The organism is Hydrogenophaga sp., from assembly GCF_018780385.1.
Taxonomy (GTDB): domain Bacteria; phylum Pseudomonadota; class Gammaproteobacteria; order Burkholderiales; family Burkholderiaceae_C; genus Hydrogenophaga.
This window is the reverse complement of the sequence record NZ_JADMJO010000063.1, coordinates 1-55,948: the sequence shown is the minus strand read 5'-3', so window position 1 is coordinate 55,948 and position 55,948 is coordinate 1. Positions and strand designations below refer to the sequence as shown.

Genomic DNA, 55,948 nt, shown 5'->3' with positions numbered 1-55,948 from the left:
TCACCCATGGGCTTGTCGCTGCGGCCGAAGCTGGAGAAACCGCCGGGCTTGGGGCCGAAGCCGGGACGCGCGGGTGCGCGGTCGGCGAAGTTGCGGCCGGCAGCGGGGCGCGTGTCGGGGCGGTAACCACCGGCTTCGCCACGGTTCTCGCCACGGTCGCCGAAACGGTTCTCACCGCGGTTGTCGAAGCGGCCTTCAGGACGCTGCGGCTCGGCACGGCCTTCGAAACGCGGGTCAAAGCGCGTGCCGGGACGGCTGTGGTCGACGCGAGGTGCCTCGGCGCGGGCTTCGAAGCGCGGTGCAGGGCCACCACGGCGGTCGTTGCCACCGAAGCGATCGTTGCCGCCAAAGCGGTCGTTCGGGCGGCCTGCCGGGCGGCCACGGCCGAAGGTTTCGGCCTGCGGTGCGCGCTGGCGTGGCTCCAGGCCGGTCACGGTTTCAACGTTGATGCGCTGGCGCGTGTAAGCCTCGATGTCGAAGATCTTGCGACGGTCGCGCACTTCGGCAAAGGTGATGGCCAAGCCATCGCGGCCGGCACGGCCGGTGCGGCCGATGCGGTGCGTGTAGTCCTCGGCCTTCATCGGCAGGCCGAAGTTGAAGACGTGGGTGATGGTGGGCACGTCGATGCCGCGGGCGGCGACGTCGGTGGCCACCAGGATCTGCACCTGGCCGGCGCGCAGCGCCATCAGGCGGCGGTTGCGGATGCCCTGGCTCAGCGCGCCGTGCAGCGCGACGGCCGAGAAGCCCTCTTGCTGCAGGTCGTTGGCGAGGCCGTCGCACTCGATCTGGGTGCTGGCGAACACGATGGCCTGGTTGATGCTGGTGTCGCGCAGCCAGTGGTCGAGCAGCTTGCGCTTGTGGTCGGCGTTGTCGGCCCAGAACAGCACCTGCTTGATGTTGGCGTGCTGCTCTTGCGGGCTGTCGATCTGCACCTTCTGCACGTGCTTGCCACTGTCGTGCATCACGCGCATGGCGAGCTGCTGGATGCGCGGCGCAAACGTGGCGCTGAACATCATGGTTTGGCGGCGCTGGCTGGTGAGGTCGTTGACTTCGGCCAGGTCGTCGGAGAAGCCCAGGTCGAGCATGCGGTCGGCTTCGTCAACCACCAGGAACTGCACTTGGTCGAGCTTGAGCTGCTGCGAGCGCTGCAGGTCCAGCAGGCGGCCGGGCGTGGCCACCACGAGGTCGGCGTTCTGCAGCTTGGCGATCTGCAACTGGTAAGGCATGCCGCCCACCACGTTGGCCACGCGCAGGCCACGGCAATGGCGCACCAGGTCGATGGCATCGTTGGCCACCTGTTGGGCGAGTTCGCGCGTGGGGCACAGGATCAGGGCGCCGGGGGTGGCGGCCTTGAAATTGCGCGAGCTGGTCGGGTCCTTGCGCTTGGGCGCCTTGGGCGGTGCTTCGCCGCGGGCCAGGGCTTCGGCGGTCAGGCGTTCGCGCTCGGCACGTTCCTTGGCGTCGGCATCGGCACGCTGTTGCAGCAGGGTGTGCAACACGGGCAGAAGGAAGGCGGCGGTCTTGCCGCTGCCGGTCTGGCTGGAGACCATCAGGTCGGCAAAACGCTGCTCGCCTTCGGCCAGCATGGCCTTGGGAATCACGTTGTTCTGCACCTGGGTGGGCTGCACATAGCCGAGGTCGGCACAGGCCTGCACCAGCTCGGGTGCCAGACCCAGCAGCTGGAAGCCGTTGGGTGCTGCAGGCACTTCAGGCTGGGTGGCCTCATGGGTGTCGGTGGAAGAAATCTCTGCGTCGATGTCGGCAGAGAGGATTTCAGGCGTGAAGTCGCCCATCGTTTCAAAAGAGTCGCTCATGTTCGTCCATGCGCCAAAAAAATGCGCAATTGATCGAATGAAGACGCTGGGAAGGACAGCCGACCCGCAAGGGGTGGCCGCTCCATGGCGCTAGATCCGTTCGTGGTTACAAAACATCAACCATCAAACGGTCTACGCGCCTGGGGTCACTTGGGAAGAATCCTGTGACGCTGGGAGCGAATGGTCCCCATCCGTTGGCCAGGCTCGGAAGAGTCTGGCGGGTGTTGCGGTCCTTGGAGGACTGCGCCACCGATTGCAATCGGGGGGCCTGTGTGTGAGGCAGATGCACAAATCATCGCAGTTGCCTGCGAAGCCGCTGATTATAGCCTGAAGTTGAGGGAAAACCCTGAACTGATTTTCGGGCTCAGTTCAGAACAGCTCTGACGATGTAGAAAAGGATGGCAGCCAGCACCGCCGTGGCGGGCACGGTGATGATCCACGCGGCCACGATGCGCATGACGGCCGAGCGTTTGACGATCTCCTTTTTGATCGCCTTCTTCATGGCCCGCTGTTCCTTCTTCGCAAGGAAGGCGCCCTCGGCGGTTTCGGTCGCCTCGCGCTGCTTGGTGCGGCGCTTCATCTCGGCCAGCATGCGCGTCTTCTCCTGCACCTCGGCCGCTTCAAAGCGGTGCAGGTAAGCCTCGACCTCGGCGCGGTCGGCGCCCTGGTGGCCAGAAAACACCACCACTTTCATCTTGGCGTAGTTCACCTTGAGCAATTCGCGCAGGAAACCCACGCCGAACACTCCCCCGATGGCGATGTGGGTGGTGGACACGGGAATGCCGAGCTGCGAGGCGGTGATGACCGTGATCGCCACGGCCATGGCGATCGCGTAGGCGCGCATGTTGTCGAGCTCGGTAATTTCGCGGCCCACGGTGCGAATCAACTTGGAGCCGTAGAGCACCAGGCCCACCGACAGCCCCAGCGCGCCGATCACCAGGATCCACAACGGCGAGACAGCCGCGCCGGCGACCGCGCCGCCTTGCAAGGCTTCGTAGATGCCGGCCAGTGGCCCGACGGCATTGGCCACATCGTTGGCGCCATGGGCGAAGCTCAACAGTGCGGCCGAGCAGATCAGCGGCCAGGTGAACAGGCGGTTGACGCCGTCCTTGCCGCTGCGCTGGCGAGAGGCCAGCCGTGCAAAGGGTTTGCGGGACAACCACCAGACCACCAACGCCAGAACCGCACCGGCCAGAAGCGCCTCGAGGAACCCGATGGTGAGCAGTCGGCCCATACCCTTGAGAAGCATGAAGGTGGTGTATGCCCAGACCATGAGCGCGATCAGCAAGGGCACCACGCGTCGCGCGGCATCTGTCCTGTCGCTGCGGTAGGTCACGCTGCGCTTGATGACATAGAGGAAGCCCGCGGCCAGCGCGCCGCCCATGAGTGGTGACACCACCCAGCTCACGGCGATGGAGCCGACGTTGTACCAGTTGATCAAGCCCCAGCCGCCGGCGGCAATGCCCGCGCCCATGATGGCCCCGATGATGGAGTGGGTGGTGGAAACGGGCGCTCCCAGCGCGGTCGCCAGATTGAGCCAGAGGGCCGCGGCCAGCAGCGCGGCCAGCATGACCTGGACGTAGGTGTCTGCGTCGGTGAACTGGCTGGCGTCGACGATGCCGCTCTTGATCGTGTTCACCACCTCGCCGCCAGCGACGATGGCACCCAACGCCTCGAACAGCGCCGCCACCGCGAGGGCCGCGCCCATGGTCATGGCGCCCGAACCCACCGCCGGCCCCATGTTGTTCGCCACGTCATTGGCCCCGATGTTCATGGCCATGTAAACCCCGACCGCTGTGGCCACGACGAGCAACCATGTGGCCGCCGGAGTCAAGCCCGCCGAAGTACTCCCCATGACGTGCGCGCTGACCCCGACCAACCCCAGGAACAGCAGCGCGGCACCCAGTTGCAGAGCGTCCTGGTGCTTGGCGATGAAGCGGAAAGCGGCGTTTTTCCCCATGGAAATCAGCGCAGGAAATGCGTGCGGTAATGCTCCAGCTCGTCGATGGACTCGTGCACATCGGCCAGCGCGGTGTGCTTCTGGTGCTTCTTGAAGGCGTCGTACACCTCGGGCCGCCACCGCTTGGCCAGCTCCTTGAGCGTGCTGACATCAAGACACCGGTAATGCAAGTACGCCTCGAGCTTGGGCATGTACTTCACCAGGAAACGGCGGTCCTGGCTGATGGTGTTGCCACACATCGGCGAGCCGCTGCGGGGCACGTACTTGCCGATGAAGGCCAGCAGCTCGGCCTGCGCCTGCTCTTCGGTCACGGTGCTGGCCTTGACCTTGTCGATCAAGCCGCTCTTGCCGTGCGTGCCCTTGTTCCAGTTGTCCATGGCGCCCAGCACCGCGTCGCTCTGATGGATCACGAGCACCGGGCCTTCGATGCGTGGCGTGAGCTGCGGGCCGGTGATGATCACCGCGATCTCCAGCAAACGTTCCTTTTCGGGGTCCAGGCCACTCATCTCGCAGTCGATCCAGACCAGGTTCTGGTCACTTTTGGCGAGGGTGGGGGTGTCGGTGGCGGCGGGGGCCAGGGCCGTGTCGGCCGGAGTGGGGGCAGAAGTCATGCCCGGATTTTCACCGATCGGCCGGACACCCCTGAAACATGGCGGTTCGACCAAGCCCCCGACGGCATGCGGCAGCGGCCGTCTTCGATAGACTCCACCCCATGGACACCGCATCTCTCGCCTTCACCGCCCTCTTCTGCGCCTTGCTGGTGTTGGGGTTGGTCATCCGCACCGTGCTCGCGAGTCGGCAGATCCGCCACGTGGCCCGCAACCGTGGCACCGTGCCGGCCGCGTTCAGCGACACCATTTCAGTGGCCGCCCACCAGAAAGCCGCCGACTACACCATCACCAAGACGCGCTTCGGCCTGCTGGAGATCGCCATCGACGCCGCGTTGCTGATTGGCTGGACGTTGCTGGGCGGCCTCGACTGGCTCAACCAGGCCCTGCTGGCGGCGCTGGGCGGTGGCATGGTGCAACAGCTGGCGCTGCTGGGATCGTTCGCCGTCATTGGCGGCCTGATCACACTGCCCTTGGGCTGGTACGCCACGTTCCGCATTGAAGAACGCTTCGGCTTCAACAAGATGACGCTCTCGCTCTGGCTGGGCGACTTGCTCAAGGGCACATTGGTCGGCGCGCTGATCGGCCTGCCGATCGCAGCGCTCTTGCTGTGGCTCATGGGCGCGGCAGGCCCGGCGTGGTGGCTTTGGGCCTGGGGCGCCTGGATGGTCTTCAACCTTCTTGCGCTGGTGCTCTACCCGACGGTGATCGCGCCCCTCTTCAACAAGTTCGAACCTTTGTCCGATGAAACCCTGAAGGCCCGCGTGAATGCACTCATGCAACGCTGCGGCTTCGCCGCCAAGGGCCTGTTCGTGATGGACGGCAGCAAGCGCAGCGCCCACGCCAACGCCTACTTCACCGGTTTTGGCGCGGCCAAGCGCGTGGTGTTCTTCGACACCCTGCTCAAGCAGCTCAGCCCCGAAGAAATCGACGCCGTGCTGGCGCACGAGCTGGGCCACTACAAGCGCCGCCACATCATCAAGCGCATCGGGCTGATGTTCACACTGAGCCTCGCCGGTTTCGCGCTGCTGGGTTGGGTGTCCAGCCAGGCTTGGTTCTTCACCGGTCTGGGCGTCATGCCTTCTCTGGACGCGCCCAACAACGCATTGGCGCTCATCCTGTTCATGATGGTCGTGCCCTTGCTCACCTTCTTCCTCTCGCCCCTGATGGCGCAGCTCTCGCGCAAACACGAGTTCGAGGCCGATGCCTACGCCGTGGCTCAGACCAACGGCGCCGATCTCGCCAGCGCGTTGCTCAAGCTCTACAAGGACAACGCCAGCACGCTCACACCCGACCCGGTGTACGCGCGCTTCTACTACTCCCACCCGCCGGCCAGCGAGCGCCTGACGCGCCTGCAAGCCGCTGCTTGAAGAACCCATGAACCCCATCCACCAGAACCGCCGCGCCCTCTCGGCCACCGAAATCGTGAGCCAGCTCACCCAACTCAACGGCGAATCCGTTCAGGGCTGGAAACTGCTCGAGGGCTCGTTGGAGAAAACCTTCACGTTCGCCAACTTCCACGAGACCATGGCCTTCGTGAACGCGGTGGCCTGGATCGCCCACCGCGAGGACCACCACCCCGACCTGACCCTGGGCTACAGCCGCTGCACGGTGCGCTTCAACACGCACGACGTGGGCGGCATTTCGGTGAGCGACTTCCATTGCGCGGGCGCGGTGGACGCGCTGCAGAAGGACTGATGGCCGATCTCCAGACCGGTCTGGTGGTGGCGGCCCACGGCCGCCACTGCATGGTGGAAAGCACCGACGGCGAACGCCGCATCTGCCATCCCCGGGGCAAGAAGAGTCAGGTGGTGGTCGGTGATCAGGTGCAATGGCAGATCACCGGCGACGAAGGCAGCATCGAGCGCGTGGACGAGCGGCGCAACCTGTTTTACCGGCAGGACGAGATGCGCACCAAGTCGTTCGCCGCCAACCTCGACCAGGTGCTGGTGCTGGTGGCCGCCGACCCCGAATTTTCCGAAAGCCAGCTCGCGCGCGCCTTGATCGCCGCGCAGGCCGAGCGCATCGAGGTGCTGATCGTTCTCAACAAGAGCGATCTGCAGCCCGCCTTCGACCGCGCCTGGGCACGGCTGGACCCCTACCGCCGCATGGGTTGCACGGTGATGCCGCTTCGACTCAAGGCAGAAGGCCAGGACGCTGGTGGGGACGATGGCCTCGATGCCCTGCAACAGAGCCTGGCCGGCAAACGCACCCTCGTGCTGGGTCCGTCAGGTGTGGGCAAGAGCACCCTGGTGAACCGGCTGGTTCCCATGGCCAAGGCGCTCACCGGCGAAATCTCGCGCGCGCTGAACTCGGGCAAACACACGACCACCAGCACCACCTGGTATTGGGTGGACGAAGCTCGCAGCACGGCACTGATCGACTCACCCGGGTTCCAGGAATTTGGACTGAACCACATCGAACCCATGCAGCTAGCGCACCTCATGCCCGACCTGAACGCGACGCTGGGCAGCTGCCGCTTCTACAACTGCACCCACCTGCACGAGCCGGGCTGTGCGGTGGTCGCGCATGTGCAGACGGGTGGTGCCGAAGTGACCGGGGGCGATCCGCTGGCGATCAGCGAGAACCGGTACCGGCTCTACCGAGAGCTGTTCGCCGAGCTGTCGGACAAGCGCAAGTACTGAGGCAAGTACTGAGCAGGCTCAGAAGCGCGCGAGCGTGACCAGCGCGAGCAGCAGCATCCACAGCACCACGGCGCGCCAGACCAGCCCCACGACGCTGCCCAGGTGCGCCAGTTGCGGCTCGGGTCGGCTGCCCGGATCACTTTCGTCGATCAGCAGTGTGGGGTCCGGTTGCGGTGTGAGGCGCACGTTGAGTGCGCCTGATGTGGCCGCCAGGACCACGCCGTCGCTGCCTGGCGCAAACCGCTCGGCATCGCCGCGCCAGCTGGCCACGGCTTCCTCGAAATTGCCCACCACAGCAAAGCCCAGCGCCGTCACGCGGGCGGGCACATGGTCGACGAAGGCCCAGGCGCGTGCAGCCGCTTGTTGCAAGGCCAGGCTCGGTGTGCCATCGGGGCGTGCGCGCCAGTTGCGCGACAGGTATTCGGCCGAACGGTAGAACACCGCGCCAGCGGGCCCCAACCCCAACGCCCAGAACACCACAAAACACACCAGCACACCGAATACATGGCGGTGTGCAGAGAGCACCGAGTGTTCGATCACCTGGCGCAGCAACTCGCTGCGCGGCAGGCTGGAGGCATCAACCCGAAGCCAGGCCGCGAGCTTCTCGCGCGCCAGCGCATCGTTGCCTTCTTCAAGCGCGTTGCGGATTTCGCTGAAATGGTGACTGAACTGGCGAAAGCCCAGCGTCACATACAGCACCGCCACCATCCACACAAAGGCCAGCACCGAGCTGAACCACCACAAGCCCCAGTGCACCAGCGCAACCAGAATTGCGGGCACCCCCACGGCCAGCCCCCAGGCCACCCAGCCGTGCGAGGACTCACCCGCATCGAGGTTGCGGCGAACCGTGCGGGACCAACCGCGCAGCGCGGCGTGCACCACGTTGTCGTAGGCCAGTGGACGCGCCTGCTCCAGCAGCAAGGCAATGAGGATGGCGAAAAAACCCATGGGCCGATCATAGTGGCCTGCGCGGCGCAGACCAGCGAAGCGGATCAGGCGCTGAGCAGGCGGTAGAAGTTGCGCAGCATGCCTGCGGTGGCGCCCCAGATGAATCGCTCCTGGTCCCCGTCCTGGTAAGGCATGGAGTACCACTCGCGCACCACGCCTTCGAAGTCGAACGCATGGCGGCGGTGGTGCAGCGGATTCATGAGGAACGACAGCGGCACTTCGAACACGTCGTCCACCTCGTCGGGGTTGGGCAACAGCTCGAATCCCGGCTGCACCAGTCCCACCACCGGCGTGACGATGAACGAGGTGCCCGTGACGTACACGGGCAACGTGCCCAACACCTCGATGCGTTCCGGTGGCAAACCGATCTCTTCAAACGTTTCGCGCAACGCGGCCGCCGTGGCATCCGCGTCGGTGGCATCGAGCTTGCCACCGGGCAAGGCGATCTGACCTGAATGTGTGGAGAGGTGGGCCGTGCGCTGGGTCAGCAACAAGGTGAGCTCGTCGCGCATCACCAACGGCAGCAGTACAGCCGCATGGGCGGGCGCGCGGTCGGCAAATTTGATCTCACGCACCAGCTCGGGCGTCCAGACCGGAGGGTTGGCGAACAGCTCGCGCAGCCCGTTGGCGGTGAGGCGCTCGGGATGGGCAGGGTGCGTGATTTCGTCGGCGTTGACGATGGGCACGAGACGCGGATCGAACGCGGGCAGGAGTTGGGTCATGTGAGTCACAGCATAGCGACATGCCCCACGCTCCGCCTTGGGGCGGCCCGGCGTTGAAACCAGACGAAAAAAAGCCGCTCCGAAGAGCGGCTTTCGTATCGCGGTGCACGCGAAGGCTTATGCGGCCTTGCTGCCCAGCTTTTCCTTGATACGTGCCGACTTGCCGCTGCGATCGCGCAGGTAGTACAGCTTGGCACGGCGCACGTCACCACGGCGCTTGACTTCGATTTTGGCGATCAGCGGGCTGTACAGCGGAAAGGTGCGCTCGACGCCTTCACCGTTGGAGATCTTGCGCACGATGAAGCTGGAGTTCAGGCCACGGTTGCGGCGGGCAACCACCACACCTTCGTAGGCCTGCAAACGCTTGCGGGTGCCTTCGATCACGTTCACGCTGACGATGACCGTGTCACCGGGGGAAAACGGCGGAATGACTTTGCCGAGGCGAGCAATTTCTTCTTGCTCAAGGGTCTGGATGAGGTTCATGGTTTCCTGTTCGTCGATCATTCCCGCGCTGCACTAAAGGCCACGAATCCGGCAGGGGCCCTGTCCAACCTGTTGCAGACATTCTGCTCGAGGATTGCGGGCTGACCCGGTCGCGGCGGCCGGTAGAGGATCGAAAAGCCTTGGATTATAGCAATCCCTGGGCGCGCAGGAAAGTCAGGTCCGCGGCATCGAGCAAACCCTGCTCCCGGGCGCGTGCCAGGAGGTCCGGCCGCTGGTGGGCGGTGATCCTCAGGCTCTGCTCGCGGCGATGCCGTGCGATGCGCTCGTGGTGACCACCCAGCAACACCTCCGGCACAGGCATCGGGCCCTTCGGCCCCTGCCAGATTTCCGGGCGTGTGTGGTGCGGGCTGTCGAGCAGGCCGTCCAGCGCGGGATTGAAACTGTCTTGCTGGTGGCTGCCCTCATCGCTCAACACGCCAGGCTGCAGGCGCGCCACCGCATCGAGCAGCGCCATGGCGGCGATCTCGCCCCCCGAGAGCACAAAATCGCCCAGACTGATCTGCAGGTCGACACAGGCGTCGATGAAACGCTGATCGATGCCTTCGTAACGTCCGCAAAGCAGTACCGCGCCCTGGCTGCCCGACCAGCCTTCAACACCAGCGTGGTTGAGCGCCTCGCCGATGGGAGAGAACAACACGACAGGGGCTCGGTCGCCTTCAGGTTTCGCCCGCTCAGCGCGCACCGCCTGCAAGCACTGCCACAGCGGCTCGGCCATCATGACCATGCCGGGGCCGCCTCCAAACGGACGGTCGTCCACGCGTCGGTAGTTTCCCTCGGCGAAATCGCGCGGATTCCACAGGTGCACATCCACCAGACCTGACTCGAAGGCGCGGCGGTTGATGCCGTGCTGCAGGAAGGGAGCGAACAGCTCAGGAAACAGGGTGATGACGTCGAAGCGCATCAGGGGGGACCTAATAGTCCAGTTGCCAGTCGGCTGTGATGCGGCGTTTCACCTTGTCCACATCGTCGATGTAGGCGGCCACAAACGGAATCATGCGTTCGGCCACTTGTTCAACACCGTCGATGGTGTCGGTGTATTCCAGGACCAACACGGAATTGGGCCCGGTGGCCATGAGGTCACGCACCACGCCCAGAGGCACGCCTTCGCGGTTGACCACTTCCAGGCCGATCAGGTCGACCCAGTAGTACTCACCCTCGGGCGTGGCGGGAAAGGCGCTGCGCGGCAAATAGAGGCGAACACCCTTGAGCGCTTCGGCCGAGTTGCGATCGTTCACACCTTCGATCTGGGCAACCAGACCATCGGTGTGAGGCTTGACCTCAACAAGTCCAACGCTCACGCAGCCGGAAAACGCCGAAAAGCCGCGCGCGAAGCGGGCTTCGGGCGGCTCGAGGAACCATTGTTGGGAAGCGATCAGTGCCGAAGTGTCGGCACTGTAGGGAAGGATTCGAACCCAACCCTTGATGCCCCACGCGTCTTGTATGCGCCCCAACTCGACCGCATCGGTCGGTAGGGACGACGCCGCGAAGGCGCCAGACGCGGGGCTGCTCACCGGGCGGTCAGCAGGATCAGGCCGCGACCTTGGCGGCGTTCTGCTTGACCAGACGCTCCACCGTGTCGGACGGGGTGGCGCCCACGCCGGTCCAGTAGGTCAGGCGGTCCAGCGCGATACGCAGGGGCTCTTCGCCGCCGCGTGCCAGGGGGTTGTAAAAACCGATGCGCTCGATGAAGCGGCCATCGCGGCGGTTGCGCTTGTCTGCAACGACGATGTTGTAGAAAGGACGGGCTTTGGAGCCGCCGCGGGAAAGTCGAATGACGACCATGATTTATCCTTCGGGTGGAGAGGTGCCGAAATTGGCACATCACTGGATCTTGCGATCCGCTTATCTGCAGCGCTTGAGACACACGACTGACCACCCGGTCAGCGAAACGCCACGAAACCCGCGATTATAGCCCGTCTGGTGGCCACCACGGTCACCGACTCCACCCTGTTCGTCCTGAAACGCCCCATGCCCACGATTCGCCCCAGCCGAGACGACGATCTCGACGCCATCACCCGCATCTATGGTCACCATGTGCTGCACGGCACCGGCACCTTTGAAACCACGCCGCCCAGCCTGGCCGACATGACCACGCGCCGCGCCGACGTGTTGTCCAAGGGCCTGCCCTGGCTGGTGGCCGAAGACGGCGGCCAGGTGGTGGGCTTTGCGTACGGCAACTGGTTCAAACCCCGGCCGGCCTACCGCTTCTCGGTGGAAGACTCGATCTACATGGACCCGGCTGCACATCGCAAGGGCCTGGGCCGCGCACTGCTGGCCGAGCTGATGGCCGCGCTGGAACGCGGTGGTGTGCGCAAGGTCATGGCGGTGATCGGCGACTCCGCCAACGCGGGTTCCATCGGTGTGCACAAAGCGCTGGGGTTCGAGACCGTGGGCGTGATTCAGTCGTGTGGCTGGAAGTTCGACCGCTGGCTGGACATCGTGCTGATGCAGAAAACACTGGGTGCGGGCGACACCACGCCCCCCGAAAGCGCCGCGTGATCGGCCGAGGCAAGAACAAGACGCTGGCCGCGGTGCTGGCGGTGCTCGGAGGCACGCTCGGGCTGCACCGCTTCTACCTGCGAGGCCCGGGCGACTGGATTGGCTGGTTGCACCCGATTCCCGCAGCCCTGGGCTGGTGGGGCGTGGACCGCGTGCTCACCTACGGGCAGGACGACAAGCTCTCGTGGGTGCTGATCCCGCTGCTGGGCATGACCATTGCCGCGGGTTGCCTCACCGGCATCGTCTATGCGCTGACCGATCGCGAAAAGTGGAACCGCTGGTTCAACCCGACGCTGCCGGCGGACGCCAGTGCCGGCGCCACCCATTGGCTCACCATCGGGACACTGGTGCTCGCGCTGCTCATGGGCACCGTGGCCTTCATGGGCAGTCTGGCGTTCGGCTTCCAGCGCTACTTCGAATACCAGATCGAAGAGGCCCGCAAGATCAGCCAATGACTTTGGCTCACCCCCGCGCCGCGCTGTCGCGCGTCACCCCCTCAGGGGGCAACACCTGCGGCCCGGCAAAGCCGGTTCCGCGGTGTTCTGGCTTGAAACTGCTGCCGCCGACAAGGCTGTCGTGCATCAGGTCAGCCAGGACATGGCAAGCATGAAAAAGCTCAGGGTGAATAGCGACACCAGCGTGGTCATGCCCATGCTGGCGGTGGTGAGCTCCTGAGCCACGTCGTAGCGCTGCGCAAACAAGAACACGTTGGCGCCGATGGGCAGGGCGCCGGCCACCACGATCACGGTCAGCGGCAGACCGGTGATGCCCAGCGCCCAGGCGCTCAGGCCCACCATCACGGGCAGCAGGAGGTTCTTGGACAGGGTGATCCACAACGCGTCCCGCAGGTGTCCCCGCAGCGGGGTGCTGGCCAGCGTCACACCCATCAACACCAGCGAGAGCGGGCCGAAGGCGTTGCCCAGCAACAGCAGGGGTTTGTCGATCACCGAGGGCAAGGCCCAGCCGGTCTGGGAGAACAGCAGGCCGCTGATGATGGGCAGGGGAATGGGGTGGATGAGCGCTCCTTTGATGGCCGAGGTCGCTGTTTGCAGAAGATGCGGCGCACGTTCACCGCCCGCGCGCGCCTCGCGCGCCACGGCCAACTCCAGCACCACTGAGCCGGTGGTGAGCAGGATCAGCGCATGCACAGACACCAGCGTCAAGAGCGTGACCAAACCGGCCTTGCCATAGGCCAGTTCGACCAGCGTGATACCGATCATCACCATGTTGGAGAACACCCCGGCCATGGCCATGACCACGCTGGCGCGGTTGAAGCCGCGCCAGGCGATGGATACCGCCAGCAGCAACAACGCGGCGGGGAAATACGCCAACACCGGTCGCAGGTCGAGTTCTTCGAATCGCACCGCGCTCATGGTGCGAAACAGCAGCGCCGGGATCAGCACGAGGAACACGAGGTTGGAGAGGTCCTTCACCGCGGCGTCCCGGATCCATTGCAGCCGCCCGGCGAGGAAGCCGATGGCCATCAGGAGAAAGACGGGAGTGAGGGAAGCGACGGCGGGGTGGGCAGCAAGGTTCACCCGCCGATGGTATCCGCGCTAGGGAACGCCCACCGCGTTGGTGATGCGGTAGTACAGACCGTAGGGATCGTTCTGCAGCACATGAAAGGTGCCCTCGACCACCACCGCTTCAAGCTTGTATTTCACCGGCGTCTTCGTGCGCACCTCGACCATGCTCTCCGGCCCGCCGGGCGTGCAGAAGCCGCAGGTGAGAGGCACCGAGGCGAGCAGGAAATGGCGCTGGTTCTCGCCCGGCTCCAGCGGCATCATGAAACCCTGCAGGCGCAGCGTCTTCTGGTTGAGCGCGGCCACCGGCGCGGGATACACCGGCACGATCCGCTTTTTCTCCACCCGGGTGGTGATGTCGGTGAGGGTGGACCAGGCCACCACGTCGGTTCGCTTGGGCAGCGGCGCAAACGGACTCAGCGGGCTGTGCACGCCAGCGCCCCGCCCGTGTGGCAACGCCGAGCCCTCAGACGCATTGGCGGGCGGCGGGGTGTCCGGTGGCAGCGGTGAACTCAGCGTCTGCGCGGACACGCCCACCCCCATGGCGCTGCTCAGACACAGGCCACTGAAGAGGTTTCGCATCGGCATCGGTTTCATGGTGCTTGCTCGGGGTGTCAATGGGCGTGACGCATGCCACAGTATTTACCCAGTGCGAGACCCTTGCAGGCGGCCTGGAGTTCCTCCATGCAGACCTTTTCGCCTTTGCCGGCTTCCAGGCACTTGGCAGCGCCTTCGTGCGCAGCGGCCATGCCGCGGTGGCGCTGGATGTCCTCCTTCGTTTCCTTGTCGGAATGTTGGGCCATGGCGGCACCGGACAGGAGCACGGCGGTCAGGAACAGAACGGTTTTTTTCATCGAGATCACCTTGAATTGAGAAGTTGAGAAACGTCGACACGGTAGGCACTGACGACCGGCACCAGCGCCGCCACCACCGCCACCCCCAGGGCCAGCACGGGAACCCAGCCCTCGGCCGGAACCCATTGCCAGCCATTGATGGCCAGCGACTGGCTGTCCATCAACATGGCACCCAGCAGCACCACCAGGCCATGCGCCACCAGCACGCCGAGCACACAGGCCAGTGCAGCCAGCCACAGGGCTTCGCACAACAGCAACGCGGCCACACGGGCCGCCGGAGCGCCCAGCATGCGCAGCATGGCGAGGTCGCCCCGGCGCTCGCGCACCGCGCTCCACAGGGCAATGAAGACCGAGAGGGCGGCCACGCCCAGCAGCACGGCAGCAAGGCCCTGGAGCATTTGTGTACCCACGCCCACCATGCTGAGCAGCCGCGTGATCTCCAGCGCCGGTGCGGCAGCCTGCATGGACGTGGTGCTGTTGATGAAACGCGGGAAACTCACCGCGGCCATCGGAGTGTTGTAGGTGATCAGCGCCAGGGTCACCTCGCGCTCATCGGCCAGCGCTTGGGCAAGTTCAAGGCGTTCGGCCTCGTCCATGCCGTCGCCCGCGTGCATGTCGTCGTGCACCTGCCAGACCGATTCGGTGGCGGTGAGCACCAGCCGATCGAGCACGCACCCGCAAGGCGCGAGCACACCGCTCACGGTGTAGGGCGTTTCGCCGTGCATGGCGCCACCCGCACCCAGGCCGTGGACGCCCTCGAAGGCCTGACCCGTTTGCAAACCGGTGCTGCTGGCCACCTGGGCGCCCAGCACCGCCTGCATCGGCCTGGACCACAGGGCTCCCTCGGCCACTTTCACGCCATAGTGCTCGGCGTAGGCTGGCGTGGTGCCCACGATGCGGAAGCCCTGCAGGTTGTCGCCCAGGCTCAGCGGGATGACTTTGGCCACCTGCGGGTGCTGCGCAAGCCGCTGCACCTCGGCCAGCGGGATGTTGCCCGGCGGCACGTCGATGTGGAACACGCCCGAGAGGATCAACTGCATCGGGCTGCCCTTGGCACCGACCACCACATCGATGCCGGCGAGGTCGCGCTCGAAGGCGCGGTCGATCTGGTCGCGTGCAATCAGCACAAAGGCCATCGAGGCCAGGCCGAGGGCGAGCAAAAGCAGGTTGAGCACGGTGGCGAGCGGGCGCGACCACAGATAACGCCACGACAGGCCGAACACGTTCATGCGGCGACCTGCACAGCGGCATTGAACTCAAGCAGGCGTGCCTGCGGCAACGCCTGCAACACCCGCGCATCGTGGGTGGCGATCACCAGCGTGGCGTTCAATCTGCTCGCGCAAGTGCTCAACAGGTTCAACGAAGCGGCGCAGGCCTCGTCGTCCAGGCTGGCGGTGGGCTCATCGGCCAGGATCACACCGGGGTGCAGCAGCAGCGCGCGGGCCAGCGCAACGCGTTGCGCCTGTCCGCCCGAGAGTTGCGAAGGCCGGCGCGTTGCAAGTGCCTCAATGCCCAAGGCCTGCAAGGTTTGGGCGACGGTGGCCCGGTCCACCGGCAGGCCTGCAGCAAAGAACACCAGCCCCAGGTTGTCCACCACCGACAGGGCTTCGCTCAAGTGCAGTTTCTGCGGCAGGAAGCCGATGTGCCGCGCACGCCAGCGGTCGCGCGCGTTGGCAGGCAATGCACCCACCGACTGCCCGCTCACCACCACCTCACCCGCTGTGGCCGTGAGCAGGCCACTGGCCAGCGCCAGCCAGGTCGACTTGCCGCTGCCCGAGGGCCCGCGCAAGAGCAGCGTGCCACCCTGCGCCACCGACACATCACCAAACCGCAGCGGCTCGCCACGCGGGTAGGTGTATTGCAGGCCGTGGCTGTGAATCACGGGGCGGACTCCGAACAGTCTGCGCAGGTGCCATGGATCGAGACGTCCATCCGCTCGCCGTGGTGCCCGAGCCTGGCCAGCGCCGCGAACAGATCGTGAGTCACGGCCCGCGTGGGTTCGCTGGCTTCCGTGAGCCGGAACTGCCGGTGGCAGGCGTCGCATTCGAAGCGCGGCAGTGCGCCCTCTTCCACCGCCGGCGACGCAGGCAGGACCAGGCTGAAACGCCAGGTGCGCGCCTGCTCGTCGGTGTGGCGCTGCAACACGCCGCAGGCAGCCAGGCGCTCAAGCAGGCGGTAGAGGGTGACGCGGTTGATCTCCAGGCCGCGCGCGGTGAGCGAGGCGAGCGTCTGCGCGTGGGTCAGCCCGCCAGCGGGCCGGGCCAGAAACAGGCCGAGCACGGCGCGGGTGGCCAAGGTTCGGCGCAGGCCCGCGGCTTCCATCCGAGACTGAACCTCAGGTGGCACACCATTGAGCGCGAGGCGGGTGCGAAGGGACACGGCAAGCTTTTCCAAATTAATGCAACCCAGTTGCGTTCGTGCGGATATTAACGCAATTCAGTTGCAATACGAGGCGCATAGCTACACTCCCCGGCCACACCCCATCACTTGCGCCGGAGTTCGTCTTGCCCACCACCCACCTCCTGCTCGCCCTGTCGGTGGTTTTTGTCTGGGGCACCAATTTCGTGGTGATCCGCTGGGGGCTGGACGGCCTGCCGCCGTTCCTGTTCGCCACGTTGCGCTTCGCGCTCTCGGCTCTGCCCTGGCTGCTGTTCATTCCCCGCCCCACGGCGCCCTGGCGCAAGCTCGCAGCTTTCGGCGTGTTGCTGGGGGTGGGTCAATTCGGCCTGCTGTTCCTGGCGATGCGCAGCAGCATCTCGCCGGGGCTGGCATCGCTGGTGGTGCAGCTGCAGGTGTTCTTCACCATCGGCCTCTCTTTGTGGCTCATGGGCGAGCGCGTGCGGGGTTTCCAGATCGTCGGGCTGCTCCTCGCGCTCTGCGGCCTGGGCGTGATCGCAGCCAACCTCGACGCCACCGTGACGATGGCGGGCATCGGCATGGTGTTGGGCGCGGCGTTCTTCTGGTCGCTGGCCAATCTGGTGGTGAAGTCGCTGGGGCCGGTGAACATGCTGCACTTCATGGTCTGGAGCAGTCTGTTCGCGGTGCCGCCGTTGTTCGCCTTGTCGTGGTTCATTGAAGGGCCTGAACTCATGCGCTCAGCCGTGGAACAGGCCGGTGGTCTGGTGTGGGCCAGCGTGCTGTGGCAGGCGGTGGGCAACACCTTGTTTGGCTACGGCGTGTGGAACTGGTTGCTCGCGCGTCACCCGGCTGCCACGGTGACGCCTCTCGCGTTGCTGATCCCGGTGTTCGGTATGGGTGCGTCGGCCTTGTCGCTGGGTGAGTCACTTCCCGGCTGGAAGCTCGGTGCTGCGGCGCTGGTGCTTCTCGGTCTGGCGGTGATTGTTTTGTGGCCTCGGTGGCGGCCTGGGCGGTGATGGTTTCCCCCGGCTGAAGCGGTCATCGGAGTGGGGGCGCACGGCTCCGCGAATGTCCCCCGGGTCGGCTACGCCGTGCGTCCGCGAGCCCGCGAGGTGCAGGCAAAAAATGCCCGAAAGAAGCCGGGAAGAAACTACTTCGCCAACCGAGCAAAGGTCTTGCGAAACTTGGCCACCTTGGGTGCTGCGACGGCCATGCAGTAGCCCTGGTCCGGGTTGCGCTCGAAGAAGTCCTGGTGGTAGTCCTCGGCGGGCCAGTAGTTCTCCAGGGCCAGCACCTCGGTCACGATGGGCCGCCCGAATGCATCGTCCTTCGTCAGTTCGGCGATGATGGCCCGGGCCTCGGCCTCCTGCTCAGGCGTGGTGAAGTAGATGCCGCTGCGGTACTGCGTGCCCACGTCATTGCCCTGCCGGTTGGGCGTGGTGGGGTCGTGAATCACGAAGAAGATTTCCAGGATTTCGCGCGTGCTGATGACGGCCGGGTCGTACACCAGCTTCACCACCTCGTTGCAGCCGGTGCGGCCGGTGCAGACGTCTTCGTAGTTCGGCCGTTCGGCCTGGCCGTTGCTGTAGCCGGACTCCACGTCGGTGATGCCGCGCACTTCTTTGTAAACGGACTCGGTGCACCAGAAGCAGCCGCCGCCGAGCACGAGGGTGGATGGGGTTTCGATGATGACTCCTGCTGTGGGCTCACTGGGCGTGGAGCCACTCGCGCAATTCTCCCAGATGAGCCGTCAAGGCAGCGAGCAGGGTCTTTTCGTGGCACTGCCCGCGGTCAAGCTCGTGCAAACGCCAGCGCCGCGTCCACCATGCGCCGCAGATGCGGCTGGATGCCGGCCGCGACCTCGGGCAGGTAGTCGAACGGCATGGCCTCCTGCATGTAGCTGCACTGCGTCATTTCCAGCTGGATGGCGTGGATGTTCTGCGCAGGCTGGCCGTACTGGCGGGTGATGTAGCCGCCCTTGAAGCGGCCATTCAGCACGGCTGTGTGGCCCGTGGCGGACTCGGCGATGGCCAGCAGCGCGGCCGACAAGGTGGGGTCGCAACTCGTGCCATTGCCGCTGCCCAGGTTCAGATCCGGCAGCTTGCCGGCGAAGAAGCGGGGCAGCACCGAGCGGATCGAATGCGCATCCCACAGCACGGCCTTGCCATGCACGGCTTTCAGTCGGGTCAGTTCGGCCTGCAGCTGCTGGTGGTAGGGCTGCCAGATGCTGTCGCGGCGCTCGGCGATTTCGACATCGGTGGGTACGTCCTGCGGGTCGCGGTACAGCGGCTGGTTGTCGAAGTCGTCCACCGGGCACAGGCCGGTGACGCTCTGGCCCGGGTACAGGCTGGCGCCCGATGGGTCGCGGTTCAGGTCGATCACGTAGCGCGAATGCGTGGCGATCAGCAGCGAGGCGCCGAGTTCTTTGGCGAAGCCGTACAGACGCTCCAGGTGCCAGTCGGTGTCGTGCACCTGCCGGGCCGTATCGGTCAGGCGCAGGGCGAGTGCCGGCGGCACGTGGGTGCCGACGTGGGGCATGGAGATCAGCAGGGGTTGAGTGCCTTGGTGAAAGTGGAAGGCTTGCATTTCAGATTTTTGTCAATTGGCGGCGGGCGGCTGTGAATGCGGCGGCGGCTTCCTCATGCAGCGGGTGGCTGCCGCCGTGGGTGCGCTGCCGGCCGCCGACCCAGACCGCGTCGAGTGCCGATGTGCGGTGGCTGGCGAAGACGTGGGCCGACAGCATGTCGGGGGCGCCGAGTCCGGCCAGCGCCAGGTGCTGCGCGTCCAGCACGCAGAAGTCGGCTTGTTGGCCAACCACCAGGCCGTGGGCCGCCCGGCCCGAGGCTTGCGCGCCGCCGGCCACGGCTTGCAGCAGGGTGGCGCTGGCAACCTGCGCATGCTGGGCATCGGCGAGCACATTGCGCTGGCGGAACTGCAGGCGCTGGCCGTATTCGAGCAGCATCAGTTCCTCTGCCGCGTTGACGCAGGCGTGGCTGTCCGAGCCCAGGCCCCAGGCGCCGCCCGCAGCCTGCCAGCGCGGCATGTCGAACAGGCCGTCGCCCAGGTTCGCCTCGGTGCTCGGGCAAATGCCGGCGACCGCACCACTGGCGGCGGCACGCTGGTATTCGGTGTCGCTCATGTGGGTGGCGTGGATGAGACACCAACGCGCATCGACGGGAGCGTGGTCCAGCAGCCATTCGACCGGGCGCTGGCCGCTCCAGGCCAGGCAGGCATCAACTTCGGCGGTCTGCTCGGCGATGTGGATGTGCACCGGGGCGCTGGCGTCGAGGGAGTGCAGCCCGGCAACGGCCTCGCGCAGGCTCTCAGGCGGCACGGCGCGCAGCGAGTGCGGCGCCATGCCGAGCCGAGCACCTTGGGTATCGCACAGCGGCTTCAGCGTTTCCAGCAGGCGCAGCATGGCAGCGGTGGATTGGATGAAGCGGCGCTGCCCTTCGTTCGGCGGCGTGCCGCCAAAGCCGCTGGTTTGGTACAGCACGGGCAGCAGGGTGATGGCGATACCGGCCGTGTGCGCGGCGCGCAGCAGGGCCTTGGACAGTTCGGCAGCGTCGGCATACGGCGTGCCGTCGGCGCTGTGGTGCAGGTAGTGGAATTCGCAGACGGAGGTGTAGCCGGCTTCGAGCATTTCGATGTACAGCCAGGTGGCGATGGCCTCGACCTGCTCGGGCGAAAGCCGGGCGGCGAACCGGTACATCAGCGTGCGCCAGCTCCAGAAACTGTCTTGCGCAGCGCCGCGGAATTCGGTGAGCCCGGCCATGGCGCGCTGGAAGGCGTGGCTGTGCAGGTTGGGCAGGCCGGGGATGAGCGGGCCGGCGACCTGGGGGGCGTTGCCTGGTGGGCTGTGGGGTGTGACGGCTGTGAGTTGACCTTGCGCGTTCCATTGCAGCAGAACATGGCGGGCCCAGCCGGTGGGGAGCAAGGCATCTTGTGCAAAGAGAGTGTTCATTAGGTACCTTCGCTCTTCGAGCTGCGGTGCGAGCTAGCTTGGGAACGGCCCAGCGCGGCGCTCATTGGGGTACCACGCCCAGGGTATCCAACGCCACCCTCCCCTGCCGGACAACCGTGCGCCCCGGCTGCTGCCCCAGCCAATACACCAGCTCTGCGGGCTCCGCCACATCCCACAGCACAAAGTTGGCCGGCCGCCCCATGGCCAGCGCCCCATGGGTGTCCTGCAAGCCCAGCGCTCTGGCCGCGTGGGTGGTGATGCCGGCCAGCGCCTCCTGCACCGTCAGGCGGAACAGCGTGCACGCCATGTTGGCCATCAGCAGCAAACTCAAGGCCGGCGAGGTGCCGGGATTGTGGTCGGTGGACACCGCCATGGGCACGCCCGCGGTGCGCAAGGCCGCGATGGGCGGCACGTGCGTGTCGCGCAGCGTGTAGTAGGCGCCCGGCAGCAGCACCGCCACGGTGCCCGCCGCTCGCATGGCGGCTATGCCCTCTTCAGAAAGATGCTCGATGTGGTCGCACGACAGCGCGCCGTAGCGCGCCGCCAGCGCCGAGCCGCCCATGTCCGACAACTGCTCGGCATGCAGCTTGACCGGCAAGCCCAAGGCCTGCGCGGCTTTGAACACCTGCTCGGTCTCGGCCAGCGAAAACGCAATGCGTTCGCAGAACACGTCGACCGCATCCACCAGCCCCTCGGCCGCCAGCGCAGGCAGCATCTCGTGGCACACGAGGTCGATGTAGTCCTGGCTGCGTCCCGCGTACTCGGGCGGCAGGGCATGCGCGCCGAGGAAGGTGGTGCGCACCGTCACACCGTGGTCCAGTCCCAGGCGACGCGCTACCCGCAGCTGTTTGCGCTCGTGCGCCAGGCTCAGGCCGTAGCCGGATTTGATCTCGATGGCACAGACGCCGTCATTCAACAACTGCTTCAGGCGTGGCGCGGCCTGCGCGTACAGGTCGTCTTCGCTGGCTGCGCGCGTGGCCTTCACGGACGAGACGATGCCGCCGCCGGCCTTGGCCACTTCCTCGTAGCTGGCCCCCGCCAGGCGCATCGCAAACTCATTCGCGCGCTGGCCGCCGTAGACCAGGTGCGTGTGGCAATCGACCAGGCCCGGCGTGGTCAGCGCGCCGCGTCCGTCGAAGCGGGGCAAGCCAGCGAACGCCGCAGGGAGTGCCTGCGCACCGCCCATCCACGTGATCTGGCCGTGCTGTACCGCGAGGGCGGTGGGGGCCTCAGCTGTGTCGCCGGCCCATGCACCGGGCGCCAGATGCAGGTTGTGCCAGACGCCATCGGCGCCAGGGAGAGAGATTGGGAGCATGGGCATCAGGAGATGGTTACTCAACTCTTCAGGTCGTGCAGGCGTACCGCCACCAGCATGGCATCAGGCGTCAGCGGTGTGGCTTTCCACTTCGCCGCCGCATCCCACCACATGCCGGTGCCCGGGGCACAGCGGAAGTCGTGGGCGCCAGACTGCAAGTGCCACCTGCCCCGCACGGCCAGCGCCAAGCCGCTGGGGGCGGTGGCGATCTGGCGAGTGCCCGTCAGCACGGTCACCTCGGCACGCCATTGGCTGCGCCGGGTCATCACATTGAAGTCAGTCGAGGGGCCGCCGAGCAGCGCGCAGTCCAGCGCCACGTCGCCCGAAAAAGCAAAGGGCACACCGGGCGTGTCCAGTCTCTGGTCGATGCCCGTCCCCTGCAAACGCACCCCGGCGCCATCGAGCAACATGATCACGCGGTCGACACCGGGAAAGACCGAGAACGGACCGTTCGCGGCAATGGTGGCCACGCTGACGCGCCATTCAAAACTGTCCATGTTTGCGCCGGGCGGCCGGCAGACGATTTCACGCGTGCTGCCGCCACCGTTCTTCCACGGCGTGGGGGGCAGGTCGGCGATGTCGAAGGTGTGGATCACGACAGCAGTCCGCACGGGGTGCGCAGCAGCGTCGCGGCTTGTGCGATGTCGGGGGCCAGAAAGCGGTCGGCTTCAAACGATGGCACTTGTTCGCGCAGCCGTCGCCAAGCCTGGCCAGTACCGGCACCAAAACGCTGCTCTTTCAGGAATTCAAACGCCTGCGCGGCCAGCAGGTACTCGATGGCCAGGATCTGCGTCAGGTTCTCCAGCGACCGGTGCAGGTCCAGCGCGGCGCTGGTGCCCAGGCTCAGGTGATCTTCCTGCCCGCCCGAGGTGATGAAGTTGTCCACCACCACCGGCTGGGCCAGGCGGCGGTTTTCACCGGCCAGGGAAGCGGCGGTGTACTGCGTGATCATCAGGCCCGAGTTGACACCCGGCTCGGCCACCAGAAACGCGGGCAGGCCACTGACGTGTGGATTCACGAGCCGGTCCAGCCGCCGCTCGGCCACGCCGCCGAGTTCGGCCACGGCGATGCGCAGCAGGTCGGCGGCCATGGCCACCGACTCACCGTGCGGATTGGCCTGCGACATGACGCGGTAGGCCTCGGGCGTGCCCAGCAACAGCGGGTTGTCGGTGGCGGAGTTCAGCTCGGTCTCGATCTGCCGCGCGGCGTGCGCGATCTGGTCGCGGCAGGCACCATGGATTTGCGGGATCGAGCGGATGCTGAGCGCATCCTGCGTGCGCAGGCTGCGGCTGCTGGCAATGACTTCGCTGCCCGCCAGCAGGCCACGCAAGTGGCGGCCCACCTGCTGCATGCCGGGGTGCGGCTTGAGGGCCAGCACGTCGGCGTCGAACGCATCGGCCTGGCCGCGCAAGGCCTCGAAGCTCATGGCGCCGATCACGTCGGCCCAGTCGGCCAGGCGTTCCAGGTCGGCCAGGGCCAGCGCGGCCAGGCCGGTCATGCAGGGCGTGCCATTGACCAGGCTCAGGCCATCTTTCGCGCCCAGCACCAGTGGCGGCAAGCCGATGGCCTGCAGCGCCTGGGCAGCGGGCAGCGTGCGGCCTTGCCAGCGCACTTCGCCCAGGCCCAGCAGCGCCACGCCGACGTGCGCCATGTGGGTCAGGTAACCGACCGAGCCCTGGGACGGCACGCAGGGCGTCACGCCCTGGTTCAGCAGCGCCAGCAGGCCCTGCACCACGCTGCGCTGCAGGCCTGAATAGCCTTGCGCGTAGTTGGCCAGCGCGGCAAACATGATGGCGCGGGTTTGCGCTTCGGTCAGCAGCGGGCCGACGCCGCAGGCGTGGCTCAGCAAGGTGTTGCGCGAGAGCTTGGCCAGTTGCTCGCCGTGCAGCACCACTTGGCTCAACGCACCCAGGCCGGTGCTGATGCCGTAGGCGCGCTCGCCGTTGGCCACGATGCAGTCCACGATGGCTCGGGCATTGTCGATGCGCGCCCAGGCAGCGGAAGACAACGCCAATGGCGCGCCGTCGCGGGCCACGGCGACCAGATCGCGCCAGCCCAGCGGGCTGTCGCCGATGGTGATGGGGAAAAGGGGAGAAGACATGTGGGCAGTGCTCGTGGGGGTCATGCGGTGGCGCGCTCCTGGTGGCCGGAGATGAACTGGCGAAAGCGTTCGGAACTGTGCGCGCCAAACACATCGGCCGGTGCGCCTTCCACGTCCACCAGACCCTGGTGCATGAAGACCACGCGGTTCGACACATTGCGCGCAAAGCCCATCTCGTGCGTCACCACCAGCATGGTGCGGCCCTCTTCGGCCAGGGAGCGCATCACCTTCAGCACCTCGCCGACGAGCTCGGGGTCGAGCGCGGAGGTCGGTTCGTCGAACAGCATCACTTGCGGACGCATGGCCAGCGCGCGGGCAATCGCCACGCGCTGCTGCTGGCCGCCGGACAGGTGCGCGGGGTAGTAGTCGCGCCGTTCAAACAGTCCAACGCGCTGCAGCAAGGCCTCGGCCTCTTCCACGCATTCGGCATGTGCGCGCTTTTGCACCCGCATCGGGCCTTCGATCAGGTTTTGCAGCACCGTCATGTGCGACCAGAGGTTGAAGCTCTGGAACACCATGGCCAGTTGCGAACGCATGCGCTCGACCTGTTTGCGGTGCACCGGCTCCAGGCGGCCGTCCTTGCGCTGGCGCATCTCCAGGGTTTCGCCGTCCAGGCAGACGCTGCCCTGGTCGGGTGTTTCAAGCATGTTGATGCAGCGCAGAAAGGTGCTTTTGCCCGAGCCGCTGGCGCCCAGGATGGAGATCACATCGCCCTTGCGGGCCGTCATGGAAATACCCTTGAGCACATGGTGGCCGCCAAAGGATTTATGGATGTTGGAGACAGCCAGGGTGGCCACGGTGGAGGTGATGGTCGTGGTGCTCATGGTCGGCTCAAACGGTTTGGGTGGGGGAGTTCACGGCGATGCCGGGGCGCTTGCGCAGGTGCGGCGACAGACGGTGCTCCAGCATCGCCACGGCGCGCACCAGCAGGAAGTTCAGCACCAGGTAGATGGCGGCGGCGCAGATGAACACCTCCATGGTGCGGTAGCTGCGCTGGATGATTTGCTGGGCCACGCCGGTCACGTCCCACACCGTCACCAGGCTGGCCAGCGCGGTGGACTTGACCAGCAGCACCAGCTCGGTGGAATAGGCGGGCAGGCACTGGCGCAGCGCGATGGGCGCGATCACACGCTGCAGCAGGGTCCAGCGCGACATGCCGGTGGCCAGGCCGGCTTCGATCTGACCGTGCGGCACCGCCAGCAGGCCGCCGCGCAGGATCTCCGCCGTATAGCCGGCCGTGCACAGAGCCAACGCCAGCACAGCGCAGGCATAGGGTTCGCGCAACACCAGCCAGGCCGGGCTGGCGCGCACGGCCTCGAACTGGCCCAGGCCGTAATAGACCAGGAACAACTGGATCAGCAGCGGCGTGCCGCGAAACACCAGCACATAGCCGCGCGCAAACCAGCTGAGCGCCGGGTACGGGCCGACACGCATGGCGACGATGAGCAGCGAGAGCAGACCACCGAACAGCAGGGACAGCGAGAACAGACCCAGCGTCGTCGGCACGGCGGCCAGCAGCTTGCCCAAGGTGTCGAGGAGGAAGTCGAAGTCGATCATGGACTGGCTCCTAGGTGTTGGCAAAGTTGCGTCGCTGCGACTTGCCCATGTGCTTTTCTGCCCGGCTGAACACCTGGTTCGACATGCCGGTGAGCACCAGGTACAGGATGCCGCCGACGATGTAGAAGGTGAAGTACTGGCGGGTCGAGCCGGCTGCGATCTGGGCGGTGCGCATGAGCTCGGCCAGGCCGGTGACCGAGATCAGGGCCGAGTCCTTCAGGCTCATCTGCCAGACGTTGCCCAGGCCGGGCAGCGACAGGCGGAAAATCTGGGGCATCAAAATGCGCCGTGCCAGCATCAGCGTCGGCATGCCGATGGAGCGCGCGGCCTCCAGCTCGCCTTGCGACACGGCCAGGTAGGCGCCGCGGTAGACCTCGGCCTGGTACGAGCCCGAGATCATGCCCACCGCCAGCACCCCAACCAGAAACGGCGGCGTGGCGATGAAACCCTCGGCGCCGAACCACTGGCCGATGGCCGTGATCAGCGTCGAGCCGCCGAAGTAGAACAGGTAGATCACCAGCAGCTCGGGGATGCCCCGGAACACCGTGGAATACAGCTCGCCCACACTGCGCAGGCTGCGCCGCGGCGACAGCTTGGCGGCCGCCACCAGCGCGCCGAACACCGAGCCGACCAGCAGCCCACACAGCGTCAGTGCCACAGTCAAAAGAGTCGCCAGCAGCAGGGCCGAACCCCAGCCCTGCTCGCTGAAGCCCAACAGTTCGAACAGTTCCATGGCGGTCTCTCCGATGTCTATGTGACTGTGGCCTGGCGCAGACTCAAGGGGTGGCGGGGGTCAAGTCGGTTTTGAACCACTTCAGCGACAGCTTCTTCATCGTGCCGTCGGCCAGCGCGGCCTTGATGGCCACGTCGAACATGGCCTTCAGGTCGGCGTCGGCCTTGCGAAAGCCGAGGGCCTCGCCTTCACCGAAGACCAGCCCGCCCAGCTTGGGCCCGGTGTAGGCCAGAGCCTTGTTCTCGGGTTTGGCCAGAACGGCGTTGATCAGGGTCACGTCGTCGAAAACGGCATCGATGCGGCCGACCTTCAGGTCGAGGATGGCGTCCGGCGACGAGCTGTATTCGCGCACCGTGGCGATGTCCTTGAAATGCTCGTCGATGAACTTGGTGTAGACCGTACCGGAGGCGATGCCGATGGTCTTGCCCTTGAGCGCGGCGCGCAGCGGCTCGACAGCGGTGCGCACGGTCTTGGCGTCGGTGCCCAGCTTCAGGGTGTCGCCCTTGCCTTCGGGCAACAGCTTGCCACTGGCGGCGACAAAGCTGGCCGAGGTGGAGGCGTAGGGGGCGGAGAAGGCGACTTCCTTCTTGCGTTCTTCGGTGATGACGATGGAGTCCATCATCACGTCGTACTTGCCGGCTTTCAGGCCGGCGATCATGCCGTCCCAGTTCTGCACCACCAGCTTGCAGGTGATCTTCATGCGCGGGCACAGGTCTTCGATCATGTCGATCTCGAAGCCGGCGAGCTTGCCGCCAGGCAGGGTCATGTTCCAGGGTTCGTACGCACCCTCGGTGGCGATGGTGACGGTCTTCCAGTCTTTGGCCTGGACGGGGGTGGCGCTGACCAGAACGCCCAGGGCAAGCAGACTGGCGGCGAGGAGTTGCGAGGTTTTCATGGTTTCACTTTCAGAGGGTTGAGGGACAGGCGAGAAATCTGAATAAAAAGTGCCGCTGTCGCAATGTCTGTCAGCGTCGGCAGCTATGAATGCGGTAGCAATGCCTTACTTCACCATGGGAAGATTGAGGTTCTGCTTCTTGGCGGTGGCGATGGCGATCTCGTAGCCAGCATCGGCGTGGCGCATCACGCCCGAGCCGCTGTCGTTGACCAGCACACGAGCCAGGCGCTCGGCCGCGGCATCCGTGCCGTCGGCCACGATCACCATGCCGGAATGCTGCGAATAGCCCATGCCGACGCCGCCGCCGTGGTGCAGGCTGACCCAGGTGGCGCCGCCAGCGGTGTTCAGCAAGGCATTGAGCAGTGGCCAATCGCTCACCGCGTCGGTGCCGTCTTTCATGGATTCGGTTTCGCGGTTCGGGCTGGCGACCGAGCCGGTGTCCAGGTGGTCGCGGCCGATCACGATCGGCGCTTTCAGCTCGCCGTTCTTCACCATTTGATTGAAGGCCAGTCCGGCTATGTGGCGCTCGCCCAGGCCCAGCCAGCAGATGCGCGCGGGCAGGCCCTGGAAAGCGATGCGCTCGCGCGCCATGTCGAGCCAGCGGTGCGTGTGTTTGTTGTCCGGGAACAGTTCCTTGATCTTGGCGTCGGTCTTGTAGATGTCTTCCGGGTCGCCCGAGAGCGCGACCCAGCGGAACGGGCCTTTGCCCTCGCAGAACATGGGGCGGATGTAGGCCGGCACGAAGCCGGGGAAATCAAACGCGTTCTGCACGCCCTGGTCGAACGCGACCTGGCGGATGTTGTTGCCGTAGTCCACGGTGGGAATGCCCATGCTCTGGAAGTCCAGCATGGCCTGCACGTGCACCGCGCAGCCTTGTGCGGCCTCAGCGGTCAGGCGGGCGTGTTGCGCCGGGTCCTTCTGCGCGGCCTTCCATTGCGCCACGCTCCAGCCCACCGGCAGGTAGCCGTTGATGAGGTCGTGCGCCGAGGTCTGGTCGGTCACCAGGTCGGGCTTGATGCCGCCGGCCTGGGCGCGCTTGACCAGCTCGGGCAACACTTCGGCCGCGTTGCCGAGCAGGGCGATGGAGACGGCTTCCCTGGCGGCGGTGTGCTGCTGGATCAGTTCGAGCGCATGGTCGATGTCGCGCGCCTGCTTGTCGACGTAGCGCGTGCGCAGGCGGAAGTCGATGCTGCTCTGCTGGCACTCGATGTTGAGCGAGCAGGCGCCGGCCAGTGTGGCGGCCAGGGGCTGCGCTCCGCCCATGCCGCCGAGGCCGGCGGTAAGGATCCATTTGCCCGACAGGTCATTGTTGTAGTGCTGCTTGCCGGCTTCCACGAACGTTTCAAACGTGCCCTGCACGATGCCCTGGCTGCCGATGTAGATCCAGCTGCCGGCGGTCATCTGGCCGTACATGAACAGGCCCTTGCGGTCGAGTTCGTTGAAGTGTTCCCAGTTGGCCCACTTGGGCACCAGGTTGGAGTTGGCGATCAGCACCCGTGGCGCGTTGGCATGGGTCTTGAACACGCCGACCGGCTTGCCCGACTGGACCAGCAGGGTTTCGTCATCGTTCAGTTCCTTCAGCGTGGCCAGGATCTGGTCAAAGCATTCCCAATTGCGCGCAGCGCGGCCGATGCCGCCGTAGACCACCAGGTTCTTGGGGTCTTCGGCGACCTCGGGGTCGAGGTTGTTCTGCAACATGCGGAAGGCGGCCTCGGTGAGCCAGTTCTTGCAGCTGAGCTCGGTGCCGCGCGGGGCACGGATTTCGCGGCTGACGTCAAAACGGGGGGCTTGGGTGGTCATGGTTGTTTCCTTATGCAGAGATGTGGCTGGGCAAGATGGTCAGAAGGGCGGCGGGCCAGTCGCTCTGGTGCGCCCAGAGGCGCATGGCCTCGATGTCGTCGGCCAAAAAGCGGTCGTGGTCCAGGAAGGCGACGCGCTGGCGGATGTCGGCAAAGGCGGCTTCGACCAGTTGCGAGCTTTTCAGGCCGCCGGGCCGCCCCAAGGCAGGTTGCGCCCCCTCGGGGGGCAGCGAGGAAGCGGCAGCACCGAGCGTGGGGGCCACGTTGTGGCGTTTGAGTTCGATGCCTTGCGCCGCGCCCATGGCTTCGATGCCGACCACCACCGCGGTGTTGTTCACCATCTCGCCCAGGCGCCGCGCGGCGAAGGTGGCCATGGACACATGGTCTTCCTGGTTGGCCGAGGTCGGCAGGCTGTCCACGCTGGCCGGGTGCGCCAGGGATTTGTTCTCGGACGCCACAGCGGCAGCCGTCACCTGGGCCATCATGAAACCCGAATTCAGGCCACCGTCGTGCACCAGAAACGGCGGCAAGCCCGACAGGCCGGTGTCCAGCAACAGGGCCAGGCGGCGCTCGGCTATCGCGCCGATCTCGGCCACGGCCAGAGCGATGATGTCGGCGGCAAAGGCCACGGGCTCGGCGTGAAAGTTGCCGCCGGAGATGACGTCACCGGCACCCGAAGTGCCATCGTCAGCAAACACCAGGGGGTTGTCGGATGCAGCATTGGCCTCGGTCTGCAGCACTTTGGCCGCATGCGTGAGGTTGTCCAGGCAGGCCCCCATCACCTGCGGAATGCAGCGGATCGAATACGGGTCCTGCACCCGGCCGCAATCGGGGTGCGAGGGCACGATTTCGCTGCCGTCCAGCAGCACGCGCACAGCCCCGGCCACGGCGATCTGGCCAGGCTGGCCGCGGGCGGCGTGGATGCGCGCATCAAACGGCTTGATCGAGCCCTGCACCGCTTCCAGCGACAGCGCGCCCGACACCAGCGCGGCGGCAAAGACGTTTTCGGTGCCGAACAGGCCATGCAGCGCCAGCGCAGTCGACACCTGGGTGCCGTTCAGCAAGGCCAGGCCTTCCTTGGGACCGAGCACAAAGGGTTCCAGGCCGATGCGGGCCATGGCCTCACGGCCGGAGATGATCTCGCCCGCTGGAGTGCTGGCCTGACCTTCACCAATCAGCACGCAGGCCATGTGCGCCAGCGGCGCCAGGTCGCCCGATGCGCCGACCGAGCCCTTGGCCGGGATGCGCGGCAGCAAGCCGGCATTGGCCAGCGCCAGCAGCGCATCGACCAATTCAGGCCGCACGCCCGAGTGGCCGCGCGCCAGGCTCACGGCCTTGGTGGCCAGGACCAGGCGCACCACGGGCGCGGCCAGCGGCTCGCCGGTGCCGACGCTGTGCGACAGCACCAGGTTGCGCTGCAGCTCGGCCAGGTGTTCAGGCGCGATCTTGGTGCTGGCCAGCTTGCCGAAGCCGGTGTTGATGCCGTAGACCACTTCGTCATGGGCGACGATGCGCTGCACCGTGGCCTGCGAGGCGAGCAGGCCGGCGCGGGTCTCAGGCGCCAGCGCCAGGGTGGTGCCGCCGACGTGGATCCGGCGCAGTTGGCGCAGGCTGACGTGGCCGGGTTGCAAGGTGATGGAAGCCATGCTCTATCCTGTCTATACAAGTAGGTGCGAGTGAGATTTTTCTGGTGCGAGCGGACGTGGATTCAGCTGGTCACGGCATTGCCATCGGTGCGAAAGCGGCTGCCCAGCCGGTAGCGTGCGCCGGGATGCAGGCAGCGCACCAGGGTGATCGGAACTTCGCGCATCCAGGTGCGCCGGGTCAGCAGCAAGCAGGGCTGGCTGGCCTCCATTTGCAGCAGCGCGGCCTGCTCCGCCGTGGGCAGTACGGCATCCACCACATGCTCCATCTCGTCGAACAGCACGGTGCGCACCAGGAAGTCGGAAGGCTGTTCCAGCGTGAAATCCTGCTGGCCGAAATCGGGCGCCATGCGCGGGTTCACGTAGCGGTCTTCCAACTGCATGGCCACGCCGTCCTCGAGGTGCACACAGACCGAATGAAACACCGATTCGCCGGTGTGCAGCCCCAAAGCCGAGGCCACCTCCAGCGAGGCAGAGATGCGCTCCACGGTGACGATCTGGCACTGGTAGTCGTGGCCGCGACGCCGGATGTCATGAGACAGGCGGGCAATCTGCAGCAAATTGCCTTGAGGCTTGTCGTCGGCGACAAAACTGCCGACGCCGGCGATCCGCTTCACGCGACCCTGCTCCATCAGTTCGCGCAAGGCCCGATTGACGGTCATGCGGGCGACGCCGAAGCGGCTGACCAGTTCACTCTCGGACGGCAGGCGGTCGCCGGCCTTCCAGGTGCCGTCCTGAATCTTGCTGGCGATGAAGTCCTTGACTTGCTGGTAACGCGCCACGCTCGGCGTGAACGCGGCATTCCCTTGGGCCGCGTGCGGTTTGCGGACGGGGGTGGGGTTTGATGTTTGGATGGTCATGGTTCGCGATTTTGCGGAATCATCCACACCTGTACATACAGGCAAACCCTGAAATAGATACCTGAAGGCACCAATATTGCGCCTTTGATTGGTCCATTGAGCGGTGTTGCATCAGTTTGGTGCCGTTGTTGGGGGACTTGTCTTCTAAACTGTCTATACAGGTAAACACAAGCAAATTAAATGCCAGGCGCAAGAAACGACTCGCCCGCAGGATCCGACTGACTTTTTGCGCTTTTTCAGCTGCCGGACAGCGCGGCCGAGGTGTGCCGCACCATGTCCAGAAACGCCAGCAGCGCGGGGTGATGCCCCCCGTCCTTGGAGAGGCAGTGGGTGTCGTAGGGCAGCAGCGGCCGGGCCAGCGGTCGAAACACCACCCCCGGCAAACCCGCCTGGGCCAGCGCGGCCGGTACCAGTCCAACCCCCAGCCCCTGCCCAATGACCGACACCACGCTCAACCAGTGCTGCAGCTCCAGCCGCACCTCGGGCTCATAGCCGGCGTCGGCGCAGGCCGCCAGAATCCGGTCGTGGTAGTCAGACGACACCGCCCGCGAGACGATGGCAAACGGCTCACCCTGCAAACGGTCCAGCGACAAGCTCTTCGCCTGCGCGGCGAGGTGGCTTGCCGGCAGGCAGGCCATGAACGGCTGGCTGGACACCAGGATCTGCGAAAACCCCTTCGGCACCCGCGTGGTGTGAACAAACCCCACATCCAGCCGGTCGTGCACCAGATCGATCAACTGCTCGCGGGAACTGAGTTCGCGCAACACCAGTCGCAGGCCGGGGTGGGCCAGGCCAAACGCTTGCAGCATCTGCGGCAGACCGCGGTAGAGCACCGCGCCGGCAAACCCGATCTGCAACTGCCCTGCCAGCCCCTGTGCCACGTCGCGTGCCTGGCGGGCGGCCTCGGTGGCTTGGTCCAGCAGCGCCCGTGCCGCCGGCAACAACGCCTGCCCCGCCGCCGTCAGCGCAACGCCACGGCTGTTGCGCGTGAACAGCTGCGCACCCACCGAGGCTTCAAGCTGCTGGATGTTGAGTGAGAGCGGCGGCTGCGTCATGGCCAGACGCTGCGCAGCGCGACCAAAATGCAACTCTTCGGCCAGCACCAGAAAATAGCGCAGGTGGCGGAATTCCATGAATAGCTTTCCTGTATCGACGGATACCTATTCGATATTAGACAGGTATTCATGCCCGGCGGACAATGCGCGCATTGCCACCCCAACACACGGAGACAAACACCATGCTTTCCCCCACCAAAGCCAAGGCCAGCTTCAGCTGGGAAGACCCGTTCCACCTCGACCAGCAGCTCACCGACGACGAGCGCCAGGTGCGCGAAGCGGCATACGCCTACTGCCAGGAAAAGCTGCTGCCCCGCGTGACCGAGGCCTTCCGCCATGAGAAGACCGATCCGTCGATCTTTCGCGAGATGGGTGAACTCGGCCTGCTCGGCCCCACCATCCCGGAGGCCTACGGCGGCAGTGGCCTGAACTACGTCTGCTACGGCCTGGTGGCTCGCGAAGTGGAGCGCGTGGACTCCGGCTACCGCTCCATGATGAGCGTGCAGAGCTCGCTGGTGATGGTGCCGATCAACGAGTTCGGCACCGAAGAACAGAAGCAGAAATACCTGCCCAAGCTCGCCACCGGCGAGTGGATCGGCTGCTTCGGCCTGACCGAACCCAACCACGGCTCCGACCCGGGCAGCATGGTCACCCGCGCGAAAAAGGTGGCTGGCGGCTACAGCCTCTCCGGCGCCAAGATGTGGATCACCAATTCACCGATCGCCGACGTGTTCGTGGTGTGGGCCAAGGACGACGAAGGCTCGATCCGCGGTTTCATCCTCGACAAGGGCATGAAGGGCCTCTCGGCCCCGGCCATCCACAGCAAGGTCGGCCTGCGTGCGTCCATCACCGGCGAGATCGTGATGGACGGGGTGTTCTGCCCTGAAGAAAACGCCTTCCCCGAGGTGCGGGGCTTGAAGGGCCCTTTCACCTGCCTGAACAGTGCGCGCTACGGCATTGCCTGGGGTGCACTCGGTGCGGCTGAAGACTGCTTCTTCCGCGCCCGCCAGTACGTGCTGGACCGCCAGCAGTTCGGCCGCCCGCTGGCCGCCAACCAGTTGATCCAGAAGAAGCTGGCCGACATGCTGACCGAGATCAGCCTGGGCCTGCAGGGCTGCCTGCGCCTGGGCCGCATGAAGGACGAGGGCACGGCCGCGGTGGAAATCACCTCCATCCTCAAGCGCAACAGCTGCGGCAAGTCGCTGGACATTGCACGCATGGCGCGCGACATGATGGGTGGCAACGGCATCAGCGACGAGTTCGGCGTGGCGCGCCACCTGGTGAACCTGGAAGTGGTCAATACCTACGAAGGCACGCACGACGTGCACGCGCTCATCCTGGGCCGCGCGATCACCGGCATCCAGGCGTTCAACTGAAAAAAGGTGCGATCGGGCGCCGCCGGAGCGAGGTGCCGCGTCAAGGGCGCCCGAGGATCCGGCTCCGCCGGTCCCAGGGTGCGCCCCCTTGAGGGGGACGCGCGCAGCGCGGCGGGGGTGGGTTATAGTTAATAACCCATCGGTCATTAAAGACACCCGCATGCCGTCGACCCCCGCCTCGGACACCAGCCTCCCCGTCGAACCCGGCGCTCCGCAACGCCGTTCGCGGCGCAAGGAAGCGCGTCCGGGCGAGTTGCTCGACGCGGCACTCACCCTGTTTGTGGAAAAGGGCTTTGCGGCGACCCGGGTGGAAGAAGTGGCAGCCTTGGCGGGCGTGTCCAAGGGCACCCTCTTCCTGTATTTCCCGAGCAAGGAAGAGCTGTTCAAAGCCGTGGTGCGCGAGAACATTGCCGGGCGTTTCACCGAATGGAACGAAGAGTTCGAGCGCTTCAGCGGCGACAGCGCCGATCTGGTGCGCCACTGCATGCACTCCTGGTGGGAGCGCATCGGCATGACGCCCGCCTCGGGCATCACCAAGCTGGTGATGAGCGAGGCCGGCATGTTTCCGGAGATCGCGGCCTTCTACCAGAAGGAAGTGATCGAACCCGGTCACAACCTGATCCGCCGCATCCTGCAACGCGGCGTCGACCGCGGCGATTTCCGACCACTGTCCATGGAATACGCGGTCTACAGCCTGATCGCACCGATGATCTTCCTGCTGATGTGGAAACACTCCATGGCGCCGTGCTGCCCGCCGACCTCACGGATCGATCCGATCGGCTTCATCGATGCGCAGGTTGACCTGCTTCTCTCGGGCATGCAGGTGCCCAAGTCCACCCGACGCCCCGTCTGAGCCGATTGCACCGATCGCCCTCACCACCATGACCTCACGTCGTTCGCTGTCTTTCTGGATCAAGTGGTTGCTGCTCATCGCGCTGGTGCTCGGCGTTGCACTGGGCGTCACGCGCGCGCTGGGCAAACGCAAGGCCACAAGTGAAGCAGCCCGCGCCTCAGCCGAGTCGCTGCAGAAGACACCGACCTACACACTCTCACCCACCGACGTGGTGACCGTGCAAGCCATCGAACTCACCCAGACCGTGGCCCTCTCGGGCTCGGTGGATGCGCTGCAGACCGCCGCCATCAAGGCCCGAACGGCCGGTGAGATTCAGGGCCTCACCAAACGCGAGGGTGACCCGGTGAAAGCGGGCGAAGTGGTGGCACGCATCGACAGCACCGAGGCCCAGGCGCGCGTGCGCCAGACCGCGCGACAGGCCGAGTCGGCCCAGGCGCAGGTGGCGATCGCCAAGCGCACCTTTGACAACAACCAGGCCCTGGTGCGCCAGGGCTTCATCTCCAGCACCGCGCTGGAGACCGCCACCGCCAACCTGTCGAGCGCCGAAGCCACGCACCAGGCCGCGCTGGCCGCGCTGGACATCGCGCGCAAGTCGCTCGCCGACACCACGTTGCGCTCGCCGCTGACAGGCCAGGTCTCGGCCCGGCTGGTGCAGAACGGTGAACGCGTGGGCATCGACACGCGCGTGCTCGACGTGGTGGATCTTTCGGGCTTCGAGATGGAGGCCGCGATTGCGCCCGCTGAAGCCGCAGGCGTGAAGGTGGGCCAGACGGCGCGCCTGACCGTGGAAGGCCTGGCCGAGCCGGTGCAGGCCACCGTGGCGCGCATCAACCCCAGCGTGCAGGCGGCCAGCCGCAGCGTGCTGGTGTACCTGCGCGTGCCCGCGCTGCCCGGTATGCGCCAGGGCCTGTTTGCCCAGGGTCACATCGTGATCGGCTCGGTCACGGCGCTGGCCGTGCCCGCCTCCACCGTGCGCAACGACAAGCCGCAGCCCTATGTGCAGGTGGTGCGCGAAGGCGCGGTGGTGCATGTGCCGCTGCAAGCGGGCGCCACCGGTCTGCAGGGCACCGAGCCCATGCGCGCGGTGGATGGTCTGCCGGCCGGCACACAGCTGCTGCGCGCGCAGGCCGGCCTGATCCGCGAAGGCACCGCCGTGCGCCTGAGCGCGCCCGCCACCGCCAGCAACTGAGCAGCCCGCATGTGGTTCACCCAGGTCTCCCTGCGCAACCCGGTGTTCGCCACCATGGTGATGATCGCCTTCGTGGTGCTGGGCATCTTCTCGTTCCAGCGCCTGCAGGTCGACCAGTTCCCCAACATCGATTTCCCGGTGGTCGTGGTCACCACCGCGTACCCTGGCGCATCGCCCGAGATCGTGGAATCGGAAGTCACCAAGAAGGTCGAAGAGGCGGTCAATGCGGTGGCCGGTGTCAACACCCTGACCTCGCGCAGCTACGAAGGCTCCTCGGTCGTCATCATCGAATTCCAGCTCACGGTGGACGGGCGCAAGGCGGCCGAAGACGTGCGCGAGAAGATCGGCATCCTGCGCCCGCTGCTGCGCGACGAGGTGGAAGAGCCGCGCGTGCTGCGCTTCGATCCGGCAGCGCGCTCCATCTGGTCGGTCGCGGTCATTCCAGAGGCTGTGAACGGCAAGGCACCCAGCGCGGTGGAGCTGACCACCTGGGCCGAACAGACCCTCAAAAAACGGCTGGAGAACGTGCGTGGCGTGGGCTCGGTCACGCTGGTGGGCGGCACGCAGCGCGCCATCAACATCGAGCTCAATCCTTCGGCCATGGAAGCACTCGGCGTGACCACCGAGCAGGTGACCACCGCCGTGCGCAACGAAAACCAGGACCTGCCGGTGGGCACGCTCAAGACCGGCGAGGCCGAGCGCGTGGTGCAGGTGCTCTCCAGGCTGCAGAACCCGCAGGACTTCGGTGACATCATCGTCGCGCGCCGCGCGGGCAACGCGGTTCGCCTCTCGCAGGTGGCCACGGTCAACGACGGCACCGAGGAAGTGCAAAGCCTCGCGCTGTACAACGGCCAGCGCACGCTGCTGCTGCAGGTGCAAAAGGCGCAAGACGAGAACACCATTGCGGTAACCGACGGCCTGAAAGCGGCGGTGGATACACTGCGCGCCGAGCTGCCACCGGGCATCCGGCTGGAGCAGATTGCCGACGGCTCGCGGCCGATCCGCGTGTCGGTGGACAACGTGCGCCGCACGCTGATCGAGGGCGCGCTGCTCACCGTGCTCATCGTCTTCCTGTTCCTGAACTCGTGGCGCTCCACCGTCATCACCGGCCTCACCTTGCCCATCGCGCTGATCGGCACCTTCTTCTTCATGAACCTCTTCGGGTTCACCATCAACATGATCACGCTGATGGCGCTCACGCTGTCGGTGGGCCTGCTGATCGACGACGCCATCGTGGTGCGCGAGAACATCGTGCGCCACGTCCAGATGGGCAAAACGCCTTACAACGCGGCCATGGAGGGCACGCAGGAAATCGGCATGGCGGTGCTGGCCACCACGCTGTCCATCGTCGCGGTTTTCCTGCCCATTGGTTTCATGGGCGGCATCATCGGCAAGTTCTTCCACGAGTTCGGCATCACCATGGTGGCGGCGGTGCTCATCTCGATGTTTGTCAGCTTCACGCTCGACCCGATGTTGTCGTCGGTGTGGCACGACCCGGAAATCGAGAAGCACGGCCATCCCGACGCACCACGCAGCCTCTACGACAAGACCATCGGCCGCGTCACCGGCTGGTTCGACCGTTTCCAGGACGACCTGGCCGACACCTACCAGACCACCCTGCGCTGGTCGCTCAAGCACAAGCTGGCCACGCTGGGTGTGGCGCTGGCCACCTTCATCGGCAGTCTGTTCGTGCTGCCGCTGCTGGGCACCGAGTTCGTGCCCAAGGCCGACTTCTCGGAAACCTCGCTGAGCTTCCACACGCCGGTGGGTTCCTCGCTGCAGGCCACCGAAGCCAAGACGCGCGAGGTGGAAGCCATCCTGCGCCAGTTCCCGGAAGTGAAATACACACTGTCCACGCTCAACACCGGCAACGCCCAGGGCACCATGTACGCTAGCGTTTACGTGCGCCTGGTGGACCGCAAGGACCGCACGCTGAGCGCGGACGCGATGTCGGCCCAGCTGCGCGAGCGGCTGCGCAGCGTGCCCGGCATCACCGTCACGCACGTGGGCCTGCTGGACGCCGTGGGCGGCAACAAGCAGGTGGAGTTTTCCCTGCAGGGCGACGACCTGGCCGAACTGGAGCGCCTGACCGCCACGGTGATGGAGCGCATCCGCCCCATCGTTGGCCTGGTCGACCTCGACGCGAGCGTGAAGCCCAACAAACCCACGGTGGACGTGAAGATGCGGCGCGAGCTGGCGTCGGACGCCGGCATGAACGTGGCCGCGGTGGGTGGCGCGCTGCGCACGCTGGTGGCCGGCACCACGGTGGGCAACTGGCGCGCTCAGAACGGCGAGAGCTACGACGTGAACGTGCAACTGGCCGCCACCGGGCGCGAACGCGCGAGCGACCTCGAACAACTGCCCTTCATGGTCGGCACCGAAGCCGACGGCACGGCCCGCGTGGTGCGCCTGGGCCAGGTGGCCGAGGTGGTGGCCTCCACCGGCCCCAACCAGATCAACCGGCGCAACCTCAACCGCGAGGTGTCCATCAACGCCAACGTGTTCGGCCGCTCGGCGGGCGAGGTGTCCACCGACATCAAGCAGGTGCTCGACAGCACGCCGTTCCCCCCCGGCTACCGCTATGAATTCGGCGGCTCCACCAAGAACATGCAGGAGTCCTTCGGCTACGCCATCTCGGCACTGGCGCTGGCCATCATCTTCATCTACATGATCCTGGCCAGCCAGTTCCAGAGCTTCCTGCAGCCGCTGGCCCTCATGACGGCGCTGCCGCTCACGCTGATCGGCGTTGCACTGGCGCTGCTGATGTTCGGTTCGACCATGAGCATGTTCTCGGTCATCGGCATCGTTCTGCTCATGGGCCTGGTGACGAAGAATGCGATTCTGCTGGTGGACTTCGCGATCCGCGCGCGCAGCGGTCTGGCCGGCGAGGCGCCGATGGACCGCGAGTCGGCCCTGCTGCTGGCCGCGCGCGTGCGGCTGCGCCCCATCCTCATGACCACGCTGGCCATGGTCTTCGGCATGGTGCCGCTGGCCTTCGCACTCACCGAAGGCTCGGAACAGCGCGCGCCCATGGGGCAAGCCGTCATTGGCGGGGTGATCACCTCGTCGCTGCTGACCCTGGTGGTGGTGCCCGTTGTGTACTGCTACATGGACGATCTGGCGCAGTGGTTCCGACGCAAGCTCGGCATGGGTCCCCCCGCGGCCGAGCCGCTGGGCTCCACTCCTTAAAATTCATTCATTTTTTCCGTCTCTTCAGACGCTCCCAGGAGCCCCGCCATGACCACCACAATTGCCCCCGCCATCCACACCGGCTTTGACCACGCCCGCTTCAACATGATCGAACAGCAGATCCGTCCCTGGGAGGTGCTCGACCCCCAGGTGCTCCACCTGCTCGCACGCATGCACCGCGAAGCCTTCGTGCCCGTCGCCCACCGTTCGCTGGCCTTCGCCGATATGGAACTGCCCTTGAAACACCCGGCGGTGGAAGGCCAGTGCATGTTGGCGCCCAAGGTCGAAGCGCGCCTGCTGCAGGAGCTGGACCTCAAGCCCACCGACAAGGTGCTGGAGATCGGCAGCGGCAGCGGGTACATGGCCGCCCTGCTGGCCAGCCTCGTGCAACGCGTGGTGTCGATCGAGATCGACCCGGTGCTGGCCGGCACCGCACGCGAGAACCTGCGCAACGCCGGTATCGCCAACGTCGACATCAAGCAGGCCGATGCCGCAGCGCAGGGCTTTGCCGCCTGCAACGTGAACGGCCCGTTCGACGCCATCCTGCTGAGCGGTTCGGTGGCCGAGATTCCTCCAGCGTTGCTCGCCTTGCTGGCACCCGGTGGCCGCTTGGCCACCATCGTCGGCTTCGAGCCGGTGATGCGCGCCACCATCGTCACCCGCATCGGCGACTCCTCGTTCCAGACCCTGCAGCCCTGGGACACGGTGGCGCCCCGCCTGCTGAACTTCCCGGAGCCATCGCGCTTCCGTTTCTGAAGTCTTCCTTCAAGGATGTCCATGAAAGCGATTCAACCCGCACAGCTCGACGACTGGCTCGCACAGGCGGCCAGCGAAACACCGGCGGGCCGCATGCCGGTCGTGCTCGACGTGCGCGAACCCTGGGAACTGCAGACCGCCTCGGTCAAGGCCGAGGGTTTCGAGCTGCGGCACATCCCCATGCGCAGCGTGCCCGAGCGGCTCTCCGAGCTCGACCGCGATCAACCCATTGCCTGCCTGTGTCACCACGGCATGCGCAGCGCGCAGGTGGCGAACTTTCTGATGAACCAGGGATTCACACAGGTCGTGAACATCCATGGCGGCATCCACGCCTGGTCGCAGGAACGCGACCCGGGTGTCCCGGTCTATTGACCGCCCACTCCATGTCCCGCCATTCGTATCAAAGGAACTCCATGACCGTCCCGCACGCACCCGTCCCCACCCTGGGTCGACCCTTCGCCGTGAGCCGTCTGGCCGTGGCCACCTGGTTGGCCCTGGGCGCTGCCACGGGAGCGCAGGCCCAAAGCCTGGTGGAACTCTACGAGGCAGCGCGCGGCTTTGATGCCACCTACCTGTCGGCCCGTTCGCAGTTCGAAGCCGACCTCTTCCGCGCAGACCAGGCCAAAGCCGGCCTGCTGCCCGAAGTGGGCCTGGGCGCGGCGGCCAGCTGGGCCCGGCGCGAGATCAACGGTGGTGCGGACACCACCAGCAACAGCCAGAGCGCCACGCTCGCTGCCAGCCAGCCGCTGTACCGCCCAGTCAACAAACTCATCAACGACCAGGCGCTGCTCTCGGTGGACGTGGCCAAGGCCACGCTCACCCTGGCAGAGCAAGACCTGATCGTTCGCACCACGCAGGCCTATTTCGACGTGCTCGCGGCCACCGACACACTGGCCTTCGTGCGCGCCCAGAAAACCGCCGTGGCCGAGCAGCTCGCCGCAGCCAAGCGCAACTTCGAGGTCGGCACCACCACCGTGACCGACTCACGCGAAGCGCAGGCCAGCTTCGACCTCGTGGTGGCGCAGGAGATCGCCGCCGAGAACGACCTGCGCGTCAAGCAGCTGACGCTGGACCAGCTGGTGGGCCGGGTGGGCGTGACGCCGAAGCCGCTGGTGGCGCCCGTCGTGCTGCCGCCGCTGCTGCCCGCCGATCCGCAAGCCTGGGTGGCACTCAACGACGAGACCCACCCCACCATCCTGCAAGCCACGCGCGGGCTGGAGATCGCGCAGCTGGAGACCCGCAAGGCCGAAGCCGGCCACAAACCCACCGTGGATCTGGTGGCGCAGTACCAAGTGGCCCGCGCGCCATCCACCACATCCCTCGCACAGAACACGGTGCGCAGCAACAACGCCAGCATCGGCGTGCAGTTCAACATGCCGCTGTTCGCCGGTTACGCCATCCAGAACCGGGTGAAGGAGACCCTGTCGCTCGAAGACAAGGCCCGCACCGACCTGGAAGCCGCCAAGCGCGGCATTGATCTGGCCACGCGCAGCGCGTTCCTCGGCGTGCTCTCGGGCCAGGGCCAGGTGAAGGCGCTGGAAGCCGCAGAGGTTTCCAGCCAGAGCGCCCTGGACGCCAACCGCCTGGGCTACCAGGTGGGTGTGCGCATCAACATCGACGTGCTCAACGCACAGAGCCAGTTGTTCCAGACCAAGCGCGATCTGGCCCAGGCCCGCTACAACGTGTTGCTCGGCGGGCTGCGCCTGAAGCAGTCCAGCGGCAGGCTGGTGCCCGAGGATCTGCTGCCGATCAATTCGCTGCTGGCGAAGTGAGCCCTGCCGTCAGGCGCTTTTGTTTCCCGCCTGAATTTCGGCCCACGCCGCCTCACCTGGGTGGGGTAGGTCGCCATTGGTGACCGCCCGAACGTATTGTTGGCGCATGCGAACTTGAAGCTCTCCGCGGTTCTTCTTGAGGAAAGGAACCCCAAGCAGGTGCATGCTGGCGTAACAAAACACCGACAACGGATTGCGGCGGACAGCCACCGCTTCAATGTGGATCAAGGCCCGAAGGCGCCATGACTCCTGATCTGCAAAATCAAGCAGCAAGGCATTTCGCTCGTCTTGCAATGAGGCGTCGGTGTAGGCTGCGTAATTGAGCGCGAGCCGCAAGAATGCATTGGACTGGCGGGCGATGGCAGCAAGCAGGCGATCGCGGGAGTAAACACCTTCGCTGGGCAATCCAGCCGCAAACAAGGCACGAGACAACCCCCGTTCGCCGCGCTTGACCGTTAGCATCTTGTTGCTGGTGCAGATGTAGTTGCGCCAATAGTCGCGAAACGCGTCGGACAACCACACAGACTTCTTGAAACACAACATGTAAGACAAAAAGATGCCGGCATGTTCTGTGTCGTGTGCGGGTGGGTCGACGAATCGAAACGCACCGATGAAGCCCGCCGGAGAAGCCTCAAACTGCTGAGTCAAGGTTTCGTCGGGTCGAACAGGAAACCAGATGCTGTCGTTGAGCACCAAGGTCTGCTCCGGCGCAATGCCCCAATGCTGGAGCAACTGAATTCCGTCGCGATAGCCACCGAAGTCGTACCCGAAATTGTCGCGCTCCACAAAACGCCAGACTGCATGGGACAAATCGTCCCGATCGGAATTTCCGAGTGGGGTGTTCGACACCAGAAGCACGGAGTACCCGCGGTAGCTCAAGTGCTCACAGGTCTGGCGTACCGTTGCCGCCACCCCATGCGGCTGGTAAACGAGAAAGATGGCCACCTTCTCGTGGAGTGCGTCGGAGCCGTCGAAGGCCCTGAGCGCCGAGGGAAACGCGGCATCTCGCCGCCGTTGGCGCGCGGGCCCAACGATACGGTCGACCACCGCATCCAACTGCATCTGCAACGACTGCCACTCCCGCTGAATTTTCCACAATGGAATCATGCTGAACGGCGGCCTGCGGGCCAGGAGGCCATGAGCAGGGGCAACATGGACGCAAACAGGTGGCGCTCGGTGGTTACCCAGAAAGGTCCATTGATGAAGCCATCGAGAATCAACACTGTCGAGAAACCCGCGAGCATGGCCCGCTCACCACCCTGGCATCGAATGGCACCCCGAATCAGCGCCCACAGCAGCAGGCCATAGGCAGTCAAACCCAGCAAACCGTGCTCGACCGCAAAGAAGAGGTACTGGTTGTGCGGATGAATGCACGAGACGCCGCACTGTGAAGCATCGGCGTAAATGCGGCTGGAAATTACGCGATAGCCGCCGGTCCCCTGACCCCACAAGGGACTGTCAAGGAACATGTTCCAGGCGTTCTTCCACATATCCAGACGGGCACCAATCGACGTGGACACCACGCCCTCACTGCTGTAGAGGTTGAAATCCATCCATGCTTGCAGCACCCGCTCACGCAGCAAAGGTGAAGACAGCAGCAACAGGCAACCACCAAACATCACCACCAGCACGGCAGGCAAGCGCCAGTGAGGAGGCGCCTTGACCAACGCCATGACACCACACATCGAGAGCACGACCAGTTGACCGGTTCGCCCAGCCAACAAATGGGTAATGCTGAAGACAGCCAACGCAGTGAGCGCGACAAACCCCACTTGCACGACGCGGCTCCGCGCGGCGAAGTTCTGCGCCAAACACCAAGCCACAAACACCGACATCGCAAGCCCCTGAGCGATGTAGTCGTTGAAAACATGGTGTGTCACACCGAAACCCCTTTCGTGCGAATCGGACCAAGGGACTTCAATCCAGATGTTGGCGTAGGTTGACACCAAGGTGATCACTGAGCCGATCACGAAGGCCGCCATAGCTCGTCTGCGCCAGAGCACATCATCGAACAACGTGAGCAGCACCAACATCATGGGAAGTTTGCTGTAAACGTAGAGATGTGATCGAACCACGGCGTCCGGCGCTTCAGTGTGCAGGACACCCAACAGCACAAGCCCGAACAACGCCAAACTCGGCAAGGTGATCGGATTGGCACGGATGACTGCGAACTTGCGATCAAAGCTTCCTGAGAAGGTCCAACCGACCAAGAGCAGAAAGAGCCCGATGTTCACCAATGCAATCGAAGTGGGCACACCCAACATCAGTGCCACAGCGGACCATCGGGCCAGGCTGTCCATGCGGGTCTGACTTCTCGTCACCCAATGCCCCCGGGGGGGTGCCAAGGTCTCAACGCCACCCATGGCTGTTCCCAAACACATTTGTCGACCAAGGGATCATTCTTCTTTCGCTCTCGCGTAACAGGTGCAGATTTGACGTTAGTCATCTGTTTTCCAGAGGAAGTGGGGCTCGACGGGGCAGCAAGCGGCCACGCCGCGCAAGGTAAATCAGTCTGCTCAACAGCCGATAGAACTGCTTTGCGTACTTGGGCCAGCGGCGACTCAACGGGTACCTCTTCACACTCTGGAACCGTTCACCCGTGATGGTGCTCACGCCATCGTCCTGAACATGGCTGGGAAACGGCTCCAGTCCAAAGTGACGAAAGTCGTGCCGCCAAATGAGGTCAAGCTCGTGATCGATGGGACGTGTGATGGGAAGCATCCGGGGCAGCAGCCGTTGGACAGTCGGGCGTTGGATGAGATAGGCGCCGAGACCGGTCGCGGGCCCCAAATAGGCATTGAGATTGTAGGAGCCCAATCGGCCCTGGCAGACAGGCTGTTTGGCTCGGATCTTGTTGAGCTTGAGAAAATCCCAGTGAGGGCGGGCGCGCAAGGCCATCTGCAGAGCCTCGATGAAATCGTCATGAAACACAACGTCGTCTTCAAGCACGAGCAACACCTGTTCACCACTGGAGAGGAAGCGCTCCCAAGCCGCCAGATGCGAGTAATAGCAGCCGATTTCACCAGGCAACACATCACGCCCGACGTTTCGTTGAAATGCAGAGTCATCGACGTTTTGAGCCAACCGTTCTTGTTCCGCCCGACCGTCGATGGCCGGCAGTATCTCGTAGTTGAGCCCCAACGCCGCCAGTCGCTTCTGCATGCAATCGCGTCTTTCTTTGGACCTGGGAAGGTTGATCAAGACAACCGACAAACCGTCGAGTGGGGAGCGCAAGTTCACTGGGCAAAGATCTTCTGGGTTGGCCGAGACCAGAACTCTCCGGCCTGGATCGTGATGACGAAGCGCTCGGCCGCGTCGCCTCGGCCAAAAGAACGGTCTGAGGCAAAGCGATGGCTCCAACGCGATTGCAGAAATTCGTCGATGGATGCTGTGTCGAATGCACTGCACTGATCAATGGAATGGCCGGTCGATCTGTTGTATTGACGGGTGCCCACATCCAGGCTTGGAATACCTAGAAATGGAGCCTCGCGAACTCCCGCACTGCTGTTACCGACCATCACGGCTGCATTCTTCATGAGCTCGGAGAAATAGTTGAAGCGCATCGACGGTATCTGGCGGAAGCGCTCCTTGGGCAAGGTGTCCAGCACCGCAAAGATGTCTTCGGTGCCAGGGTCGTTGTTGGGGGCGATCACAACAAAATGTCGGCCACTGGTTTCCAGCCGCTCGAACAATGACCGCGCCTGGGTGCCAATGGTGTCGGCCTCCGATGTCACGGGGTGGAAGATCGCAATGCCGTAGTCGTCGAACGGGATCGCGTAGCGTTCTTTCACCTGCGCCAGCGTCACACCCGAAGGCCGCGCGTGGGTGTCGAGTTCGGGTGAGCCGATGTTGTAGACGCTCTCGGGTGACTCGCCGAGTGCCAGCACGCGCTGGCGGGCATTTTCAGAGCTCACGAAATGCGCGGCGCACAGCTTGGTGTTGCAGTGGCGAATGCTCTCGTCGATGGTGCCCGAGACTTCACCGCCTTCGATGTGCGCCGAGGGGATGTACTTCATGGCGCAGACGATGGACGCGGCGAGCGCCTCCACCCGGTCACCGTGGATCACCACCAGATCGGGCCGGTGCTCGTGCACGAAATCGGAGAAACCCAGGATGGTCTTGGAGAGAATGAAATCCTGCGCGTCGCCTTCGCGCTGGTTCACGAACTCGAAGAATTCGGCACCCGGAAAACGCTTCACTTCCAGCCGCGTTTCGCCGTAACGCCGCATCATGTGCATGCCGGTGATGAAGAAGCTCACGACAAACCCTGCCTGCTGTGCGGCCAGCGCGAGCGGCTCAAGCTTGCCGAAATCGGCCCGGGTGCCGGTGACGAAGAGCAGTTTTTTCGCACTCATTCGAATCAGCTGTTGGCCAGAGGCTTCACGCCGTCGAGATCGCTCCACAGCAGTTGCTGGTTGCGCTTGACGGCGCGCGTGAGCTTCGCGCCCACGAGGCGGTCGAAGTGCTGCACGGAAATCTCGCCCGAACCGGGGCGGCGCGCCCAGATGTCGCTGGGCGTGACCACGTGGCCGGCGGGCAGGTCGCGGTCGGCCACCATGGAGCCGCGCGCGAAGCGGTACACGTCTTCCTCGGGCCCAGTGCGCACCTTGGGGTTGTTCAGCGCGGTGTGGATCTCACGCGAGCGGTCAATCAGAAATTTGAGCTCGGCCGGGTCCATGGAGCAGGAGATGTCCGGGCCCTTGCGGTAACGCGTGTCGGTGAAGTGGCGCTCCAGGATGCAGGCGCCCAACGCCACGGCGGAGAGCGCCATCTCGGGGCCGATGCTGTGGTCGGAGAAACCAATGACGGCGCGCGGAAAGGCGTTGCGCAGTTCGGTGATGCCTTGCAGGCTCACGATCTCGGGTGGCGACGGGTAGAGGTTGGTGCACTCCAGCAGCGCGTATTCCACACCCGAGTCGTCGAGTGCTTTGACCGAGGGCCGCATGCCGTCAATGGTCTGCATGCCGGTGCTCATGATGATGGGCTTACCGAAGCTGGCGATGTGCCGGATCAGCGGCACATGGTTGCACTCGCCCGATCCGATCTTGAACGCGGACACACCGATGTCGTTCAGGAAGTCGGCCGCGGCGCGCGAGAACGGCGTGGAGATGTAGATCAGGCCCAGCGACTCGGCATACGACTTGAGCGAGATCTCGTCGTCCTTGGACAGCGCACACTCCTCCATCACGTCCCAGATGGATTTGTCGGCGTTGGGCGGAAAGATCTGTTTGGCCTCGTCCGTCATCTCGTCGTCAACGAAATGCGTCTGGTGCTTGACCATTTCGCAGCCGGCGCGGTGCGCGGCCAGCACCATGCCTTTGGCCACATCGAGGCTGCCGCCGTGGTTGATGCCGATTTCGGCAATGACCAGCGGGGGGTGTGCGGGAGAGATGGTGCGGTGGGCGATTTTCATAAAAGCCTCTTGCCGGGTGGCGTCGGGAAATTACAGGGAGCCGGCGTAGAACGCCTGGATTTTGGACCGCATGAAGCCGAGCGTCTTCTCGCTCCAGATCAGCTTGCGGGATTTTTCATCGACGATCACGTCGCCTTCTTTCAGCGACACCAGCTTCTCGGGCTTGATCATCAAGCCATTGAGCGTAACGGCAACCAGCGATCGGCGACGACTGCGCACCCAGGGCAACCGGGCTTTGATGTAAAGCCAGAAGCCCCAATAGAACATGAACTCGCCGGGAAACTTCACCGCAAACGAGTTGGGAATGGGCACCATGTGTTCCTGCGCCACCCAGCTGATGAAGCGTTCATCGGCCGCCATGGGGCGGAACTCGAGTTGGGGGTTCTGCTCGAGCAGCACCTTGAAACGTTCGGCAATGAAGTGGCATTCGGCCGGGTGGTAGATCACGAAGGACGAGTTACCGCGCGCATAGCGGCGGCGATTAGTCCAGCGGTACAACGTGCGCCCGACCCAGCCAAACGGAATGATCGCGCTTTGCAGGATGGCCACGGTCCGGCGGTTCTTCATCAGGTTCACGCCGGTGCCCAGGTCGCCCAGAACGATAGTGTCCAGGTCAACGTAGATCGCGGGCAGGTCGGTCGGCACGATACCGTGGTCGAACATCACCAGCTTGGCCTGGCAACCCGACGTCTTGAGCTTGTCCTGCAGCCAATACTCGGGAAACCGCACCAGCTCGATGCGATCGGCCAGATCGGGGCGTTCCCGGTCGGAGATGAGGATGAAGCGCGGTTGCGACGAGGCCTTGTCAGCGATGCTGCGGACCAGGTTGTTGATGAGCGACGTCGAATACTTCGTGCCCCAGCAGATCATCACGCACTGCCAGGTGGGCGCGGCGTAGAGCTCCACGTAGTCGGTGTTCATCTCATTGCCCATGCGCGGCCTCCAAAGCGGCTTCGCAACGCTCGAAGTCTTCCAGCGAGTCGATGTCCTGGCTGCGCTCGGCCGGCATCTCCACCACGCCGATGCGCTCCGAGACGAAACTGCCGCTGGCCACGAAGCGCTCGGCATTCAACACGTACAGCGCGCCGTTGGGCCGCACCACCGGCGGCAGGCTCTGGCGGTTGGCAAAGCAGTGCGCAGGGTCGGACAGGGGCTGGAAGCGGTTGCCGCGCAGCGTACCCCACTTGAGCACGCCGCGGTCGGCCGACGTGACCGACATGACGAGCTCAAAATAGCCCCCGGCGAACACGGCCAGCGCGGCTTCGATGTCGGTGCGCAGACGCAGCGGGGAAGTGGCCTGCATCAGCACCACCGTGCCGTGGCAGTCGGCGGTCTGCAGAGCGTGTTGCAGCACCGGGGCCATGGGCACGGTATCGCCCGCCAGCTCGGCCGGACGTTCCACCAGCGTCACCTGGGTGGGCAGTTCTGCCCAGAGCACCTCGGGGATGTCGGTCGTGATCACCACGCGCTGGGCGCCGGCTTGCAGAGCCTGGTCCAGCGCGTGGCGGTACAGCGGCTTGCCCGCCAGCGGGCGGATGTTTTTGGAGGGCAGGCCCTTGGATCCGGCGCGCAGCGGGATGACTGCGGTCCAGGCCGGCGTGGGGAGGGGCATCGGTGGTGTTCCTGTGGGGGAGGCGGCCGCTTGGAGAGGGCCTGCCCAAGGGCGTAACTATACTGAATGGCCTTCGCCCGGAGCCCTCGGTGGGACGTGCAGGCACCCCCGCCCGTACCGTACCGCTCCCACCGATGGCATCCCCCTCATCCACGCACACCGCCTCCCGTCCATTTCCGCCCAGCTGGCGGCTGTCCGTGCTCATTGGTGTGTACGAAATGCTGTGGCACCTGTTGCTGCCGATGTTCCTGCTCTTTCTGTGGCGGCGTGGCCAGCGTGAACCGCTGTACAGAGCGCACTGGGACGAGCGTTTCGGCGTCGCCCCCACCGGCCTGTACCGCCCGCTGTGGGTGCACTCGGCGTCCATGGGTGAGATGCGCGGTGCCGCCCCCCTGGTGCGCGCCCTGTTGGCGGCGGGTTATCCCGTCTTCATCACCACCCTCACCCCGGCGGGCCGCACCGCCGCCCACGCCCTGTTTGACGAAGCGATCGCGCAGCGCCGCCTGCAGGTGAGCTATGTGCCGCTGGAGCTGAGCTGGGCGGTGCGCAGCCTGATCCGCCGGGTGCGCCCGCGCGCAGCGATCATGACCGAGATCGACACCTGGCCGGTGCTGCTGGCCACCATCCGCCGCCAGGGGGTGCCGCTGGCCATGGCCAACGCCCAATATCCGAAAAAAAGCATCGTGCGCGACCGCAAATGGGGTGGCTTTCGCGCCGGCATCTTCCAGGCCTACGAGCTGGTGCTGTGCAAGTCGGAAACGCATGCCCAACGCTTTCGCGACGTGGGCTGCGAGCGCGTGGTGATCGCGGGCGAGACCCGCTTCGACCTGCCCGTGTCAGCGCAGCAGTTGGCTGCGGCCCACGCCTTGCTCGCGCCCTGGCAGCTCGCCACCGCTTCGCCGGGACACAGGCCCGTGATCTGTTTCGCCAGCGCCATCGTGGGCGAGGACGAGCAGTTCATCGAGGCGATCCGCCAGGTTCAGGCGGGCCTGCAGGCCGCTGGGCTACCGCCACCGCTGGTGGTGTATGTGCCACGCAGTCCGCAGCGCTTCGACACCGTGGCGCAACTGATGGAGGGCGCGGGTCTGCGCATGGCCCGTCGCAGCCGCATGCTGGACACCGCGCTGCAGCCCACGCCGGACGCGCCCGACATGAGCGGCATCGACGTGCTGGTGGGCGACTCGCTGGGTGAGATGTATTTTTACCTCGCTCTCTCGCAGGTGGTGGTGGTCGGTGCATCGTTCGTGCCGCTGGGCGCGCACAACGTGATCGAACCGCTGGCGCTGAAGAAGCCGGTGATGGTCGGGCCCAGCATCTGGGGCATCGAGTACCCCGGCGTGGAGGCGCTGGCCGCCGGCGTGTTGCAACAGCACATGACGATCAACAGCCTGTCGACAGCGCTGGTGCAACTGCTTACCTCACCCGCCGACTACGCCCGCGCCATCGCCGGCGCCGAGGCCTTTGTCGCCGAACACGGCGGCGCCACCGCCAAACACATGGCCGCGCTCGTGCCCTGGCTGGAAACCCGATGACACCCGCGCGCCAACCCTGGGCGCTGCGGACTTACCTGGTGCTCGCCCGGGTGCTCGCACCCGTGTGGCGCAAGGGTTTGCAGCGTCGTTTGCTGCGGGGCAAGGAAACGCCACGCAGCGTGCGGCAGAAGTTGGGCAGCGAATACGCCGACCGACCCACCGGCACGCTGGCGTGGGGCCACGCGGTGGGTGTGGGCGAGTCCATGGCGCTGGCGGGTTTGTTCGCCCGGCTGGCCGAGCGGCGACCCGACTGCAGTTTCCTCATCACCACCACCGCGCGCACCTCGGGTGACGCGCTGCGCCGCACCGGCCTGCCGCCACGCTGCCAGCACCAGTTCGCCCCGGTCGACACGCCCGAGGCCGTCGCGCGCTTTCTCGACCATTGGCGGCCCTCGCTCGCGCTGTGGTGCGAGATGGACCTGTGGCCCGCGCTGATCGCAGAGACCGACGCACGCGCGATCCCACGTGCCTTGGTCAATGCGCGGCTGTCGCCCGAGTCGCTGGCCAAGCGGCGCTGGGGCCTTTGGCTCTATCAGGCCTTGCTGCCCGGTTTTCGCGATTTGTTTGCGCAGAACGAGACCACCGCCGAGGCACTGGTGACGCTGGGTGCACCACGCGAACGGATCACCATCAGCGGCACGATCAAGGCGCTCGTGCCGCCGTTGGCTTGTGATGCGGACGATCTCGATGCCTGGCAGCGCGCGCTCACATACCGGCCGGTGTGGTTGTTGGCATCGAGCCACCCCGGCGAAGAAGAGCTCGCACTCGCCGCCCACGTCCGGCTGTGTGAACAGTATCCCGGTGCCTTGCTCATCATCGCGCCGCGGGCACCGGCGCGCGGGCTTGAGGTGGCTGCGCTCACCTCCGCCGCCTTGTCGAACGATGTTCCCCTGCGCAGCGCGGGCGCGCACATTGCCACCGAGGCTGCGGTCTACATTGCCGACACCATTGGCGAGATGGGTCTCTGGTACCGACTCGCTCCGGTGGCCCTGGTGGGCGGGTCGTTCGCCAGCGTGGGGGGCCACAACCCGCACGAGCCACTGGCCCTGGGTTGCGCCGTGCTGCACGGCCCGAACGTCTGGAATTTCGCCGAGAGCTACGAACGGCTCGACGGCCTGCGCCAGGCCAGACGGGTGAACAGCGAAGCCGACGTGGCCCGCGAAGTGGCAGCGGTGTGGGGCGCCAACTTGCCTGTGGACACCACCGCCCTGGTGGACGAACAGGCCGAAGCGGTGATCGAGCGCGTGCAGGCCTTGCTGCCGCGCTGAGCCGCGTCAGTGGGCGGAGGCGCCCACCACGGCATCGGGCTTGGCCTGCTTGAGCAAGGCCAGCATCACCGCTTCAATGCGGTGCAGCGCCTCGGTGGTCTGCCCTTCAAAGCGCAACACCAGCACCGGCGTGGTGTTGGAGGCGCGGATCAGACCAAAACCATCGGGCCAGTCGACCCGCACGCCGTCAATGGTGGACAGCTTGGCCGGTGCGTCGAACTTCGCCAGGGCCACCAGCTTCTCCACCACCGCATGTGGCTCGCCTTCGGCGCAAGCCACATTGAGTTCGGGCGTGCTGAAGCTGGTGGGCAAGGCATTGAGCACGTCGCTGGCGTTCGGGCTGCGGCTCACGATTTCGAGCAGGCGCGCGCCGGCATAAGTGCCGTCGTCAAAGCCGTACCAGCGCTCCTTGAAAAAGATGTGGCCGCTCATCTCGCCACCCAGCGGGCTGTTCAGTTCCTTCATGCGCGCCTTGATCAGCGAATGGCCGGTCTTGTAGATGTGGGCCACGCCGCCGGCCGCTTCAATGGCCGGGGCCAGACGCTGAGAACACTTCACGTCGAACACGATGTCGCCACCGGGCACGCGCGAGAGCACGTCCTGCGAGAACAGGATCATCTGGCGGTCGGGGTAGATGGTGGCGCCGTCCTTGGTGACGATGCCCAGGCGGTCGCCGTCGCCGTCGAAGGCCAGGCCCAGTTCTGCGTCGGTCTCGCGCAGCGCACGCATCAGGTCCTGCAGGTTCTCGGGCTTGCTCGGGTCAGGGTGGTGGTTGGGAAAGTTGCCATCCACCTCACTGAAGAGTTCGATCACCTCGCAGCCCAGCGCGCGAAAAATCGCCGGGGCCGAGGCACCGGCCACGCCGTTGCCAGAGTCCACCACGATCTTCATGGGACGCGAGAGCTTGATGTCGCCCACGATGCGGGCCTGGTACGCCGCCTGCACGTTGATCAGGCGCACGCGCCCGCCCTCAGCGCGCTGGTGCGTCTCCGTCTCCATGGTCTTGCGCAGTGCCTGGATGTCCTCCCCATAGATGGCTCGCCCGGCCAGCACCATCTTGAAACCGTTGTAGTCGCGCGGGTTGTGGCTGCCTGTGACCTGAATGCCGCTGGTGCACAGCGTGGCGGCGGCGAAGTACAGCATGGGCGTGGTGGCGAGACCGATGTCGATCACATCCACGCCCGCAGCCACCAGACCGCGGATCAGCGCGGCGGAGAGGGCCGGGCCACTCAAGCGACCGTCGCGGCCCACCGCCACGCTCTTCTCGCCCAGCTCCAAGGCCCGCGTACCGAAAGCCAGCCCCAGCGCCTCGGCCACGTCTTCGTTGAGCGCGGTGGGCGTCACGCCGCGGATGTCGTAGGCCTTGAAGATCGAGGGGGTGACTTGCATGGTGGTGTCCTGGGTTCGGGGAGGTTGGGCCATTGTAGGAGTGGCCTTTCGCGCCCCTGGAGGCACATGTCCGGAAACGGCCAGCCACGTCCATCCGAACGGCCTACCATGATGGCCATGAACCGCTCAGACCACATCGACGACGACGCCTGCTACCGCGCGCTGTGCTCGCACGACGCGCGCTTCGACGGGCGGTTCTTCACCGCCGTCACCTCCACCGGCATCTACTGCCGACCGGTCTGCCGCGTGCGCACACCCCGGCGCGAAAACTGCCGCTTTTTCGCGCAGGCGGCGCAGGCGGAACACGCGGGATTTCGCCCCTGCCTGCGCTGCCGCCCCGAGCTGGCCCCGATGGACCGCCACTGGTCCACCGAGGACGCCTCCGCCATCCTGCTGCAGCAGGCCACGCTCTGGCTCGACGACCCGCTGCACTGGCAGGACGCGGACGGCAGCATGGGCGAACGGCTGGCCGCGCGCCTGGGCGTGAGCGACCGTCACCTGCGCCGCGTGTTCGAAGACCGCCTCGGTGTTTCGCCGCTGCAATACCTGCTCACGCGCAAGCTGCTCACGGCCAAACAACTGCTCGCCGACACCGACCTGCCGGTCACCCAGATCGCCGGGGCCAGCGGCTTTGCGAGTGTGCGGCGCTTCAACGCCGCCTTCCTCGACCACTACCGCCTGAACCCGACGCAGCTGCGGCGTGCGAGCACCACCCGCGACAGCGACCAAGGCACTGCGGTGCGGCTGGGCTACCGGCCGCCGTACGACGTGGTGGCCACGCTGGCCTTCTTCCGCCAACGGCTGATCGACGGCGTGGCCTTCGTCGACGACCGGCTGCGCCTCGGACAGACCTTGCGCATGGACATCGCCGGCCACAGCCACCGCGGCTGGCTGGTCGCCGAATTCGATGAAACGCGCTGCCAGCTCGTACTGCGTGTGAGCGACAGCCTGCGCGAGGTGCTGCCGCAGGTGATCCACCGCCTGCGCGCCGCGCTCGACCTCGACGCTGACCCGGCCTCGATCAACGCGGTGCTGCACGGCCCGTTTCCGGCCGGCGACGGGCTGCGCGTGCCGGGCGCGCTCGACGGCTTTGAACTCGCGGTGCGCGCCGTGCTCGGCCAGCAGATCACGGTGGCGGCTGCGCGTACGCTCGCGCAGCGCCTGGTGAATCGGTTCGGGGAGCCCATCGACACGCCCTTCGCGGAACTCACCCGGCTGTTTCCCGCACCCGACGTGCTCGCGCAGGCGGGTAGCGATGCGCTCGGCGAACTGGGCATCGTCAAACAACGCCAGGCCGCCATCGTGGCGCTGGCTCGGGGTGTGTCCGAACAGGGCCTGGTGCTCAACGGCAGCGCCGACGTGCCCGCCACCATCACCGCCCTCAAGGCATTGCCCGGCATCGGCGACTGGACCGCGCAGTACATCGCCATGCGCGCGCTGCGCTGGCCCGATGCCTTTCCCGCCGGTGACGTCGCGCTGCACAAAGCCATGGGCGTGCAGGCACTCAAACACCCGGCCCGCGAGGCCGAAGCCGCCTCGCTCGCCTGGAAACCCTGGCGCAGCTACGCCGTCGTCCGGGCCTGGTCCGCAGGCCAGGTCGCCTCATCTTCAGGAGCATCCGCATGAAACACGATCCCCTCACCGTTTTCAGCGCATGGCAAGGCCCGCTGGGCGCCATGACGCTCGCAGCCACGCCGCGAGGCCTCAGTGGCGTGTGGTTCGATGGCCAGCGCCACGGGCCCGACACCTCGGCCTGGCGCCGCGATCCTTCGAATCCACTGCTGCTCAATGCGATCCAGCAGCTCACAGAGTATTTCGCCGGAGAGCGCAAGCACTTCGACCTGCCGCTGGACCTGAACGCGGGCACGCCGTTCCAGCAGCAGGTGTGGCAGGCGCTGCTGGGCATCGCCCCCGGCGCCACCACCAGCTACGGAGGATTGAGCGCCTCGATCGGCAAGCCGGCCGCCGTGCGCGCCCTGGGTGCCGCGGTGGGCCGCAACCCCGTCAGCGTCGTGGTGCCCTGCCACCGCGTGCTCGGCGCCGATGGTTCGCTCACCGGCTACGCAGGCGGGCTTGATCGCAAGACCGCGCTGCTCTCGCTCGAAGGCGCACGCCAGTTGTGAAGCGCCGGACATTGAGTCGATCAGCGCATCAATCGCGCGCCCATCCGGCATCAATGCTGCTCCTGCGCGCCCGAGCGCCCATGCATACTTTCACGCCATGAACCCCGTCCTTGCCCTTGAATTTCTGCTGCTCGCCGCGCTGTGGGGCGCGTCCTTCCTGTTCACGCGCCTGGGCGCGGCCGAACTCGGCGCACTGCCCACCGCAGGCATGCGCGTCACGCTGGCCGCCCTCTTCCTGCTGCCGGTTTTCCTGATCAAGGGTGTCTGGGCGGATTTCCGCGCACGCGCCAAACCGATTCTGTTTGTCGGCCTGCTCAACTCGGGCATTCCGTTCGCGCTGTTTGCCTACGCGGTGCTGCACATCACGACCGGGCTCAGTTCCATCCTCAACGCCACCGTGCCGCTCTCGGGCGCGCTGGTGGCCTGGCTCTGGCTCAAGGACCGCCCGGGCGGCTCGCGCATGCTCGGCCTGGGCATCGGTTTCGCCGGCGTCACGCTGCTGGTCATCGGCAAGTCGGGCTTCAGCGCCACCGGCGTGGCCGGCGCGGGCTCCCCCGGCATCACGCTGCTGGCCATGGGCGCCTGTCTGCTCGCCACCCTGTGCTACGGCCTGGCCGCCAGTTTCACCAAGCGCTACCTCACCGGCGCCCACCCCCTGGCCACCGCCACCGGCAGCCAGATCGGCGCGGCGCTCGGCCTGGCCGTGCCCACGCTGTGGTTCTGGCCCAGCGAACCCGTGAGCTTCACGGCCTGGGCTGCGGTGGCTGCTGTCGCGCTGTTGTGCACATCGATCGCCTACATCCTGTTTTTCCACATCATCGAACAGGCCGGCCCGAGCAAGGCACTGACGGTCACATTCCTCGTACCGGTGTTCGCATTGGCCTACGGCGCGCTGTTTCTGGCCGAGACCATCACACCCTGGATGGTGGGATGCGGCCTGGTGATCATTTGCGGCACCGCCTTGTCGACAGGCCTCGTGCGGCTGCGGTGGCTGGAACGAGCGATCTGAACATTGACAGACGAAAAAAATCACCGGGGTCTTGCAACCGCGGTGATTTGATTCTTGACTGGCGGAGTGGACGGGGCTCGAACCCGCGACCCCCGGCGTGACAGGCCGGT

The 55,948-nt window shown here is 65.6% G+C and carries 55 protein-coding genes (1 of these 55 cut by a window edge); 18 read left to right on the top strand and 37 right to left on the bottom strand.

Annotated features, from left to right (window positions below):
• The 3 genes from IV113_RS18580 to orn form a co-directional block, all read right to left on the bottom strand.
• On the bottom strand, positions 1 to 1,814 hold the 5' portion of the coding sequence (locus IV113_RS18580) for a DEAD/DEAH box helicase (RefSeq protein ID WP_291088017.1). The gene continues 145 nt to the left of window position 1, outside the view; 1,814 of the gene's 1,959 nt are visible here — the first part of the coding sequence; its start codon is at positions 1,812 to 1,814; its stop codon lies beyond the left edge, outside the window.
• Between the two features lie 364 nt (positions 1,815 to 2,178).
• Positions 2,179 to 3,774 carry an inorganic phosphate transporter gene (locus IV113_RS18575; RefSeq protein ID WP_291088014.1) on the bottom strand — a complete coding sequence of 532 codons (1,596 nt, stop codon included), beginning with the start codon at positions 3,772 to 3,774 and terminating at the stop codon, positions 2,179 to 2,181.
• A gap of 5 nt (positions 3,775 to 3,779) precedes the next feature.
• Entirely contained in the window at positions 3,780 to 4,385 is a 606-nt protein-coding gene (gene orn, locus IV113_RS18570) for an oligoribonuclease (RefSeq protein WP_291088012.1), read from the bottom strand.
• A gap of 101 nt (positions 4,386 to 4,486) precedes the next feature.
• Here orn and IV113_RS18565 point away from each other — a divergent pair, with 101 nt between their 5' ends.
• The 3 genes from IV113_RS18565 to rsgA are packed head-to-tail and all read left to right on the top strand — an operon-like array spanning position 4,487 to position 7,027.
• Entirely contained in the window at positions 4,487 to 5,752 is a 1,266-nt protein-coding gene (locus IV113_RS18565) for a M48 family metallopeptidase (RefSeq protein WP_291088009.1), read from the top strand.
• 7 nt (positions 5,753 to 5,759) lie between these two features.
• Complete coding sequence (locus tag IV113_RS18560; protein WP_291088007.1) at positions 5,760 to 6,080, top strand: 4a-hydroxytetrahydrobiopterin dehydratase; 321 nt, start codon at positions 5,760 to 5,762, stop codon at positions 6,078 to 6,080.
• Entirely contained in the window at positions 6,080 to 7,027 is a 948-nt protein-coding gene (gene rsgA, locus IV113_RS18555; RefSeq protein WP_291088004.1) for a ribosome small subunit-dependent GTPase A, read from the top strand. The genes IV113_RS18560 and rsgA overlap by 1 nt, the downstream gene beginning before the upstream one ends.
• Before the next feature lie 18 nt (positions 7,028 to 7,045).
• Here the strand turns inward: rsgA and IV113_RS18550 are convergent, their stop codons facing one another.
• The 6 genes from IV113_RS18550 to rpsP all read right to left on the bottom strand — a co-directional run bounded on the left by IV113_RS18550 (position 7,046) and on the right by rpsP (position 10,983).
• The gene (locus IV113_RS18550; RefSeq protein WP_291088002.1) at positions 7,046 to 7,975 is read right to left on the bottom strand and encodes a CobD/CbiB family protein; all 930 of its coding nucleotides are present in this window, start codon (positions 7,973 to 7,975) and stop codon (positions 7,046 to 7,048) included.
• Between the two features lie 44 nt (positions 7,976 to 8,019).
• Positions 8,020 to 8,697, bottom strand: coding sequence for a CoA pyrophosphatase (locus tag IV113_RS18545; protein ID WP_291088000.1), 678 nt, complete (start codon positions 8,695 to 8,697; stop codon positions 8,020 to 8,022).
• 117 nt (positions 8,698 to 8,814) lie between these two features.
• Positions 8,815 to 9,180, bottom strand: coding sequence for a 50S ribosomal protein L19 (gene rplS, locus IV113_RS18540; RefSeq protein WP_056276479.1), 366 nt, complete (start codon positions 9,178 to 9,180; stop codon positions 8,815 to 8,817).
• A 145-nt stretch (positions 9,181 to 9,325) separates the two neighbouring features.
• Entirely contained in the window at positions 9,326 to 10,102 is a 777-nt protein-coding gene (gene trmD / locus IV113_RS18535; protein ID WP_291087998.1) for a tRNA (guanosine(37)-N1)-methyltransferase TrmD, read from the bottom strand.
• A gap of 10 nt (positions 10,103 to 10,112) precedes the next feature.
• Entirely contained in the window at positions 10,113 to 10,712 is a 600-nt protein-coding gene (gene rimM, locus IV113_RS18530) for a ribosome maturation factor RimM (protein WP_291087996.1), read from the bottom strand.
• A gap of 16 nt (positions 10,713 to 10,728) precedes the next feature.
• Positions 10,729 to 10,983: a 30S ribosomal protein S16 gene (rpsP, locus tag IV113_RS18525; protein WP_291087994.1), complete on the bottom strand. Its 255-nt coding sequence runs from the start codon at positions 10,981 to 10,983 to the stop codon at positions 10,729 to 10,731.
• A gap of 186 nt (positions 10,984 to 11,169) precedes the next feature.
• Between rpsP and IV113_RS18520 the strand changes: the two genes are divergently transcribed.
• Both IV113_RS18520 and IV113_RS18515 read left to right on the top strand, forming a co-directional pair.
• Positions 11,170 to 11,700, top strand: coding sequence for a GNAT family N-acetyltransferase (locus IV113_RS18520; protein ID WP_291088054.1), 531 nt, complete (start codon positions 11,170 to 11,172; stop codon positions 11,698 to 11,700).
• Entirely contained in the window at positions 11,700 to 12,155 is a 456-nt protein-coding gene (locus IV113_RS18515) for a TM2 domain-containing protein (RefSeq protein ID WP_291088051.1), read from the top strand. The genes IV113_RS18520 and IV113_RS18515 overlap by 1 nt, the downstream gene beginning before the upstream one ends.
• A gap of 126 nt (positions 12,156 to 12,281) precedes the next feature.
• Here IV113_RS18515 and IV113_RS18510 read toward each other — a convergent pair whose 3' ends face one another.
• Genes IV113_RS18510 through IV113_RS18485 form a run of 6 tightly spaced genes read right to left on the bottom strand, consistent with a single transcriptional unit; the run spans position 12,282 to position 16,456 of the window.
• Positions 12,282 to 13,238, bottom strand: a complete 957-nt coding sequence (locus IV113_RS18510; RefSeq protein WP_291087992.1) for an AEC family transporter — start codon at positions 13,236 to 13,238, stop codon at positions 12,282 to 12,284.
• 18 nt (positions 13,239 to 13,256) lie between these two features.
• The gene (locus IV113_RS18505; RefSeq protein WP_291088049.1) at positions 13,257 to 13,811 is read right to left on the bottom strand and encodes a DUF3299 domain-containing protein; all 555 of its coding nucleotides are present in this window, start codon (positions 13,809 to 13,811) and stop codon (positions 13,257 to 13,259) included.
• A 26-nt stretch (positions 13,812 to 13,837) separates the two neighbouring features.
• Positions 13,838 to 14,077: a conotoxin gene (locus IV113_RS18500; protein WP_291087990.1), complete on the bottom strand. Its 240-nt coding sequence runs from the start codon at positions 14,075 to 14,077 to the stop codon at positions 13,838 to 13,840.
• A 5-nt stretch (positions 14,078 to 14,082) separates the two neighbouring features.
• Positions 14,083 to 15,306 carry an FtsX-like permease family protein gene (locus IV113_RS18495; protein WP_291087988.1) on the bottom strand — a complete coding sequence of 408 codons (1,224 nt, stop codon included), beginning with the start codon at positions 15,304 to 15,306 and terminating at the stop codon, positions 14,083 to 14,085.
• On the bottom strand, positions 15,303 to 15,959 hold the full coding sequence (locus IV113_RS18490) for an ATP-binding cassette domain-containing protein (protein ID WP_291087987.1): 657 nt from the start codon (positions 15,957 to 15,959) through the stop codon (positions 15,303 to 15,305). The genes IV113_RS18495 and IV113_RS18490 overlap by 4 nt, the downstream gene beginning before the upstream one ends.
• Positions 15,956 to 16,456, bottom strand: a complete 501-nt coding sequence (locus IV113_RS18485) for a Fur family transcriptional regulator (protein ID WP_291087984.1) — start codon at positions 16,454 to 16,456, stop codon at positions 15,956 to 15,958. The genes IV113_RS18490 and IV113_RS18485 overlap by 4 nt, the downstream gene beginning before the upstream one ends.
• A 125-nt stretch (positions 16,457 to 16,581) precedes the next feature.
• Here IV113_RS18485 and IV113_RS18480 point away from each other — a divergent pair, with 125 nt between their 5' ends.
• Positions 16,582 to 17,451, top strand: a complete 870-nt coding sequence (locus tag IV113_RS18480) for an EamA family transporter (RefSeq protein ID WP_291087981.1) — start codon at positions 16,582 to 16,584, stop codon at positions 17,449 to 17,451.
• A 134-nt stretch (positions 17,452 to 17,585) separates the two neighbouring features.
• Here IV113_RS18480 and msrA read toward each other — a convergent pair whose 3' ends face one another.
• From msrA to IV113_RS18410, 14 genes are all read right to left on the bottom strand, one after another.
• Positions 17,586 to 18,101 carry a peptide-methionine (S)-S-oxide reductase MsrA gene (msrA, locus tag IV113_RS18475; RefSeq protein ID WP_291087978.1) on the bottom strand — a complete coding sequence of 172 codons (516 nt, stop codon included), beginning with the start codon at positions 18,099 to 18,101 and terminating at the stop codon, positions 17,586 to 17,588.
• A 125-nt stretch (positions 18,102 to 18,226) separates the two neighbouring features.
• The gene (hutG, locus tag IV113_RS18470) at positions 18,227 to 19,021 is read right to left on the bottom strand and encodes an N-formylglutamate deformylase (protein ID WP_291087977.1); all 795 of its coding nucleotides are present in this window, start codon (positions 19,019 to 19,021) and stop codon (positions 18,227 to 18,229) included.
• A 1-nt stretch (position 19,022) separates the two neighbouring features.
• Positions 19,023 to 20,399 (bottom strand): formimidoylglutamate deiminase, encoded by a 1,377-nt coding sequence (locus IV113_RS18465; protein ID WP_291087974.1) that lies wholly within the window; start codon positions 20,397 to 20,399, stop codon positions 19,023 to 19,025.
• 61 nt (positions 20,400 to 20,460) lie between these two features.
• On the bottom strand, positions 20,461 to 21,714 hold the full coding sequence (gene hutI, locus IV113_RS18460) for an imidazolonepropionase (protein WP_291087972.1): 1,254 nt from the start codon (positions 21,712 to 21,714) through the stop codon (positions 20,461 to 20,463).
• A gap of 20 nt (positions 21,715 to 21,734) precedes the next feature.
• Positions 21,735 to 22,307: a HutD family protein gene (locus IV113_RS18455; RefSeq protein ID WP_291088046.1), complete on the bottom strand. Its 573-nt coding sequence runs from the start codon at positions 22,305 to 22,307 to the stop codon at positions 21,735 to 21,737.
• Positions 22,307 to 23,815 carry a histidine ammonia-lyase gene (gene hutH / locus IV113_RS18450; RefSeq protein ID WP_291087969.1) on the bottom strand — a complete coding sequence of 503 codons (1,509 nt, stop codon included), beginning with the start codon at positions 23,813 to 23,815 and terminating at the stop codon, positions 22,307 to 22,309. Before hutH (IV113_RS18450) ends, IV113_RS18455 begins: the two co-directional genes overlap by 1 nt.
• 20 nt (positions 23,816 to 23,835) lie before the next feature.
• Entirely contained in the window at positions 23,836 to 24,639 is an 804-nt protein-coding gene (locus tag IV113_RS18445) for an ATP-binding cassette domain-containing protein (protein ID WP_291087967.1), read from the bottom strand.
• 7 nt (positions 24,640 to 24,646) lie between these two features.
• Positions 24,647 to 25,372, bottom strand: coding sequence for an ABC transporter permease subunit (locus tag IV113_RS18440; RefSeq protein ID WP_291087964.1), 726 nt, complete (start codon positions 25,370 to 25,372; stop codon positions 24,647 to 24,649).
• A 10-nt stretch (positions 25,373 to 25,382) separates the two neighbouring features.
• Positions 25,383 to 26,105 carry an ABC transporter permease subunit gene (locus IV113_RS18435; RefSeq protein WP_291087961.1) on the bottom strand — a complete coding sequence of 241 codons (723 nt, stop codon included), beginning with the start codon at positions 26,103 to 26,105 and terminating at the stop codon, positions 25,383 to 25,385.
• Between the two features lie 43 nt (positions 26,106 to 26,148).
• Positions 26,149 to 27,000, bottom strand: coding sequence for a transporter substrate-binding domain-containing protein (locus IV113_RS18430; protein WP_291087958.1), 852 nt, complete (start codon positions 26,998 to 27,000; stop codon positions 26,149 to 26,151).
• Between the two features lie 105 nt (positions 27,001 to 27,105).
• Entirely contained in the window at positions 27,106 to 28,800 is a 1,695-nt protein-coding gene (gene hutU, locus IV113_RS18425) for a urocanate hydratase (protein WP_291087956.1), read from the bottom strand.
• A gap of 10 nt (positions 28,801 to 28,810) precedes the next feature.
• A complete protein-coding gene (hutH, locus tag IV113_RS18420; RefSeq protein ID WP_291087953.1) occupies positions 28,811 to 30,445 on the bottom strand; it encodes a histidine ammonia-lyase in 1,635 nt (544 codons plus the stop codon).
• Positions 30,446 to 30,507: 62 nt separating this feature from the next.
• On the bottom strand, positions 30,508 to 31,302 hold the full coding sequence (gene hutC, locus IV113_RS18415; protein WP_291087951.1) for a histidine utilization repressor: 795 nt from the start codon (positions 31,300 to 31,302) through the stop codon (positions 30,508 to 30,510).
• 236 nt (positions 31,303 to 31,538) lie between these two features.
• A complete protein-coding gene (locus tag IV113_RS18410) occupies positions 31,539 to 32,435 on the bottom strand; it encodes a LysR family transcriptional regulator (protein WP_291087948.1) in 897 nt (298 codons plus the stop codon).
• 104 nt (positions 32,436 to 32,539) lie between these two features.
• Here IV113_RS18410 and IV113_RS18405 point away from each other — a divergent pair, with 104 nt between their 5' ends.
• From IV113_RS18405 to IV113_RS18375, 7 genes are all read left to right on the top strand, one after another.
• Positions 32,540 to 33,733: an acyl-CoA dehydrogenase gene (locus IV113_RS18405; protein WP_291087945.1), complete on the top strand. Its 1,194-nt coding sequence runs from the start codon at positions 32,540 to 32,542 to the stop codon at positions 33,731 to 33,733.
• Positions 33,734 to 33,893: 160 nt separating this feature from the next.
• On the top strand, positions 33,894 to 34,586 hold the full coding sequence (locus tag IV113_RS18400; protein WP_291087943.1) for a TetR/AcrR family transcriptional regulator: 693 nt from the start codon (positions 33,894 to 33,896) through the stop codon (positions 34,584 to 34,586).
• A gap of 28 nt (positions 34,587 to 34,614) precedes the next feature.
• Positions 34,615 to 35,775, top strand: coding sequence for an efflux RND transporter periplasmic adaptor subunit (locus IV113_RS18395; protein ID WP_291087940.1), 1,161 nt, complete (start codon positions 34,615 to 34,617; stop codon positions 35,773 to 35,775).
• 9 nt (positions 35,776 to 35,784) lie between these two features.
• The gene (locus IV113_RS18390) at positions 35,785 to 38,964 is read left to right on the top strand and encodes an efflux RND transporter permease subunit (RefSeq protein ID WP_291087937.1); all 3,180 of its coding nucleotides are present in this window, start codon (positions 35,785 to 35,787) and stop codon (positions 38,962 to 38,964) included.
• Between the two features lie 48 nt (positions 38,965 to 39,012).
• Positions 39,013 to 39,720 (top strand): protein-L-isoaspartate O-methyltransferase, encoded by a 708-nt coding sequence (locus tag IV113_RS18385; RefSeq protein WP_291087934.1) that lies wholly within the window; start codon positions 39,013 to 39,015, stop codon positions 39,718 to 39,720.
• 21 nt (positions 39,721 to 39,741) lie between these two features.
• Positions 39,742 to 40,092 (top strand): rhodanese-like domain-containing protein, encoded by a 351-nt coding sequence (locus IV113_RS18380; RefSeq protein ID WP_291087931.1) that lies wholly within the window; start codon positions 39,742 to 39,744, stop codon positions 40,090 to 40,092.
• Between the two features lie 41 nt (positions 40,093 to 40,133).
• Complete coding sequence (locus IV113_RS18375) at positions 40,134 to 41,492, top strand: TolC family outer membrane protein (RefSeq protein WP_291087928.1); 1,359 nt, start codon at positions 40,134 to 40,136, stop codon at positions 41,490 to 41,492.
• Positions 41,493 to 41,501: 9 nt separating this feature from the next.
• Here the strand turns inward: IV113_RS18375 and IV113_RS18370 are convergent, their stop codons facing one another.
• From IV113_RS18370 to IV113_RS18340, 7 genes are all read right to left on the bottom strand, one after another.
• A complete protein-coding gene (locus IV113_RS18370; RefSeq protein WP_291087926.1) occupies positions 41,502 to 42,599 on the bottom strand; it encodes a rhamnan synthesis F family protein in 1,098 nt (365 codons plus the stop codon).
• Positions 42,596 to 43,792, bottom strand: a complete 1,197-nt coding sequence (locus tag IV113_RS18365; protein WP_291087923.1) for an O-antigen ligase family protein — start codon at positions 43,790 to 43,792, stop codon at positions 42,596 to 42,598. Before IV113_RS18365 ends, IV113_RS18370 begins: the two co-directional genes overlap by 4 nt.
• 142 nt (positions 43,793 to 43,934) lie before the next feature.
• Entirely contained in the window at positions 43,935 to 44,732 is a 798-nt protein-coding gene (locus IV113_RS18360; RefSeq protein ID WP_291087920.1) for a glycosyltransferase family 25 protein, read from the bottom strand.
• Positions 44,729 to 45,847, bottom strand: coding sequence for a UDP-N-acetylglucosamine 2-epimerase (gene neuC, locus IV113_RS18355; RefSeq protein WP_291087918.1), 1,119 nt, complete (start codon positions 45,845 to 45,847; stop codon positions 44,729 to 44,731). Before neuC ends, IV113_RS18360 begins: the two co-directional genes overlap by 4 nt.
• A gap of 5 nt (positions 45,848 to 45,852) precedes the next feature.
• Positions 45,853 to 46,905: an N-acetylneuraminate synthase family protein gene (locus tag IV113_RS18350; protein ID WP_291087915.1), complete on the bottom strand. Its 1,053-nt coding sequence runs from the start codon at positions 46,903 to 46,905 to the stop codon at positions 45,853 to 45,855.
• 30 nt (positions 46,906 to 46,935) lie between these two features.
• Positions 46,936 to 47,838, bottom strand: coding sequence for a hypothetical protein (locus IV113_RS18345; protein WP_291087912.1), 903 nt, complete (start codon positions 47,836 to 47,838; stop codon positions 46,936 to 46,938).
• The gene (locus tag IV113_RS18340) at positions 47,828 to 48,517 is read right to left on the bottom strand and encodes an acylneuraminate cytidylyltransferase family protein (RefSeq protein WP_291087910.1); all 690 of its coding nucleotides are present in this window, start codon (positions 48,515 to 48,517) and stop codon (positions 47,828 to 47,830) included. The genes IV113_RS18345 and IV113_RS18340 overlap by 11 nt, the downstream gene beginning before the upstream one ends.
• Positions 48,518 to 48,651: 134 nt before the next feature.
• Between IV113_RS18340 and IV113_RS18335 the strand changes: the two genes are divergently transcribed.
• Both IV113_RS18335 and IV113_RS18330 read left to right on the top strand, forming a co-directional pair.
• Positions 48,652 to 50,049, top strand: coding sequence for a glycosyltransferase N-terminal domain-containing protein (locus IV113_RS18335; RefSeq protein WP_291087908.1), 1,398 nt, complete (start codon positions 48,652 to 48,654; stop codon positions 50,047 to 50,049).
• Positions 50,046 to 51,317, top strand: a complete 1,272-nt coding sequence (locus IV113_RS18330; protein ID WP_291087905.1) for a glycosyltransferase N-terminal domain-containing protein — start codon at positions 50,046 to 50,048, stop codon at positions 51,315 to 51,317. Before IV113_RS18335 ends, IV113_RS18330 begins: the two co-directional genes overlap by 4 nt.
• 6 nt (positions 51,318 to 51,323) lie before the next feature.
• Here the strand turns inward: IV113_RS18330 and IV113_RS18325 are convergent, their stop codons facing one another.
• On the bottom strand, positions 51,324 to 52,706 hold the full coding sequence (locus IV113_RS18325; protein ID WP_291087904.1) for a phosphomannomutase/phosphoglucomutase: 1,383 nt from the start codon (positions 52,704 to 52,706) through the stop codon (positions 51,324 to 51,326).
• Positions 52,707 to 52,823: 117 nt separating this feature from the next.
• Between IV113_RS18325 and IV113_RS18320 the strand changes: the two genes are divergently transcribed.
• From IV113_RS18320 to IV113_RS18310, 3 genes are all read left to right on the top strand, one after another.
• Positions 52,824 to 54,332, top strand: a complete 1,509-nt coding sequence (locus tag IV113_RS18320; protein ID WP_291087901.1) for an Ada metal-binding domain-containing protein — start codon at positions 52,824 to 52,826, stop codon at positions 54,330 to 54,332.
• Positions 54,329 to 54,829, top strand: a complete 501-nt coding sequence (locus IV113_RS18315; RefSeq protein ID WP_291087898.1) for a methylated-DNA--[protein]-cysteine S-methyltransferase — start codon at positions 54,329 to 54,331, stop codon at positions 54,827 to 54,829. Before IV113_RS18320 ends, IV113_RS18315 begins: the two co-directional genes overlap by 4 nt.
• 97 nt (positions 54,830 to 54,926) lie before the next feature.
• Complete coding sequence (locus tag IV113_RS18310; RefSeq protein WP_291087895.1) at positions 54,927 to 55,838, top strand: DMT family transporter; 912 nt, start codon at positions 54,927 to 54,929, stop codon at positions 55,836 to 55,838.
• Positions 55,839 to 55,948 lie beyond the last annotated feature (110 nt).

Excerpts from the sequence above, each read along its gene's own strand:
- IV113_RS18575 (WP_291088014.1), bottom strand. The coding sequence starts at position 3,774 with ATGGGGAAAAACGCCGCTTTCCGCTTCATCGCCAAGCACCAGGACGCT.
- orn (WP_291088012.1), bottom strand. The coding sequence starts at position 4,385 with ATGACTTCTGCCCCCACTCCGGCCGACACGGCCCTGGCCCCCGCCGCC.
- IV113_RS18565 (WP_291088009.1), top strand. The coding sequence starts at position 4,487 with ATGGACACCGCATCTCTCGCCTTCACCGCCCTCTTCTGCGCCTTGCTG.
- IV113_RS18560 (WP_291088007.1), top strand. The coding sequence starts at position 5,760 with ATGAACCCCATCCACCAGAACCGCCGCGCCCTCTCGGCCACCGAAATC.
- rsgA (WP_291088004.1), top strand. The coding sequence starts at position 6,080 with ATGGCCGATCTCCAGACCGGTCTGGTGGTGGCGGCCCACGGCCGCCAC.
- IV113_RS18550 (WP_291088002.1), bottom strand. The coding sequence starts at position 7,975 with ATGGGTTTTTTCGCCATCCTCATTGCCTTGCTGCTGGAGCAGGCGCGT.
- IV113_RS18545 (WP_291088000.1), bottom strand. The coding sequence starts at position 8,697 with ATGACCCAACTCCTGCCCGCGTTCGATCCGCGTCTCGTGCCCATCGTC.
- rplS (WP_056276479.1), bottom strand. The coding sequence starts at position 9,180 with ATGAACCTCATCCAGACCCTTGAGCAAGAAGAAATTGCTCGCCTCGGC.
- trmD (WP_291087998.1), bottom strand. The coding sequence starts at position 10,102 with ATGCGCTTCGACGTCATCACCCTGTTTCCTGAGCTGTTCGCTCCCTTC.
- rpsP (WP_291087994.1), bottom strand. The coding sequence starts at position 10,983 with ATGGTCGTCATTCGACTTTCCCGCGGCGGCTCCAAAGCCCGTCCTTTC.
- IV113_RS18520 (WP_291088054.1), top strand. The coding sequence starts at position 11,170 with ATGCCCACGATTCGCCCCAGCCGAGACGACGATCTCGACGCCATCACC.
- IV113_RS18505 (WP_291088049.1), bottom strand. The coding sequence starts at position 13,811 with ATGCCGATGCGAAACCTCTTCAGTGGCCTGTGTCTGAGCAGCGCCATG.
- IV113_RS18500 (WP_291087990.1), bottom strand. The coding sequence starts at position 14,077 with ATGAAAAAAACCGTTCTGTTCCTGACCGCCGTGCTCCTGTCCGGTGCC.
- IV113_RS18495 (WP_291087988.1), bottom strand. The coding sequence starts at position 15,306 with ATGAACGTGTTCGGCCTGTCGTGGCGTTATCTGTGGTCGCGCCCGCTC.
- hutG (WP_291087977.1), bottom strand. The coding sequence starts at position 19,021 with ATGCAAGCCTTCCACTTTCACCAAGGCACTCAACCCCTGCTGATCTCC.
- IV113_RS18465 (WP_291087974.1), bottom strand. The coding sequence starts at position 20,399 with ATGAACACTCTCTTTGCACAAGATGCCTTGCTCCCCACCGGCTGGGCC.
- hutI (WP_291087972.1), bottom strand. The coding sequence starts at position 21,714 with ATGCTCCCAATCTCTCTCCCTGGCGCCGATGGCGTCTGGCACAACCTG.
- hutH (WP_291087969.1), bottom strand. The coding sequence starts at position 23,815 with ATGTCTTCTCCCCTTTTCCCCATCACCATCGGCGACAGCCCGCTGGGC.
- IV113_RS18445 (WP_291087967.1), bottom strand. The coding sequence starts at position 24,639 with ATGAGCACCACGACCATCACCTCCACCGTGGCCACCCTGGCTGTCTCC.
- IV113_RS18440 (WP_291087964.1), bottom strand. The coding sequence starts at position 25,372 with ATGATCGACTTCGACTTCCTCCTCGACACCTTGGGCAAGCTGCTGGCC.
- IV113_RS18435 (WP_291087961.1), bottom strand. The coding sequence starts at position 26,105 with ATGGAACTGTTCGAACTGTTGGGCTTCAGCGAGCAGGGCTGGGGTTCG.
- IV113_RS18430 (WP_291087958.1), bottom strand. The coding sequence starts at position 27,000 with ATGAAAACCTCGCAACTCCTCGCCGCCAGTCTGCTTGCCCTGGGCGTT.
- hutU (WP_291087956.1), bottom strand. The coding sequence starts at position 28,800 with ATGACCACCCAAGCCCCCCGTTTTGACGTCAGCCGCGAAATCCGTGCC.
- hutH (WP_291087953.1), bottom strand. The coding sequence starts at position 30,445 with ATGGCTTCCATCACCTTGCAACCCGGCCACGTCAGCCTGCGCCAACTG.
- hutC (WP_291087951.1), bottom strand. The coding sequence starts at position 31,302 with ATGACCATCCAAACATCAAACCCCACCCCCGTCCGCAAACCGCACGCG.
- IV113_RS18410 (WP_291087948.1), bottom strand. The coding sequence starts at position 32,435 with ATGGAATTCCGCCACCTGCGCTATTTTCTGGTGCTGGCCGAAGAGTTG.
- IV113_RS18405 (WP_291087945.1), top strand. The coding sequence starts at position 32,540 with ATGCTTTCCCCCACCAAAGCCAAGGCCAGCTTCAGCTGGGAAGACCCG.
- IV113_RS18400 (WP_291087943.1), top strand. The coding sequence starts at position 33,894 with ATGCCGTCGACCCCCGCCTCGGACACCAGCCTCCCCGTCGAACCCGGC.
- IV113_RS18395 (WP_291087940.1), top strand. The coding sequence starts at position 34,615 with ATGACCTCACGTCGTTCGCTGTCTTTCTGGATCAAGTGGTTGCTGCTC.
- IV113_RS18390 (WP_291087937.1), top strand. The coding sequence starts at position 35,785 with ATGTGGTTCACCCAGGTCTCCCTGCGCAACCCGGTGTTCGCCACCATG.
- IV113_RS18385 (WP_291087934.1), top strand. The coding sequence starts at position 39,013 with ATGACCACCACAATTGCCCCCGCCATCCACACCGGCTTTGACCACGCC.
- IV113_RS18380 (WP_291087931.1), top strand. The coding sequence starts at position 39,742 with ATGAAAGCGATTCAACCCGCACAGCTCGACGACTGGCTCGCACAGGCG.
- IV113_RS18375 (WP_291087928.1), top strand. The coding sequence starts at position 40,134 with ATGACCGTCCCGCACGCACCCGTCCCCACCCTGGGTCGACCCTTCGCC.
- IV113_RS18370 (WP_291087926.1), bottom strand. The coding sequence starts at position 42,599 with ATGATTCCATTGTGGAAAATTCAGCGGGAGTGGCAGTCGTTGCAGATG.
- IV113_RS18365 (WP_291087923.1), bottom strand. The coding sequence starts at position 43,792 with ATGGACAGCCTGGCCCGATGGTCCGCTGTGGCACTGATGTTGGGTGTG.
- neuC (WP_291087918.1), bottom strand. The coding sequence starts at position 45,847 with ATGAGTGCGAAAAAACTGCTCTTCGTCACCGGCACCCGGGCCGATTTC.
- IV113_RS18350 (WP_291087915.1), bottom strand. The coding sequence starts at position 46,905 with ATGAAAATCGCCCACCGCACCATCTCTCCCGCACACCCCCCGCTGGTC.
- IV113_RS18345 (WP_291087912.1), bottom strand. The coding sequence starts at position 47,838 with ATGGGCAATGAGATGAACACCGACTACGTGGAGCTCTACGCCGCGCCC.
- IV113_RS18340 (WP_291087910.1), bottom strand. The coding sequence starts at position 48,517 with ATGCCCCTCCCCACGCCGGCCTGGACCGCAGTCATCCCGCTGCGCGCC.
- IV113_RS18335 (WP_291087908.1), top strand. The coding sequence starts at position 48,652 with ATGGCATCCCCCTCATCCACGCACACCGCCTCCCGTCCATTTCCGCCC.
- IV113_RS18330 (WP_291087905.1), top strand. The coding sequence starts at position 50,046 with ATGACACCCGCGCGCCAACCCTGGGCGCTGCGGACTTACCTGGTGCTC.
- IV113_RS18325 (WP_291087904.1), bottom strand. The coding sequence starts at position 52,706 with ATGCAAGTCACCCCCTCGATCTTCAAGGCCTACGACATCCGCGGCGTG.
- IV113_RS18320 (WP_291087901.1), top strand. The coding sequence starts at position 52,824 with ATGAACCGCTCAGACCACATCGACGACGACGCCTGCTACCGCGCGCTG.
- IV113_RS18315 (WP_291087898.1), top strand. The coding sequence starts at position 54,329 with ATGAAACACGATCCCCTCACCGTTTTCAGCGCATGGCAAGGCCCGCTG.
- IV113_RS18310 (WP_291087895.1), top strand. The coding sequence starts at position 54,927 with ATGAACCCCGTCCTTGCCCTTGAATTTCTGCTGCTCGCCGCGCTGTGG.